Genomic DNA, 49,740 nt, shown 5'->3' with positions numbered 1-49,740 from the left:
GTCGGGACGTGAAGGAGGCGAACATCCTGGTGCGCCAGAAGACGGGTGAAGCGGTGCTGGTGGACTTCGGAGTGGCCTGGCACCCGGCCTGCCCCACGCTGACGAAGGGCCTGTTTCCCCCGGGCACGCTGCCCTACCGGGCGCCGGAGGCGTGGGCCTATGGCCGCGCGCACGCGGGCGAGCCGGGCGCCCACTACCGGGCCGGGCGGGGAGATGACCTGTACGCGCTGGGGGTGGTGCTCTACCGCTCGCTCACGGGCCGCTTCCCCTTCCTGCCGGCGGAGCATGGAGGCGAGGACGTGGAGGCGGTGCTGCACCGGGAGCCGCTGCCACCGCACCTGGTCAACCCGCGGGTGCCGCGGGCGGTGGAGGCGGTGTGCCTGCGGCTGCTGGCCAAGACACCGGAAGCGCGCTACCCGGGCGCCGTGGAGTTGTGCGCGGCACTGGAGGAGCTGCGGGCCCGGACGGACGTGGACTGGACACAGGTGCCGCGCCCCGGGCCGCGGCCCCGGAGGAAACCGTGGAGGCGCGGGGGCCGGGTGGCGGCGGCGGTGGGGGTGGGGTTGGCCGTGGCGCTGGGGGCGTGGTGGCTCGGCTCCCGCCAGGAAGTGGCACCCGGAGGGCATGCGCCGGAACCTGTGCGGGCCGTGGCCGCGCCTCCCGCCGAGGCGCCCCGAAAGGACAGTGCCCCCATGACGCAGCAACCCCAGACGACACCCGGCTCCCTTCTAGAAACCGCTCCCAAGCGCCGCAAGGCCGCCGTGCGCACCGCGTGCCTGGGCCTCACGGGCGCGGCCCTCCAGGCCTGCATGGGTGCGCCGCAGCAGGTGCCACCCGAGCGCCCGGCGCCGCCGCCCCAGGCGTGTCCCGCCGGGGCCGTGGAGACCATGACGGCCACGCTCGGCCTGCACCTGGGGGAGATAAAGAGCGTGGACTGGAGCAGGGTGCGCGGCAGGCCCGTGCAGGTACACGAAGACACGCCGCTGTTCGTGGGCGGCGATTGGGAAACGAACAGGGATGCGTGGACGCTGAGGGGCGACAAGGTGGCATTGCCAGACCAGACCCGGCTCTCGGGGAGGCTTTACGTCCACGAGGGGCGGGTGTTCGGCCGCATCACCGAGGCGCGCACGCCCCTGGGTGTGGTGTACCCGGTGTGCCTCGAGTTGATGGATAGCAGTGACGACGTCGGCATGGAGCTGGAGCCCGGCAGCGGGCCGGGGAAGATGATGGTGGCTCCCGTCGCAGGGGTGCGGGTGGTGGACCGCTTCCCGTAGGGGCGTCCCGAAGGTGGGACGGACACGACCGGGCAGGAGGTGTGGTAGAGCCCCACTCCTCTGGTCTCGTCCTCATGAGGTGCCCACCCCATGCCCGTGCTCTCCTCCGCCACCCTGGTGCGGCTCGTGTTGCTTGCCGCTCCCATGAAAGCCTTCGCGCCCTCCGCACCGCCCGCCTGTGAAACGGGCACGCATCACCTGGCGTTGACCACGGACACACCCGGCGAGGCGCTCTCGGTGTGCATCCACCCGGGACTGCCCACCCACTTCTTCTTCGACGCGAAGCTGGCGCATGTGGAGTTGCCCGGACGGGAGCGCTTCCGGGTGATGGCGGACGAGACGGGGCTCGCCCTGGTGCCCACGGGCGTCTTCACGCAGGGGGAGCACGTGCCGGTGCGCGTCACCTTCCAGGAGGGCATGGACCCGGCGGGCGTGCGCTTCCTCCTCGTGGTGCATCCCTCCGAGGCCGCACGGTTGGTGCAGGTGACGCGTCAGCCGCGCCCGCTCGCGTCCTACCGGGAAGGCGAGCGGCAGGCGCGGGCACGAGCGCGGCAGTGCGAGGAGGACAAGGCGCGCCTGGAGGCGGAGTGCGGCGGGCAGCGGGGCCTGCTGGGCCTGCACGCCCAGGGGCTCCTCGGAGAGGGAGGCATCGTCAGCAAGGACATCGCGAAGAATGTCATCTCGCGTCCGGGCAATACGCTCGAATCCATGAGGGCGCGCGGTTACCGCGCGGACACCCCACGCATGGAGGGGAGACAAAAGGTGGTGCGGCTGGCCGTGGAGCAGCGGTTGCGCAACCTCGGGAGCACTCCCTGGACGCCCGCCGGAGCGGTGCTGGTGGGCGCCAAGGGGGAGGAGTGGAAGGTGCTGGGATGGGGGCCGCTGGAGCCTGTTGTTCCAGGGAAGGAAGGCAGACTCATGGTGGAGGTGGAGATGACGGAGGAGGCGGCGCGCGGCACCTTCACCCTGAAGCTGTGGCGCGAGGACGGCGGCACGGCGGAGTTCTTCGACGGCATCACGTTCCCGTAGCCAGCGCCCAACTCAGCACCCACTCAAGCGCACGGTCCTCAGAGGATGTCGTCGGGCAGGTAGACGCGGTGGTCTGCGGGCAGTTGGCCCGAGCCCGCCAGCTTCAGGTACTCCTCGGTGCTGCGCACGGTGGCAATCACCTCGGGCACTCCCTTGCGCGTCACCACCACCGCGCCGATGGTGCCCGGTTCCGCATGGAAGATGGCCCAGAACGCCGCCCGCTCCTCGGGCGTCGGCTCCGCACGGATGCGCTGGACGATCATCATGACCAATCCGGCGGGCCCCATCGCAATCAACGCCAGACCGGGCCAGTTGATGGGGCCTGAAAGCTCCTGGCGGATGCTCAGGTCGAGCCAGCGAGCCGAGACGACCCCCAAGGTCACGATCCATACCCCCAACCCAATCAACCAGAGAGGGATGGGTTTCTTCACGGCAGTCTTCCTCACATGCGCACCCTCCTCTCAACGTCCACCGCTCGATGGACCCTCCAGATGATTGCGAACGCCCCGCTCCACCTGCTCACCGGTCAACGCGTCCACGAGAAAGTACCCACCGAAGCCGATGATGAACCCCACGGCATTTCCCAGCAGGGGAACTTCCGAGCCCCCGATGGCTCCCACGGTCCCCGCGGCGACAGCGGAACCGAGGCCGCCAGAGACGAAGGCGCGTGTCCCTGTCGCGACGTAGTCCGTGCGACTGTGCTCCTCATCGTCGAGTGCGAGCGAGGTCATCGTGAAGACCGGTGCAGCCAGTGCGCCTCCCGCGAAGCCACCGACTGCACGGCCCGCCCCTGTCGCCAGTCGGACACCCGCCCCCTGACCGACGAGTTTGCGCGATACAGCACTGCCCGCGTTCGCCATGACGAGATTCTGGGTAGCACCACCCACCAGACCAGACGCCCCTCCCGCGGCGCCAGCCTTCAAGACTGGCGGGACTGGGTCCGCCAGGGGTTCATAAAAAAGGTAACCGGCTTCACACACCATGGAAACCACGGCGCCCCCCCGCCGAGCCACGCCCGCCCGTGATACCCGCGGCCACGGCGTTCCCGCGCACCCCGCCCCCATGGCGCGCCACCAGGAGCAACTCCGGGAAGACCCAGCGCTCGATTTGCGCGGGCGTCATGTGCGGGTTGGCGGTGGCCACCTGCCGCCGGAAGCGCTCCAGTTGGACCAGATGGGGACTGGTGAGGCCATTGCCCTGCACCCGGCTGGCCAGCTTCTCCCTCACCGCCGAGAGCGCGGCCTCCGCCTGCCGGCGCACCTCGGGGCGAGTCGCCGTGCCAAGGCGCGTGTTCTCCAGGTTCTGATAGGCCCGGTACACCGTGCCGCCAATGCGCACCGGCTCCATCTCCAGCAGCTTGTCCGCCACCTCCCGGTAGGCCTGCCTGCGGTAGGTGGCCGGGTCGCGCAGCACGGCCCGGAACGGCTCCACATGGTCCTCGTTCACCAGCAGGTGGCCATTGCGCAGCATCAGCGCCCGGCCCTCGGCCGCCGGCAGTTGCGGGTACAAGGCCGCGCGCGCCCTCTCCCAGGTACCAGGCCGCAGGCCGACAATGTCCCGCAGCCCGCTCAGGTACGTCTCGAACGGGTCCGCGCGCGTGTCCGCCGCGCGCACGCTCGTCTTCACCGAACCCAGGCGGCCCCGGGGGTCGCGCAGATCGAAGATGGGATGGTTGTAGCGCACGGCATTGAGGTCCTGCTGGGAAAGCATCCCCGCGTGCCGGGCCGAGAGCTCGCCGAGGCCGCCGCGCCAGTCGCCGCGCGAGAGCGCGCTGGTGCCCGGATTGGAGGAGAAGGGGCCCGGGGCATGCCGCTCGAAGGCGGGCAGCGGATGAAGGCTGGCGAGGTAACCCGAGAGCGCCGAGGCAGGCACCGTGGGGATGGAGTCGTTCCACAGCCACTGCTCGAGCTGGGCCCGGGTGAGCACGTCGCCAGAGGAGTCCTGGCGCTTGCCGGGTGAGACCTTGACGACGGCCAACGCCGCCCCGTGGGGCACGAGCTGGAAGGACTCGCCGGAAATGGGCAGGGGCGGACCCTTGCCGGGCCGCCCCGAGGACTTCGGGCCCGGGCCCTTCTTCGACGGCGTCGTCATGAGCGCGCCTCCAGCATGACCCTCCTTCCCGTGGAGGCCTCCGCCTGAGCATACCCGGGCGGCACGGGCCGGGCTTCCCACCCACCCCAGTGGTAGACGTCTACCACTGAAGGAGCACCTTTCAACACGCCCACACACCCGGGTGGTAGACGTCTACCACCCGAGCCCGCCAGCTCCAGGTATGAGTGCACCCATGACCGATGCCATCCTCGTCATGGTGACCGCGCCCACGGCCGACAAGGCGGCGGAGCTCGCCCGCGCCCTGGTGGAAGAGGGCCTGGCGGCCTGCGGCAACGTGGTGCCCGGCCTGCGCTCCATCTACCGGTGGGAGGGCAAGGTGCACGATGAGCCGGAGGCGCTGCTCATCCTCAAGACGCGCGCCTCGCACTTCGAGGCCCTGCGCGAGCGCGTGGTGCGACTGCACCCCTACCAGTGCCCGGAGGTGCTGCGGCTGGACGTGCCGGAGGGCCACGCGCCGTACCTCCAGTGGATTCGCGACAACGTGCGCCCCACGCCCTGAGGGCACGAAGCTCACCCCGTGCACACCGTGTATCCCGGGTTGCACAGGCCCCGAGGTGCGCGGGCCCCGCCCCGCTCGGGGTGGGATGACGGCCCCGCTGTTGCACGATGCCACGGACATGAATGACGTCCTGTCCGCACCCTCCCGGATTCCCCTGCTGTTGCTCCTCCTGCTCGCCCCTGGCGTGGGCCTCGCCGCCCCGGAGTCCGCCCTCGAGCCCCTGGCGCGGCACTCCGCCCATTCCGAGCCACTCTCCGAGCCACGCATGGCCTCCTCCGGCCTGCCCGGCACGGACGCGCGTGCGCCCCTGCGGCTGCGCGAGGACGACTGGGCCCAGGCCGAGAAGGAGGACCCCCGCCCTCACCGCGCCCTGCGCATCCTGGTGGAGACGGGAGCCAGCCTGCTGACGGGCACCGGAGGTGGGTTCCTCGGCCTTCTGGCCGGTGGTGGTCTGTGCGAGGCGGGGCTCGTCGGTAACAGGAGCGGCTTCCTCGGCTGCTTGGATTCGGCCGCCATCGGGCTGATCCTGGGCGCGGGCCTCGGCGTCACCACGGGAGTCTGGTGGGGCGGCGAAGTGGCCGGTGGAGACGGAAAGCTGCTCGGTGCCCTGGCGGGAATGGGCTCGGGCATCGTGCTGGGCCTGGTCGCGGGGCTGGCGGCCGGGAGGGGTGACCTCGGGCTCTACTTCACCCTCCCTGGCGCCGTGCTCGGCGCCATCGTGGGCTACGAGCTCTCACAGCGCTCCCCGGCGCCCGGCCCTCACTCCCCCGCCGTGGCCTCCGCGCGCCCCCGCCTCCAGCCCGTGCTGGCGTTCTCCTCGCGCGGCACGCTGGTGGGTCTGGGCGGAACTTTCTGACCCGGGCGGCCAGGCGAGGGAGGGGCGGGTGATCGACGCCGGGTGCGCGAAATGCGACACTTCCCCACGAAAACGGCTCCGCCCCCCCGGCACGGCACGTCGTGCCAGGGTGGTAGAAACAGGGCCGCTCTCCTCACGCAAACCCAAGGAAAGGCCTGCTCATGACGCTCGCAAGTCGGGAGGCTCCCTACGGCTCATGGAAGTCCCCCATCACCGCCGACATGATCGCCACCCAGACGTTGGCGCTGGGCGAGGTGGCCGTGGATGGCGATGACGTGTACTGGCTGGAGGTGCGCCCCAGCGAGCGGGGACGGCACGCCATCGTCCGGCGCTCGGTGGATGGAACGCTCACGGACGTGCTGCCACCGGCGGGAGAGGGCCGGGTGGCCTACAGCTCGCACAGCCTGGTGTACGGCCATGGCGGCGGCTCGTTCGCGGTGTCCGAGGGGCTGGTCATCTTCGTCAACCACGCGAGCACCGGGCTGCACGTGGATCAGCGGCTGTACCGGGTGAATCCGGGCCGCACGCCGGTGCCGCTGACGCAGGACACGGGCGGCAAGCACCGCTTCGGGGACCTGGTCATGGACCGGACGCGCAACCGGGTGGTGTGCGTGCGCGAGGACTGGCGCAACCTGAAGGACGGGCACCCGAAGGCCGCGCTGGTGGCGGTGGACCTGGACGGACAGAGGCAGACGGTGCTGGCGGAGGGGAGGGACTTCTACTCCTCGCCCACGCTGAGCCCCAATGGGCGGCGCATGGCGTGGCTGGCGTGGGACTACCCGTGCATGCCGTGGGATGGCTGCGAGCTGTGGGTGGCGGACATGGACGAGCTGGGCGTGCCGCACCACCCGAGGCTGGTGGCCGGCGGCACCACCGAGTCCATCTTCCAGCCCGAGTGGAGCCCGCAGGGCGAGCTGTACTTCGTGAGCGACCGGAACAACTGGTGGAACCTGTACCGGTTGCAGGGGCGCAGCGTGGTGCCGGTGCTGGAGCGCGAGGCGGAGTTCGGCACGGCGCAGTGGCAGTTGGGCATGTCCACGTATGCCTTCATCTCGCCGCGGCACGTGGTGTGTGCCTTCAACGAGCAGGGCCAGTGGAAGCTGGGGCGGCTGGACGTGGTGCTGGGCCAGTTCGCGGAGATGGCCACGCCGTTCACGGACGTGTCGCAGGTGCGTGGAGGTCTTGCCACGGCGTACTTCGTGGGCGGAGGGCCGGAGCAGCCGGCGAGCGTGGTGCGGCTGGACATGGAGTCGGGCAAGCCGCAGGTGCTCAAGACGCCCACGCGGGTGCCCGAGGAGCTGGTGCCGTACCTGTCGCGCTGCGAGCCGCTGCACTTCCCCACCACGGAGCTGGGCGAGGCCCACGCCTGGTACTACCCGCCCACGAACCCGGAGCACACGGCGCCAGCGGGCGAGAAGCCGCCGCTGCTCATCATGAACCACGGAGGCCCCACGGCCTCGGCGTCGACGACGCTGGACTGGACCATCCAGTACTTCACCAGCCGGGGCTTCGCGGTGGTGGACGTGAACTACCGGGGCAGCACGGGCTACGGGCGCGAGTACCGGCTGTCGCTGTATGGCAACTGGGGCGTGATGGACGTGGATGACTGCGCCAACGCCGCGCTGCGGCTGGTGCAGGAGGGCAAGGTGGACGCGCGGCGGCTGGTGGCGCGAGGCGGCGGCACGGGTGGGTACACCACGCTGTCGCTGCTGGCCTTCCGGGACATCCTGCGCTGCGGCACGAGCGTCAGCGCCGTGAACAACCTGGAGTCGCTGGTGGAGCACGCGGAGAAGTTCGAGGCGCACTACATGGACCAGGTGTTGGGGCCGCAGCCGGAGTCGAGGCAGCTCTTGCAGGACCGCTCGCCGAGCCTGCACCTGGACAACATCAAGCGAAGCCCGGTGCTCTTCATCCAGGCGAGGCTGGATGGGCAGACGTCGCAGCGGGAGACGGAGGAGATGATGCGCAAGCTGCGCGCCAACGGGGTGGCGACGGCGATGCTGCCCGTGGACGGCGAGCCGCACGGCCCGCGCATCACCACCGACACGAAGAAGGCGCTGGAGGCCGAGCTGGCCTTCTACTCGCAGGTGATGGGGCTGAAGCTGGCGGAGACGCTGGAGCCGGTGGCGCTCGAGCCGGCGCTGCCCGAGGCTCCACGCCGCTAACAAGCGGGTGTCACGGGCCGCCGGGTGGAAGTTCGGCCACGGCGGCCATCAGGGCGCGCGTCATCTCGGCGGGGAGGTCTCCCTCGTGGAGGAAGGCGATGCCCACCACGGCGCGCACCTCCCCGGCCGCGTCGAGCACCGGCAGGGCCACCGAGGCGCGCACGGGCACCCTGCGGGCCCCGGGCTGGACGCGGCCACTCTCGTCCGTCTGGAGGTTGCAGGTCTGCACCGGCTCACGGGTGGACAGGGCGAGCCCCGCCATCCCCTTGCCACGAGGCACCGTGCGCACGGCGTCCACCACCGGCGGCGGGATGTTCAGCGCGGCCACCAGCTCCAGCACCTCGCCCCGCCGCACGTGGATGGTGCCGGCCATGGCGCCCCGAGCGGCCGCGAAGGACTCCAACCAGGACTGGTACGGCGGCGTTGCGACTCCATCCATGCGGTGCTCCGGGTCGAGCCCCTGTGCGGGGGGAGGATTGTCGTGGCGCGGAAGCTGGCGGTGGGCATGAAAGCGGCGGCGGGACTGTAGAGAGGGCGGACGGGCAGGCGCCATGCTCGTCGCACGGTGTGCGGCCTCCACGCGCCGCAAGCGCACACGGGATGACGAAACGGCAGCCCCCCTGGTTGTTGATGGGACCCTGCATTGTCAGCTTCCCCACACGGCCCCGTGCGGGTGGCCGGGAGGTGTGCATGGCTCATCCATCGGAGGCCTCCCGATGAATCCGGATCGCATCTCCCCCTGGGAGTGGGGCGTCTTCGGGGTCATCGTGGTGGCGATGATCCTCGTCGACCTGCTGGCCCACCGGTCGAAGCGGGGGGAGACGAAGAAGGCGGCCTATCTCTGGAGTGCCGTGTGGATCGCCGTGGGCCTGGCCTTCGGCCTGTTCGTCTGGGCGAGGCACGGAAGCAACAACGCCCAGGAGTACCTGGGGGCCTACCTCATCGAGAAGAGCCTCAGCCTGGACAACCTGTTCGTCTTCCTCGTCATCTTCGCCAGCCTGAGCGTGCCGGAGAACAAACAACGCCGGGTGCTCTTCTGGGGCATCTTCGGCGCCCTGGTGTTCCGCGGCCTGTTCATCTTCCTGGGCCTGGAGGCCATCACCCGCTGGCACTGGGTGGTCTACATCTTCGGCGCCATCCTGCTCGTCGCGGCCTGGCGCGTGGCGCGCCGCCATCCCTCCGAGGAGTCCACGGGCAACAACACGGTGGTGTCCTGGCTGGAGAAGCGCATGCCCGTGACCTCGGAGTACGAGGGCAAGCAGTTCTTCAAGCACGTGGACGGCAGGTGGCAGGCCACTCCCCTCCTCATCGCGCTGATCGCCATCGAGCTGTCGGACGTGGCCTTCGCCATCGACTCGGTGCCCGCGGCGCTGTCCGTGAGTCACAACCTGTTCGTCGTCTACACGTCCAATGTCTTCGCCATTCTCGGACTGCGCGCGCTGTACATCGCGCTGGCCAAGACGGTGCACGAGCTGCGCTACCTGCATTGGGGACTGGCGGCGGTGCTCGCCTTCGCCGGATTGAAGATGATCCTGTCCGAGTGGGTCCATGTGGCCCCGCTGGTGTCGGTGGCCATCATCGTGACGTGTCTTGGTATCTCGGTGGGGCTGAGCGTGCGCGCGCGCAAGCGAGAGGCCACGCGGAGAGCCGTACTGACGAGGGATGAGCAGCCTCGCGGTGGACCGCGGGAAGAGGTCCACGCCTGAGCATCCCTCCCCTCGCCCTCCGGGAGAGGGTCAGGGTGAGGGTATCGGGGTCCTCGGGTTGAACCCGTGTGGATGCGAACCCGGGTCCACGAGATACCCTCACCCCGTCCCTCTCCCGAGGGGAGAGGGGAGATTGTGAGCGCTCTTTAGACAGTTCAATGCACCGGCGCTTCCTTCCCGGCGCCACGTCCCTCGACACCGAAGGTGAACCGTCCGTCCACGAAGTCCACGACCACCCGGTCCCCTTCGTGCACGGTCCCTCGCAGCAGCATCCGGCTGAGCTCCGTCTCCAAGTCGCGCTGGATGACCCGCCGCAGCGGCCGGGCACCGAACTTCGGGTCGAACCCGCGCCGTGCCAGCTCGTCCTTCGCCGCGTCCCGCACCTCCAACAGGATGTTCTGCCCGTGCAACTTCCGCCGGGTGGACGCCAACATCGAATCCACGATGCGGTTGAGCTGCTCCCGATCGAGCGCGTGGAAGACGATGATCTCATCGATGCGGTTGAGGAACTCCGGCCGGAAGTGCTGGCGCAGCGCGTCCATCACCACCGAGGCCACGCGCTCGTCCTCTCCGTTCACGCTGCCCTCCAGGGGCCGCTGGAATCCCAGCGCTCCCTTGCGCAACCCCAACTGCTCGGCCCCGAGGTTGGACGTCATGATGATGACGGTGTTCTTGAAGTCCACCGTGCGCCCCTTCGAGTCCGTGAGCCGCCCGTCGTCCAATATCTGCAACAGCAAGTTGAACACATCCGGGTGGGCCTTCTCGATTTCATCGAAGAGGAGCACCGAGTACGGCCGCCGCCGCACGGACTCGGTGAGGCGGCCGGCCTCCTCGTAGCCCACGTAGCCCGGAGGCGCACCGACGAGCCGGCTCACCGTGTGCCGCTCCATGTACTCGGACATGTCGAAGCGCAGCATCGCGCTCTCGTCGTTGAAGAGGTAGTCGGCGAGCGCGCGCGCCGTCTCCGTCTTCCCCACCCCCGTGGGCCCCAGGAAGATGAACGAGCCGATGGGCCGCCCTGGATCCTTCAGCCCCGCCCGCGCCCGGCGCACCGCCTCGGAGATGGCGCGCAACGCCTCCTCCTGGCCCACCACCCGCTGGCGCAACGACTGCTCCATCTCCAGCAGCCGCTGCGACTCCTCCTGCTGCAGCTTCTTCGCCGGAATCCCCGTCCACTCACTCACCACCGTGGCGATCGCCTCCGTCGCGACGATGGGCTCGGCCAGACCCCGGGCCTGCTGCCACTGCGTGCGCAGCCCGTCCACCTCCGCGCGCAGCGCCTCGAGCTCCCCCTTCAGCCGCGAGGCCTCCTCGTAGCGCTCGCCCGCCACCGCGGCCTCCTTGTCCTTCTCCTTCTGCGCCAACCGCTCCTCCAGCACCTTCATCCGGCCTGGCTCCGTGTGCGCCCCCAGCCGCACCATCGCCGCCGCCTCGTCGAGCAGATCGATCGCCTTGTCCGGCAGGAAGCGGTCGCTGATGTACTTGTCGGAGAGCTCCACCGCGGCGGTGAGCGCGGCGTCGGTGATCTTCACCCGGTGGTGGGCCTCGTACGAGTCACGCAGCCCCCGGAGGATGTCCATCGCCTGCTCGGGGGTGGGCTCGGCCACCATCACCGGCTGGAAGCGGCGCTCCAGGGCGGCGTCCTTCTCGATGTGCTTGCGGTGCTCGTCCAGCGTGGTGGCGCCCAGACACTGGAGCTCGCCCCGCGCCAGCGACGGCTTGAGCATGTTGGCCGCGTCCATCGAGCCCTCGCCCGCGCCGGCCCCGACGATGGTGTGCACCTCGTCGATGAACAGGATGACCCTGCCCTTGAGGCCGCGGATCTCCTCCATCAATCCCTTGAAGCGCTCCTCGAACTCACCGCGGAACTTCGAGCCGCCGATGACGCTCGCCAGGTCCAGCGAGAGCACCTTCTTGTCCTTGAGCACATCGGGCACGTCGCCCGAGATGATCCGCTGGGCCAGGCCCTCGGCGATGGCCGTCTTGCCCACGCCCGGCTCGCCGATGAGCACCGGGTTGTTCTTCGTCTTGCGGCTGAGGATGCGGATGCAGCGGGCGATTTCCCTCTCACGGCCGATGATGGGATCCAACTCGCCCGCCTTCGCCAGCGCGGTGAGGTCGCGCGTGAAGCGGGTGAGATTCGGTGGAAGCGATTCCGTCCCCCGCCCGCTTCCGGAGGTGGCCGGCACCGCGGGCGCCTTCAGCAACTGCCGCAGCTCGTCCGCGTCGATGTCGGAGAGGAACTGGGCGGCGAAGCTCTCCCCCTCGGCCATGATGGCCAGCAGCAGGTGCTCGGGACCGATGAAGGTATGCCCCATCTGCGCCGCCTGGAGCCGGGCGAGCTGCAGCACGCGCTTCATCCCCGAGGACAGCCCCACCCCCTCGGCCCGGCGGGGTGGCCGCCGCTCCATCACATGCTCCAGCCGGGCCTCGTACTCGGCCACGTCCGTCCCCTCCATCTCCAACGCCACGCGGATGTCCGGCACCTTATGGATGAGCGCCAGCAACAAGTGCTCGATGCGGATGCGCTCGTTGCCCCACTCCAGCGTCAGCCGCGCCGCGTGCTCCAACACCTGCTGCGCCAGCTCCGAGAGCTGGGACAGGATGTTCTCCCGCCTCGCGCGAGGACCCATCATCTGCGCCATCAGGCTCTCCAGCGAGCCGAAGGGCATGGACCCCGGCGCCATGTTCATGGCGCTCGCGCAGTGGTTGCAGAGGCTCAGGGAACCCTCCCGGCCCTCGTCCGACTGCTGCTTGAAGAACACCACCGCGGGTCTCGCCCGGCAGTTCTCACACAGCATCATCCGCCTCCTGCGTGCGTCTTCCAGGCAAGCTAGGGACGCGGCCGGGGAGAACCCATCGTTCAGCGGAACATGGGGGGGCAGGCGGACGAGCCCCTCCCCGCTCGTTCACGCCCCCGGGGGCGATGCATGCCCTGCCTTCACGAATGAAGCTGGTGAGGGGGGACGGCGGGTCCACCCCGAGAAACGCCCCGCCAGGCGCTCAGGGCCCGCCGTCCCGTGCGGTGCCTCGCAAGAGGCCCAGCCGCTCTCGCAACAGGGCCTCGCGCGGGTACCAGCGCAACAATGACTCATACGCCCGCGCGGCCTCACCCGTCCGGCCCAGCCGCTCCAGGGCGAGGCCCAGGTTGTACCCCGCCTCGAGGTAGTCCGGCTCGAGCTCCACCGCGTGCCGCCATGCCTCCACCGCGGCCGCGTCATTTCCCAACCGGGCGTGACGGCCGCCCACCGCGTAGTGCAGCTCGGCCTCGAAGTCGACGGCGTCCACCGCCAGCCGCACCGGCCACACGGACACCAGCAGCACGGCCAGGGCCACCCCTCCAGGCACCCCTCGCGCGGAGGCTCGCGACACCAGCGCATGCAGCCCCAGCGCCGCGAGCACGCACAGCGCCGGGGCGAGGGGTGCGCGGTAGCGGCCGGAGACGAAGAAGAGCACGGACGGAGCGGCGAGCATCAACGCGGCCCCCACCACGGTGAGCGCCGCGCGCATGTCCTCCTTCGCCCGCCACTGGCGCCAGAGCGCCACGGCCCCCGCCGCCGCGAGCGGCCACAGCAGCGCGTAGGGCAACGCGACGCCCCCGGGCCGCGCGGTGAGCGCCCACAGCACGGGCGACTGCGCGCGGACGACGTAGAGGTCCTCGTTGCGAGGCAGCTCGCGCCCCACCAGCAGCAACCGCGTCTTCCACAGCAGGTTGCCCACGCACTCGCGCGGGTGCGAGCGGCACCAGTCCAGCGCCTTCCGGCGGAACCACGCGTCCTGCGCGGCCGGCGAGTGGAAGCCGTAGCGCGAGGGCTCGTTGACGAGCGTCTCCCAGGCGGCACCGGGGCGGATGGCCATGGCCCCGTCCACGTCCGCGTTGTTGCCCAGCCACAGGTTGATGCCGCCATTGGCGGAGATGAGCACCCACTCGCCCGAGCGCACGCGGTTGGCGGCCGTGGCGCACGACACCACGGCGGCACAGGCCACCCCGCACAGCACGGCGCGCAGCGGACGTCCCCGAGAGAGCGCCCAGGCCAACGGCAACACCAGCGGCAACAGTGGCGCCACCGCGAGCGCCCCCAGGCCGATGCACGCCCCGCACAGCAGCGCGGTGCCCGGGCGGGGAGAGTCGCGCACGGCCAGCCACAGCGCCGCGGTGCCCAGGAAGGTGCCCAGGGAAGTGGCCAGCAATTCCCCGTCATAGAAGACGAGTGGCCCGTGCAGCGCCACGAGCAGGCCCGCGCTCCACCCCACCACGTCGCGGCCGGAGAGCCGCCGGGCCACGCCACAGGCGAGCGCGGCGGTGAAGGCGCCGAGCAGGGCCTGGAAGAGACGCGGCCACCACAGGCTGTGTCCCCCCAACCCGTAGAGGCCACCCAACACCAGCGGGTAGAGCGGCGGCTGCCAGAAGGGCCCCGGGTCGAAACCCTCGCCCCGCGCCAGCCGCATGCCCAGGTAGTCGTAGTAGTCCGCGTCGATCAACGGCGCGTCGAAGGCGGGGCCGTGCGCGGTGAGCAGGTACGCCAGACGCACCCCGAGCGCCACGGCGAGGACGAGCGCCCAGGCCGGCACCGGGGCCCTCGGCGCCTCCAGGCGTGCGCCCGGAACGGGAGACTCGGGTGGTGCGGGAGGCGTCGTGCGTCGCGGAGAGCGGGCCGATGGGGGGGGGCGAGCGCCACGAAAGCAGAACCAGCGCTCCGGGAAAAGGAGGGCCGGCCCGTGGGCTCACCCGCCGAGGCGCACGCGACTACTTCTTCGTGCGAGAGGAGGTGCGGCGCCGGGACGTGGAAGCGCCCCGGCGGGCGGTGCCACGGCCCGAGGCCGTCTTCGCACGGCCAGTGCGGCCCGCGGCGGCGCGGCCCCCCGTCTTCTTGGCTCCCCGGGTGGTGGTGCGCTTGCGCGCCGGGGTGCTCTCGCGGGCGGTGGTGCGCTTGCGCCCGGTGGTGGAGCGGCGGGTGCTCTTCTTGTCGCTCAGCTCGCCCTCCTCCTGGCCGAGACGGTGCGCGCTCCGGGCGCTCCGCCGTGTCTTGCGCGAGGCCTGGCCGGGAGCCGGAGGCTTCAGGTCCACTCCGGCCCGGCGTGCCTTGGAGAGGCCGATGGCGATGGCCTGCTCGCGGGACTCGGACCCGTGCCGGCCCTCCTTCATGTGGTGCATCTCCTCGCGGACGAACTCACTGGCCTGCGTGGTGGGCTTCTTGCCCGTGCGCTTCGCCTGACGCGCGCGCTGGAGCGTCTGTTTCTCCGGCATCGGATGTCCTTTCGTGTAGGCCCCGAGCAGGAAAGTGGGGATGACAGGCGGGGTTGACAAGTGGCGGCTCAATGACGCCGCCGCTCGAGCTCCCGCGCGAGATCCTCCTCCAGGTGCCGCAACATCGCATCGGCGTCGAAGGACTCGTCGCCCTCGCGCCACACCAGCAGCGGATCCATGCTGCCCAGGCGCTGGGTGAGGGAGCGGATGCGGTGCACCGCCCGCTCCATGGCGGCGATGGTGGGCTCGCTCCCGGGGCTGCGCTGGCGCAGCAGGGCGATGCTCAGCTCCAGCGTCTGCAACGGGGTGTTGGTGGCGTCGCGCACCGCGATGAAGAGCCGGGCCAGCCGCTCCAGGGCCTCGGCCTCCGCGCGCACCTCCCGCAGCTTCAGCTCGATGTTCTGGCTGCGCACCCGGTAGGCCAGGATGGCCAGCGCCACGCCGCCGTAGACGAGGGTGACCCAGGGCTCCCACGGAGAGCGCACCCCCGGGTGGCCGCCGAGCCCCAGCGCGAACCAGAGCACCGCCGCCTCCAGGGCGAAGGAGGCGATCAACCCCCCTCCCAGCCACAGGCCCGTGGGAGCGAGCACGCCCATGGCCAGCATCACCAGCCGATGGCCCGTCATGGGCACCCAGATGAGCCCCGAGCCGGCCATGAAATACTCGGCCAGGGCGAAGATGGGCAGGAAGGGCACCGTCGCCGCCGCGAAACCACCGTGAATCAACCGCGGGGTGAGGCGGCTCCGGCGCGCGAACAGGACGCCCAGCACCCCCAGCACCCAGAGCACATGCAGCAGGCGCAGGACCGGCAGCAGGAGGGCGCCGAGGAACACCCGGTAGTCGATGAAGATGTAGGCCAGCTCCGTCAGGGCGACCAGGAGGTTGCCGAAGAAGACGCCGCGCCAGCCCCGGCGCAGCATTTCCTCCTCCACCACGCCCAGCGCGCCCGGCCTAGGCCGTTCCGGACCCATGGGAACCGCCCCTCACCAGCGCCAGGAGGACCTTCGACTCGATGGGCTTGGGGACCACCTGGACGTTCGTCAGCTCCAGGGCCTCGCGCACCAGCGGATGGGAGCGGGCGTGGCCGGTGAGGAAGACGGTCCGTCCGGTGAAGCCATTCTCCTTCAACCAGCGGTACGCATCCAGCCCGCTGGGCACCCCGGCCCCGAGGTTGATGTCCAGCAGGGCCAGCCCGCACCCGAGCGCCTCGACACGCTTGTGCTTGACCTCCTCCAGCGAGCCGGCGCGTACACACTCCTCGGCCCCGGACAGCGAAAGCAGCTCGCAGAGGATGGTCCGCAAGTCCGCATCGTCCTCGAGTACGAGCACCCGTAACACGTCCCACCCTTCCCGCTGGCTGGGGCCAGGAGCGTGCGACGCCCCGGGCCCTCCTCTCGAGCCGGACGCTAGGACATGCGGCGCTTTTAGGACAGGCCCCAGGGCCTCCCCAGGCGGGCCCCGGGGCGGCGATGGGGCCGCCCCCCGGGAAGGGACGGCTCAGGCCACCACGCGCAGGGGGCCGTGGTCGTCGCAGTGGGTGCCGTGCGGGTGGTGCAGGTGGCCGCCCACCAGGTAGTCCACGTGGTCGCCGTGCGGCACCGCCTCGTGGCCGCACTGGGCTCCGTGCTGGTGGTCCTTCGCGTGGTCGGCGCAGGCGTGCTTCGGCGTGCACTGCGCGGGGTTCGCCGCGGTCGCCTCGATGCGGCACTCGTTGTACTGCTGGCCGTCCTCGCGGTGCAGGTGGCCCTCGTGCAGGTAGTCCACGTGGTCACCGTGCTGCACGGCCTTGTGGCCGCAGCCGCTGGAGTGCTGGTGCTCGTGCGAGGCGTGGTGGTGGGTACCGTGGCTCATGGTCGTTCTTCCCTTCAGGTGATGTGACGTTCCTGGTCCCCCCCAAGCGGGCCGGACCAGGAGTGAAGCTACCCACACCCTCACGGGACGAACATCTTCCACGCAGCGCGGCGTGCGCTTTTCCGCTCGGGAATGCGGACCTCCCCACGAATCCCGGGAGAAGATTTCCTGTTTTGCTTTTGTAACCCGGATACACATCCACCTGGGATGCTTCAGATGCCTGGTTGCCGGGCTCACGAGCTCTCATCTAAGAACCGGCCCCATGACGCGCGAGACGCTGGCACGAGTGGATGAGGGAGCCTTCCGGGCCGGACGCTGGGATGCGTGGGGCCAGGCGCTGTCGGTGCTGTGCATGGCCCACTGCGTGCTGCTGCCGCTGGCGCTGGGCGCGCTGCCCGCGGTGCTGAGCCAGTCGCTGGAGGAAGCCCCCATCCACCTCGGCGTGCTGGCGCTGGCGGCCGTCATCGGCGTGGCCAGCTTCGTGCCGGGCTTCCGCCAACACCGGGACTGGCGCGTGCTCGCCCTGGGCGCCGCGGGACTGGTGCTGCTGGGGCTCGCCCAGACGGTGCTCCCCGAGGGCGTGGCCGAGACGGTGATGACGCTGGTGGGAGGCACCGTCCTGGTGGTGGCGCACGGGCTCAACCGCCGCCGCTGTCGGGACTGCTGCCCGGTGCCGCTCGCCCGGAGCCACTGAGCCCGTCCCCGGCCCTGGCGGCCTGCCCAGTGCCCGCCCTGGGGGCCGCGGCTTCAGGGGGACGCCCATTGCCACCGTGTTGCAGATACAACGAAACACGGATAATCTCCCGGCTCTGTCCCGGATCACGAGGAATCCCCGATGACGCTTCCCCTGAGTCTGGCGGCGTGGGTGCTGGCTCCGCTGGTGGAGTGGTGTGTGAGGGGAAGGAGAACGGCCAGCGCGGCGCTGGAGGGGCTCGTCTTCGTGGCGCTGGGCGGCATGGTGCTGGTGCACATCCTCCCGCACGGGCTGGCGCTGGCGGGGATGGGAGCGCTGGGGGCGGCGGGGGTGGGACTGGGCCTGGCGCTGACGCTGGGGCGGCGGCTGCCCGCGACGGGCGGGCCGGTGCTGGCGGTGGTGGGGCTGGCGGCGCACGCGGCGCTGGAGGGACGAGCCCTGTCCCTGCACGGCAGCGGGAGTGGAGCGCTCGCCATGCTCGCGGTGGTGCTGCACCGGTTGCCGCTGGGACTGGGCCTGTGGTGGCTCGTCCGTCCGGTGGTGGGCTCGCTGGGGGCCAGCGCGTTGCTGGTGGCCGTGGCGCTCGTCGGAGGCGCGGGCCTGGGCTGGGGTGGGTGGGTGCTGGAACCGGGCCCGCTCCAGGTGGCCGCCCTCGTCCAGGCCTTCACCGCGGGCGCCTTCCTCCCGGCCCTCTTCCGGGGACGCGTGGGCGGCGCCGAGGGGCCCGGGCAGCGGCTCGCCGCGGGGCTGGGGGCCGTCACGGCCGTGGCGCTGCTGGTGCTCGTCTCACATGCGCACCCGGTGCTGGGCGCGCAGCCCGGGGAGCTCGGCGCGGGCACCACCTTCCTCCACCTGTCCCTGGAGACGGCGCCCGCGCTGCTGGCCGCCTATGTCCTCACCGGTGTCCTCCAGGCCTTCCTCGGCGAGGCCTCGCTGGCCTGGCTCAAGCGCGGCTCCTCGCTGTCACAGTCCCTGCGCGGCACCGTGGTGGGCCTGCCCCTGGCGCTGTGCTCCTGCGGGGTGTTGCCCGTGTACCGCGGCCTCATCCGCAAGGGCGTCCCCATCGCCGCCGCGCTGTCCTTCCTGGTGGCCGCGCCGGAAATCGGCGTGGGCGCCTTCCTCGTCTCGATGCCACTCATTGGCTGGCCCCTCACCCTGGCCCGCCTGGGAGGGGCCTTCGTCGTGGCCGTGCTCTCCGGCCTCCTCGTGAGCCGGCTGATTCCGGCCTCCCAGTCCACCGCCATGGCCGCTCCGGCGCCGGGCCCCACCCCGCCCTTGCGCGAGCGGCTGGCCCACGGGCTGCGCGAGGGGCTCGTCGAGTCGGTGGACCACACGGCGCCCTGGATTCTCGTGGGCGTGGGCATGGCGGCCCTGGTGGAGCCGCTGCTGGCGGCCGAGTGGCTCTCGCGCCTGCCGCCGGGCCTGGACGTGCCCCTCTTCGCGCTGCTGGGCGTGCCCAGCTTCGTGTGCGCCTCGGGGGCCACGCCGCTGGTGGCGGTGCTGCTGCACAAGGGCTTGTCTCCGGGCGCCGCGCTCGCCTTCCTCCTCACCGGCCCGGCCACCAACGTCACCACCTTCGCGGTGATGTCCCGGTTGCATGGGCGCAAGGTGACCCTCGCCTTCGGCGCGGTGGTGGCCGGCACCTCCATCGTCCTGGGCCTGGCCCTCAACGCGCTCGTCCCGGCGCGGACGGGCCTCGCCCACCTCCCGCGGCACGCGGAGCACGAGGGGCCGCTGGAGTGGGCGAGCCTGGTGCTGCTGGGAGCGCTCTTCCTCGCCTCGCTGCTGCGGCAGGGCCCGCGCGGCTTCCTCACGCAGTTGCTGCCCGGCGCGGACCACGGCGAGGGCGCCGTGCCCACCGGGGACAAGCTCTCGGGGCTGCACGTGCACGGGCCCGCGTGCGGCCATAACTCCGGGCACGCGCCTCCCGCTCCCGGGGCCCGCCCATCCCTCGTACTGACGCCCCGGGCCCACGTCCACGGTCCTGGCTGCACGCACGGGCACGCGCCCGTCCCCCTCCTCGTGCTTCCCCGGGCCCATGTCCACGGGCCCGCGTGTGAGGACGGGAAGGCCTGCTCCCACGGCTCCTGACGCACGGGCTCCTCGCCCCGCCCCCGCGCCTGGCGGGACTCCGGTGCTCAGCCTGGCCGCCATCCTCATCCCGGGCGTCCAGCGCAACCGTTTTTCACCTACAATTCCATTGCACCATCACTCCTGGTCGCTATGGATTCTCCCGTACGTCCTGGGGACGGGTGGTTCGCCGCGGTGTGCCACAACCGCCCGGATGTCCTCCCACGGGCCGGAACGGCCGCCGCTGCGTTGAAAATGCACGAGTCGCCACCGCATGCGTAGCAAGTGGGATGCAACTTTCGAGAAGTTGAGTTATGCGGAGGAAGATGGCTGCCAGGAAGAACGCAACCCAGCCGAAGCTGACCGACTACCAGGACCGCTTGCGCTCCGCGGGACTGCGCAGCACTTCACCGCGAGTGGCCGTGCTGCGCGAGTTGGAGTCCGCCACCTCCCCGCTGAGCCACGCCGACCTGGTGGATGCACTGGGAGAAGAGGGCTACGACCGCGTCACCATCTACCGCAACCTCACCGACCTCACCGAGGCCGGACTGGTGGTGCGGGCGGACCTGGGAGACCACGTCTGGCGCTTCGAGCTCAAGCGCGAGGAGAAGTCCCACCAGGGCACGCACCCGCACTTCACGTGCACCGACTGCGGCACCGTGGCCTGCCTGCCCTCCGAGTCCGTCCGCCTCACCTCCACCAAGGGAGCGCCCAAATCCGTGGCCGCCCGCTCGGTGGACATCCAGCTGCGCGGCCTGTGTGACCGGTGCGGCTAGGCACCCCCGTCCCGCCGTGACAGCTTCCGCCTTCCCGCCTGCCTGCCCTCCGGACGGCATTGCGCGGGCCGGAATAGCGCCGGGTTGGCGCGCACCCCTCGGGATACCACCGTTTGGCGGCAGGTATCCCACACACATGGAGGGGTCATCATGAAGAAGCTTCTGACCGCACTGGTTCTCACGCTGAGCACGGCCGCCCTGGCGCAGACGGACACCACCCAGGCCCAGGAGCAGCACCAGAAGAACGACACCACCCGCGTCAAGACGGGCCTGGACGCCACCGAGGTCGGTCCTGCCATCGAGGACAAGGCGAAGGAAGCGGCCGCCGCGGTGGGGCTCGACACGAACGAGGACGGCACCTTCAAGACGGACAAGGCCTTCTCCGTCACGGGCACCCTCAAGGGCGAGGCGGGGGAGGAGATCACCCTCGCTCGCCAGGGCCTGCCCGACGCGGACCTGGACGTGCGTGACCAGACGAAGGTGATGCTGGACGGCAAGAAGGTCGCGGTGAAGGACATTCCCGAGGGCGCCCAGGTGCGCGCGAAGTTCCAGCTCGAGGGCGAGGAGCCCGTCGCGGTGGAGCTCAAGGCCACGAGCCCCAAGGGTGCCAAGAAGAGCAACAAGTAGGGCAACGCCTGGGACACTCCCCAGGGAACAACCCAGGACACGCGCCGGGCCCGTTTCCCTCGCCGGGGAGCGGGCCCGGTCGTTTTCCGCCCCATCCCTGGCATGGCGGGGAACGCGAGGGGGAATCCGCTTCCCTCCGTGGCACCGCGCGAGGCACGCGCGTTCCCACCCGGCGCCTCACCCTCGCGGGTACGGCGCTTGCTCTACCCGGAGTGTTTCGAGACTCGTCTGGAGACGAGGCCCGAGGAGGCGGGAGAGGTCATGCGCAGACTGTTGGGGGCGTGGGCGGTGGGAGCGATGGTGGCGTGGGGTTGCGGCAACACGACGGAGGAGCCGCGCAACCCCGGAGTGGACGAGAACCCGGCGCAGAACGAGGAGCCGCCTCCGCAGGTCGGCCCGCGGCCTCCGGACACGGAACCTCCGGTCTCCGAGCAGCCGGTCCCCACGGACCCGGACCCCGTCGAGCCCGTTCCCACGGATCCGGACCCCGTGGACCCCGGTCCCACGGATCCGGTGGTGACGGCGGGGCCCTGGCCGGACGAGCCGGTGGTGAACTACTCGAGCCGCTACGGGCTCGGCACCGTGCGAGCGGTGGCGGTGGATGACGCGTACAACATCTGGCTGCTGGACGGAGACCGCATCGGCGTGCTGCGGCCCGGGGACACCTCGCCGCGGTGGACGAGCGGCGTGGGCCAGGCGGCGCCGGGCTTCGGGACGGACAAGCTGGCCCTCGGCTCCACCGTCATCTGCGGTGGCAGCGCGGGCCGCGCGTACGTGGGCTACCACACGTACGAGCTGGACAGCGCCTTCATCTACAGCCCGGATGGCAGCAACTTCCCCGCCTATGACGATCCGGACCCGACGCGCTTCGATCCGGTGCGCTACCAGGAGTACCAGAAGGGTGACCTGGACGTGGTGAAGCTACAGCCGGATGGCAGCGTGGCGCTGGAGACGCATCTGAGCCGCTCGGCGCGCAGCAACGGGCCGCAGGACGTCGGCATCCGCAACACGAACGACCACCACTTCGACGAGGACCGCTCGGTGCTCAGCTGCACCAAGGTGATGCGCGGCAAGCACCGCGGGCAGGTCTACATCGGCACCAACCACGGCGTGACGCGCATCCAGGGCACCGTCTACAACAGCCACCGGCACCCGGTGTGGTTCAAGCCCAAGCCGGACGGCAGCCTGTCGCAGATGGCCGGCTACACGTACGCGCTGGGCATCGCGCAGAACGGTGACGTGCTCATCGGCAATGAGTGGAGCCTCGGCGTGGTGACGCCCTCGGAGCTCCTGGCCGACTGGGACAAGACCAGCCAGACGCTCAACCCGGAGAAGCTCAACTCCTACCTCCAGGGGCTCAACAGCGAGCCGGAGATGGACCTCTGGCGCGGCATCCAGCAGACGACGGACGGGCTCTACTACGTGGCGAGCAAGGACTACGGACTGTGGAAGATGACCATCGCGCGCCGCTCCGAGGCCCATGGCACCAAACTCCCGGGGCTGCCCACCGATCGGCTCACCTCGCTGGCGGCCACGGATGATGGCTCGCTCTTCATCGGCACCGAGGGCTTCGGGCTGTGGCGGATGGACGGGCAGAAGGGCCTGTCGCACGTCGAGGGCGTGGACGGAACGGTGGTGAGGCAGTTGATGTACGACCCCACCGTGAAGCCGGCGATGCTCTACGTGCTCACCAACAAGGGGCTCACGGTCATCCGGGGCCACTGAGGCCCGCTCCATCACCGGGCCGCCGGGCGGGATGCCGGCGGCCCGGAATATTCGAAGAGCTCCCGGCCTTTACCTTCCGCCCGCTGACATCGGCTGGAGACCGGACAAGCGGACTCGGGGCCCGGCCTCGTCGTCCGTGGCCGGTGTCCTCTACAATCCGAGCCGTTCCCGCCGACGGAAGGAAATTCATGGCCTTGAGACTCGCCCGCCGCCGTTCCGCCACCCAGACCGCCAAGGCGGTCTCCGCCCACGAGCCCGGGCCGCACCGGAACCACATGAAGCGGAACGAGTTGAGGGCCATCGGACCGGATCCCCTGCGGCCGGACGCGCGGCTGCGGTGGCGCGACCACTTCACGCTGTCGGAGAACGTGCTGCACGTGCCGGGGATGCACCGGGAGCACGATGGGCTGCGCATCGCGCACCTGTCGGACATCCACGTGGGCCAGGCGACGTCGGCGGTGCGCATCCGCCGGGCGGTGGCCGAGGTGAACGCGCGCACGCCGGACCTGGTGTTCCTCACGGGCGACTACGTCACGCACAGCCCCAAGCCGCTGCCGCGCGTCATCGAGCTGCTGGCCGGCTTCTCCAGCCCGGTGTTCGTGGTGCTGGGCAACCATGACCACTGGGTGGACGCGCACTACCTGCGCACGGGCTTCGAGCGCCTGGGCTACACGGTGTTGCAGAACGAGCACCGGGTGGTGCCCATGCGCGGGGCGCCGTTGACGGTGCTGGGCATCGACGATGGGCGCACGCACCGCGACGACGTGGAGACGACGTTCCGGGGCGCGCCCGAGTCGGGCACGCGCCTGGTGCTCACGCACGCGCCGCCCACCGTCGACAAGCTGCCGCCCAACGGCAACCTGGTGCAGTTCTCCGGGCACACGCACGGCGGCCAGTTCGTGGTGCGCGGCCTCACCGAGGCCCTCTTCCGCCGCGCCGGCCAGCCCTACATCCAGGGCCACTACCACGTGCGCGGCAACCAGCTGTACGTGAACATGGGGCTGGGCTTCGGCTTCGGCGGGCCCTACCTGCGCCGGGGCACCTACCCCGAGGTGGCCTTCTTCACCCTGCGCCACGTCGAGACGAGCAGCGCCCAGGCCTGAGCCGCGGCCCGAAGCCTCAACCGGTGTGCGCCTCCTCCGGGAGGGCGCCGCCGTCGCCCCCGGCCAACGCTCGCGCGTCCCGGGGCAGCATCACCGTGAAGGTCGTTCCCTCTGCCTCCGTGGAGCGCACCGTCACCTGGCCGCCGTGGGCCTCGACGAGCTCGCGGACGATGAAGAGCCCCAGCCCCAGCCCGCTGCTCCGCCCGCTCCGGGCCGCTCCCACCTGGCGGAACGGGTCGAAGAGCGTGGCCAGCAGGTGCCCTGGAATGGGCTTGCCCGGGTTGGAGATCTCCAGCACCTGTTGCCCGGCCTCGTCCCGGCAGCGCACGAAGACGCGCCCCTCGCGCGCGCCGTGCTCCAGCGCGTTGCCCACCAGGTTGCTCACCACCTGGGCCAGCCGCTCCGGGTCCCAGATTCCCTCTCCCCCGCCCTCGGCCTCCACTCGGATGTCTCGCCCCGGGTGCGCCACCGTCAGCTCCTCCACCACCTGCCGGCACACCGCCGGCAGGCTCGTGGGCGCCAGGTGCAGGGGAATGCCCCCGGACAGCCGCGCCCGCGTCAGATCGAGGATGTCGGAGATCATGTTCCCCATGCGCGCCGCGCTCGTTTCAATCCGATGGGCCAGCTGCTGCAGGGCCTGGGAGAACTCCCCGCGCCGCCGCAACTGCCGCACCGACAGCATGATGGCGTTGAGCGGGTTGCGCAGGTCGTGCCCGAGAATCCCGATGAAGCGCTCGCGGAACTGCGCCTCCTCCTGCATCCGCTCCACCGCGCGCTTGCGCTCGGTGATGTCCATCATCGAGCCGATCATCCGCGCCGTACGCCCCTGGGCATCGCGGGCCACCAGCCCCCGGTCCAGCACGTGCACGTACGTGCCGTCCTTGCGCCGGAAGCGGTACTCGGCCAGCCACGACTCCCCGCCCGAGCCCAGCACGTGCTCGAGGCTGCGCATCACCAGCTCCCGGTCATCGGGGTGCAACTGCTGCTCCCACCAGGAGATGCCCCCCATCTCCTCGGGCGCGTAGCCGAACACCGTGCGGCAGGCCTCGCCCCAGTGGACGTGCTCGACGGAGGGGTTCCAATCCCAGAGCACGTCATGGGTGGCCCAGGAGACCAGCCGGTAGCGCTCCTCCGCCTCGCGCAACGCGGCCTGCGAGTACTCACGCTCGGTGCAGTCCATCACCACGCCCAGCATCCGCGTGGGCCGGCCATTCTCCCGGTACGTCTGCCCCACCAGCTCGTAGCAACGCAGGGTGCCGTCCGGCCAGGGCGCGCGGAACTGGAAGGTGTAGGGGCCCTCCGCGCACAGTCCCTGCAGGAAGGCCTCGGCCACCCGCGTCCACTCGCCGGGGAGCACCCGCTCCAGGAAGCTCTCCAGGGTGTCGCCCAGCCCTCCGGGCGGATGGCCGAAGAAGGCCTCCGCGTTGGGAGACCAGACGAGGGTGAGCCGGGCCTCCGACCACTCCCACGTCACCATCCGCGCCGTCTCCAGCGCCAGCCGCAGGTGGTCCTCCCGGGCCCGAGCGGCCCGCTCCTTGTGCAGCTCCTCGCGCAGCACATGCCGCTCCGCGAAGACCTCGGTGATGTCGGAGAGCCACAGCGAGAAGCCATCCCCTCGCCCCTGCACCCGGGCCCGGAACCAGCGCTCCGCCCCATCCAGGCGGCCGTGCACCTCGAAGGACAGCGGAGTGCCCGAGTCCACCACCCTGCGCAGGGCGCTCCGCTCCGGCAGGCCTCGCAGCACGCCCGCCCACGAGGACAACGAGGGGCCTGGAGACGGACCTGGAGACAGGCCTTTCACCAGTGCCACGGCGGCCGGATTGAGGGCCGTCGCCCGGAAGTCGAGCAACGCGCCCGCGTCGTCCCGCACGGACTGGAAGAGGATGCATGCATCCGGACACTCGGCATGTAGCTGCCACGCGAGCTCGGGCCCTGGAACCCAGGATGAAGTCATGAAATCCCCCCGCCTCACCTCCATCCGGGTCGAGCGCTGGGATGCCCGGAGGACGGTGCGAAAAGACAGTATGCCATGACCCTCCCGGTGTCGGCCATGACCTGGCGTTCTTTGTCCGGGAGGGGGGCCTCGCGTGTTCGAGGGATGTCTCTCGCGCGGGATGGTGGGGACCGGAGTGGATGCACCCGGACAGACGGGTTGAGAGCGCGGAGGCCCTGGCCCGCCATGTGCTCCTACCGGCGCCACCCGCCATGCCTGGACCTCATGATCTCTTCGTCCGCTACACCTTTGGCCCGGCTGGCGTGGCTCGTGCTGCGCTATGGGCGCACCGGGGAGCTGGCTGACCGTCTCCCCGAATGGACGGCATTGTTGGCGCAAGTGCATGCCGACCCCGATGGCACCGAGAATCTGTTGGTGGCCATCCGTTACCTCATCTGGATCGGGGACAAGCGCAGCCGCCAAGCAACGGAGCAGGTGTTACATTCAGTGGTGGATGCACTGCAAGCGGAGAAGCTGATGCGAAGCTATGGCGAGCAACTCGTCGAGCGGGGACTGAAGAGGGGGCGAGCCCAGGACGTGGTACGGATTCTCATCGCACGGGGCATCCAGCTCGACGAGCAATCCCGGCAGCGCATCCTGATGTGCAGGAACCTGGAACTCCTCGACCAGTGGTTCGATAGGGCCCTGAACGCCACCCGCCTCGGTGACGTGTTGGATCAGTAACGACCCTTGAGGCCGAGGATGGGCAGCGCGATGGGCAGGCCCGTCGGGCGCTTCTGCAGGGGAAAGCCAACACCGCCCGCGTATTCGAAGGCCACCACCTCCTGGCTGATGGTGACGTTGAGCATGTCCAGGTACGCCTCGAGCGTGAAGGTGTCGTAGGCCCAGGCCTTGGACAGACGCAGATCGAAGCGGAAGAAGGGCGGCAGCCGGTCCACCCTGTCCCTGTCCACCCGGACCCAGCGCGGCTGGCCGAGGCTGTCCGTTCCCTGCGTCATCGTGCGGCTGGTGAGGTTGCCCGACTCGGGACGGCCGGTGTTGAAGTGCAGCACCCCGCCCACCGTGAAGTTGTTGGCGAACTTGTAGCTGAGCACCAGGTTGGCCACGTGCGTCTGGTCGAAGACGTAGGGCAGGTCCGCCTCGTCCTGGCCCACCGGGACGTCCTGGTCGTTGAAGCGGGTGAAGCGCACACGCCGCGTGCTGCGCTGCAACGAGTAGGACAGCCAGCCGAACCAGTTGCCTCCCAGCGGCCGGCGGATGAGCAGCTCCAGGCCGTACGACAGGCCCCGGCTGCTCACGTCCGGAATCCCGATGTCGGGCAGGGGAATCTGCTCCTGCATGCCCCGCACCACGCGGCCCCGCCCGGGCCCGGGCCGCGGGTCCCCCACTCCATCATCGGGATCGTCCGGCGTCACGATGGGCGCCTCCTCGTTGCCGAAGGGCGTCAGCTCCACCGTGCGCAGCATCGGGTTGACGTACCCATCCAGGCTCACGTCGAAGCCCCACAGGTTCTTGTACTCCACGCCCGCCGACACCTGCAGCGTCTGCTGCAGGCCCTGGTTCAGCGCCGCGATGTCGATGACGGGCAGGCTGATGAGCGTGGTGGGCGCCTGGTGGTAGAGGCCCACGCCGCCCTTGAGGGTGAGCTGCTCGCCCAGCCTCCGGCGCGCGGTGAGGCGCGGCTCCACCGCGACATGGTTGATGCCGCCGGCCAGGTAGTAGTTGTCCACGCGCAGGCCGGGCACCACCGTCCACGGCGAGTCCTTCTCCTCCCACTGCAACTCCGCCCACAGGCCGCTGAAGGTGGCGACCGCCAACGGCAGCTCCACGCTCAACTCCTGGAGCGGGCCGCCCGTGGGCGGGACGGAGCGCTGCAGGAGCGAGACGACCGCGCGCTTGTTGTCCACGTCCAGGCCACTGCGCAGCGAGAAGGCCTCGCCGAACTTGCGCTGGTAGCCCAGGCGCGCGGTGAGGTTGCTCTGGTCGATGTCGAGGGTGGTGCCGCCAGAGGAGGCGCTCTCACCGCCGAGGGAGAACCGGTCCAGCCCCCAGGTGACGCCGCCCTCCAGCTCGCCGCCGCCCACGGGGTGGCGGTAGCGCAGGTCCACCCGGTGGAAGAGCACGGACTGCAGCGCGGTGACGCCGTCGTCGCTCGTCGCCTGGGTACCGAAGGTGTCCGAGGAGCCGAAGGCGAAGAGGCGCAACCGGCCCGGTCCCACCTCCTGCTCGATGCGCGCCTGGTAGTCGTAGAAGTCCAGCACCAGCTTCGAGTCGTTGGCCCCCGGCGGTTGCAGCGCGTTGGCCGCCGCGGCGATCAACCACGGCGTGTACGAGATGCGCCCGGCCACCGAGACGTTGGTGCCCGTGGACTGGAAGGGGTACTCGAGGAAGAGGCCCGCGTTGATGAGGTCCGCGTAGGCGCTGCCGTGGAACCGGTCATCGCGAGGCCGCGTCAGCCGGCCCTCCACCGCGCCACCGGTGAGCCGTCCGTACTGGGGGGACGGGTTGCCCGGGAAGAAGTCGATGGAGCCGATGAAGTCCGGGTGGATGACGGCCGGCCCGAGGAAGAGGTGGAAGAGGATGGGGACGCGGATGCCGTCGAGGAAGTAACCCGTGGCGGCCGGCTGGCTGCCGCGCACCACCGGGTAGGAAACGCCCGAGAGCATGCTGCCCACGCCGGGCATCAACATCATCACCCGGAAGGGGTCTCCCATGGTGCCGGGGATCTCCCGCAGCTCGGCGTCCTGCAGCGTGACGCGGGACACCTCGGTGCGCTCACGGTCTCCGCGCACCACCGTCTCGTAGGGGTTCACCACCAGCGGCTCCAGGCCGTACACCACCTCGAGCGCCTCGCCCTGGCGCACCTCCTCGAGGAAGTAGCCGGGTTTGTGGCCCGGGGCGTTGATGCGCACCGTCTGCCGTCCCGGGGGCAGGCGCGCCTCGAAGCGTCCATCCGGCCCCGTCTCCACGGGCATGCCCTCCGCGGCGTTCGACACGAGCACGGCGCCCGCCAGCGGCTTGCGGTTGCCCTTGGCGCGAATCAACCCGCGCAACGTGACGGGCGCCTGGGGCGTGCCGGCTTCCGCCACCGGCTGGGGCGCCTCGAAGCGGTACTCGAAATGCAGCCGCACCGGCACCGGCGCCCCGTCCACCTTCGCGGGAGAGAAGCGCAGCCCGGGCGCGGCGTGCAGGGCGGCCTCGTCCAGCAACGGGTGCAGGCCCTGGAGGAGCCGGACCTCGGCCACCTCGCCCTCCTCGTCCACCAGCAGCTCCAACCGCACCGTGCCCGCCACCGGCCGCGCGGCGAGCGCCTCGGGGTAGCGCGCGGGCGCGTCCGCCACCAGCGTGGGGGCCTCGAGGGCCGACGGCGTGCCCCCGTCCGCCCCCTGCAACGCGAAGCCTCCCTCGGCGCGCTGGACGCCCACCTCGGTGGGCACCAGGCCCGCGTCGGGGCTGGCCAGGGGCGCGTCCGGGAGACTCTGCAGCCCGGGCGGCGTGGTGGGTGCCTGCGCCCGGGCCGGCGCGAGGGAGAACAACCCCGCCAGCAGCGCCAGGACCAGGGCCGCGCGGGCCTTCCACACCGCGTTCACACGCCGCTGCTCGTTCGCCATGTCACCCGTCCGTGCAGGGAAGGAGCCCATGACGCCAGCCCACCGAGGGTAAGACAAGCCCTGACGGCCACGGAGGGGCCCGCCTGCCCGCCAGGGCTTAACGCTTCTGCAGCGCCGCGGCAACGAGGCCGATCAACTTCAGTTGCGAGGCGTCCAGCTTGCGCAGCGTGCGCATGAGGCGGCGCAGCTCGGGCACCTCCTCGTACTCGGGCGGAGTGGACTCGGCCACCCAGGTGGCCACCTCCCCCGTGTTGAGGCCCAGGAAGGTGTCCGAGGGCGTCCGCAGCGCGATGCACAACCGCCGCAACGAGGGCACGCTGGGCAGCATCCGCCCCCGCTCCAGCCGCCCGTACACCTCCGTCGCCAGCCCCACCCGCTCCGCCACGTCGGCCTGCGTCAGCCCCGAACGAACCCGCGCCTCACGCGCGATCTCTCCCACGTTCGCTGCCAGCTTGCCGGTCGACGGTTGTCCCATGGTGGTTTTCTGACTCTCGCGCAGGCGACCCATCAGGCCGTCTGCTTAGAGCCGGAGAGGCCGCCCGCGACAGGACAGGATGGGTAGTCGCGAAAATCTGGGACCCTAATAGTGCTCGCCGGAACGCGAGGTTGGGACAGCGTGCCTCATGGCCGCCCCGGCCCATGGCCCCAGAGGTGAACCGAACGCTCCAGGTCGTCTCCCGCGCTGGAGGCGACAGGTGACGGGATGACCATTCACATCCTGTCCGGGACATGGGACCTGGTTTTCGTCTTTCCCGAGTACCCCAGATGTCCCACGCCGGACGATTCGGGCCCAACCCCCCACGCCGGGAGGGTTTTCCCGGCCCCAGGAGGTGCTCCATCGGTCCAGGAGCCAACCCTGGCGCACCCGGACGCAAGCGTCTTTCCGGCCCCCGTGGTGGGGTCGTGCTATGGCCGCCAGGGAGGAAGGCCAGGAGGACAATGAGCGGAGTGCGCAACCGCATCCTCGTCGTGGAGGACCATGCGGACAGCCGGGAGTTGCTCGCCGAGTTCCTCGAGGCGCTCGGCTACGAGGTGGACGTGGCGGAGCACGGACTGCAGGCGCTCGAGCGGCTGCGGTGCGCACCCCGGCCCGCGGTGATGGTGTTGGACCTGATGATGCCGGTGATGAGCGGCTGGGAGTTGATGCGGTACGTGCGCGAGGACCCCGAGCTGAGCTCGCTGCCCGTGGTGGTGGTGTCCGGCGCGGGGGATGCCCACCCGCTGCCCGAGGGCATCCTCGGCGCCGTGCCCAAGCCGGTGGACCTGAACGTGCTGCGCCACTTCCTGCGGGAGGCGACGCGGCGCTGTTAGCCCGGCGCTCCGGCCAGGTCGAGCATCTCCACCTGCTGCCGCTCCCGGTCCAGCCGGTAGCTGACCTGGAAGCCGGAGGGCAGGCGTAGCACCCCCACCTCCAGCCCACGGCGCGGAAGGGACTGGACGCCCGAGAGCCGCTGGGACAGCTCGCGCAGGACGCGCCCCCTCACGGTCGCGGGACAGCCCGACAGAAGGCGAGCCACCTGCTGCGACAGTGTGAACTGGAGGGCCATGTCCCTACGCTGCGCACAAGAACCTTGGGCGGCAAGAAACGGCCTCGCGCGAAGTGCCCCATGGACCCATCATCTGTCACCTGGTGGGCACGCGCGTGTGGGAGGACCGGCGCGCCTGCGTTCAGCGCAGCACCACCCGCCGTACCTCGCCCCGCGTCAGGTCCACCCGGGCCAACCGGCCCGCCGCGTCGAAGAGCAGCAGCTCCGTGGAGAGGAAACGCACGGACACCGGCACGTCCCCCTCGAAGAGGAAGCGCGCGCGCACCGCGCCCTCCTTTCTTTCGAGCAGCCATACCCGCTCGCCCGCCGGCGTGGGCTCCAGCGCCACCATGTACGGCCCGCCGAGCACCAGTGCCCTCAGCGCCGTCCAGGGCAGCAGGGGCGGCCGCACCGGAGCCGCCCTGTGGCCGTCCAGCCACCGGATCTCCTCCTCATGGAGCGCCGCCACTTCCCCATCCACCGTGAGCGAGAGGTGACGCAGCGACTCCAGCTTGCGAGGCATCACCTGGCGCGAACGCAACCGGGGATCTGGCACCAGGTAGGTCCAGCGCTCGAGCTCCGCCTCCGCGTTGAAGGTGACGAAGCTCAGCTCGGCCACGCCCACCGCCACCTCCAGCACCTGCCCGCCCACCTGAGGCACCCGCCACAGCGCCCGCGGCTCGGCGGCGAGCGCATCCACCGCCATCACCGTGTCCTCCACCGCGAAGAACCACAGGTCCCCGTCGTACACCGGAGCGAAGGCGTCCACGCGCGTGTCGCACCAGGGCTCGGCCCGGCGCCCGGTGAGGTCCAGCCTGGAGACGCGTTTCAGCTCCCCGCGCGGCGCGAGCGCCAACGCCCGGTCCTCGTGCACCGAGAGCACCAGCGAGAAGGCGGGCACGTCGAAATGTGCCACGCACCGTCCGTCGCTCGTGACGAGCCGCGCGCCCGCCTCGCCGAGCGCCACCAGCAACCTCCCTCCGGACAGGGGCACCGCGTCGTGGATGGGCCAGGGTCCGCCCTCCGCCGCGTCGAGGACGTGGGGCGCCGCTTCGGCCGGGAAGCCCCCCCGCTCGGGCAGGGCCGACAACGAGGGCAGGTCCGCCCGCAGCGCCGTGTCTCCCGTCATCAGCACCAGGCGGTCCAGCTCGCGAGGCTTCAAGGGCAGGTGGCCCGCCGCACGGTCCCGCAGCAGGGCGCGCACGGCGGGACGCAGGAGCGCGAGGCCCGGCGCCACGGCCTTCCCCGCCTTGTCCACCTCGCGAGCCAGTGCATCGGTGAAGGCCTGGCGTGCCGGAGCGCCCTCGGGGTCATCCGAGTCGAGCAGCACGAGCGCCCGCGTCCGCACCTTCTCGAAGCGCTCGGGAAGCACCGACAGCATCCGCGCCAGCAGCCGCGCGCCGGAGACGCCGCCCGCCTCCACGCCCCGCTCGAGCCACGCGTGGGTGAGCCGCCGCGCGTCCTCCACCGGCCACACCACCTCCACCGCGCGCGCGTAGTCCCCCGACTGCGCGAGCACCTCGCCCCAGAGCACCCGCAGCGTCCGGGCCTCCGCCGGGTGCGAGCGCTCCAGCCGCAGCACCGCGTCCGCGAAGGCACCCGTGCGCCGGGCGAGGTCCACCGCCCGGGCCACCTCCCTGGCCAGCAGCCACTGCCGCACCACCAGCCCCGGCGCCAGCTGGCGCCCCTCGGCCAGCTCCGCCGCCATCCGGAGACGGCCGTGCTTCTCCAGGAAGGAGACGGCCTGCTCGCTCTCGTGCAGCAGCTCGGCGAGGACGAAGGCGGCCTCCTCGATGCGGCCCTCGCGCTCCAGCTTCCGGAAGGCCTCGCGGTAGCGCTCGCGCAGCGCATCGTAGACCTGCGCGCCGCCGCCGAAGACGCTGGCCGCTCCGCCGCCATGACGGGGTTGGATGGTGAGCTGCTCCCGGGGGCCCGGCAACCCCAGCGACACCCGCGCTTGCTCCGACGGTGCACCCTTGGCCAGCGGGATGGCGTAGCGCAGCGCCTCCTGGAGGTTGCCCTCGTCGAAGAGGTCGAAGAGCCGCCGCACGTACTCCGCCTTGCGCTGCCCCAGCAGCGAGCCCAGCGGCGTGGAACGGGCCAACCACTCGGCGAGCCGGGAGAACAATCCCGGCCCCTGGGGAGGAGGTGGAGTGGGAAGAGCCTTCCCGGAGCCACCGCCCGAGCCCACGCCCGTGCCCCCACGCTCGTTCCACCAGGCCCGCAGCCGCTCGAGCAGTCCCGGAGCACGAGGCGGCGGGGGCACGGGCCGGCCCTCCATGCGGGCCCGCATCACCTCGGCCTCGGGAGCGGGAGGTCCGACGCCGAAGCTGGCGCGTGGAGGCGCCTCGATGGGGGCGAGCGTGGCCACGGGCGGCGGGGGCGCGCCCAGTCCCTCCATGGGCACCACGTCGAAGTGGGACACGTCGAGCCACGCCGACACATCCACCCGCCGCGAGGGCTCGAGCGGATGCACCCGCGCCGTCCCCGCGCGCACCAGCACGACGCTCCCCGAGGTGGGGGCGAGCCGCTCGCGCTCGGAGGGCGAGAAGGGCGCGGAGAGCAGGACACCGTCCTCCAGGGTGAAGGGCAGGCCCGGCGCCGCGGCGCACTCCATGCGGCGGGGGGCCGGCAGCCGCAGCAGGAAGCCCCCTTCGAGCGCATACACGCCCGCCCCTGGTGCCCACGCGGCCAGCACGCGCCGGCGCGCTTCGGCCTCGCCCAGCAACGCGGGGTCGAACCAGAGCGCCGCCACGTCCACGGAGCCCCGGTGGACATGGGCGCGAGGCCGTGGGGCGCGCACGGGTCTCATGACGTTCCTCCCGGCGTGGCGCGATAGACGAGGGCGCGGTGCTGGAAGCTCCAGGCGCAGACCTCGCCCTTCTCCGTCATCCAGGCCAACAGGGGCAGGGCGGGGCTGACCCCGCTGGAGACGACGGGGGCCGCGGCCGACACCAGGAACTCGGGGACCCCATCCCTGGTCACCCGGTAGAAGGTGCGCTGGTCCTGCCCGAGCACCACCAGACCGGGCAGCGGCGTATCCAACGGCCAGCAGCACAGACCCACCACATTCATGCCGGAGGCCACGGACACCCACGCCCCCGTCTGCTCCTCGTGGGACTCCCGCGTCACCCACCACGAACCCGACTGGTGGTGGATCGCGAGCGGAGGCCCCGGCTCATCCCGGGAGAAGTCCCGCATATGGCCGAAGTACGCCGCTCCGGCGCCCTCGAAGGGCAGCGTCCGCGTCCATCCATCGAACGCCTTGGGCACGAGACAGACGAGCCGCGGCGTCGAGTCGGCCCAGTCCTCCTGCCGGTCCCGATCCACGAAGAAGAGGCCGCCGCGGCGCTCGAAGAGCGCGCTCACACCATGGTGGAGCGGCGTGACGAGGCACTCGCCCGGGGTGAGCTGATGGAGCGAGCGCGCGGAGTCCAGCACGAGAGGCACCTCCCGGCCCTCACGCAGCGTGGAGAGGGCCAGCAGCGGGGGCCCGGCGGCCAGCGAGGCACGCAGCGTCTCGGGCAGGGCGCTCGAGGGAATGGTCAACACGCGGCCAGCGGAGTGCCCGCGCAGGGTGCCATGCACGTGCAGCGAGGCCGCGGCCTGGTGCCACGTCATCACGAGCAGCCCGCCGGTGCGGCGCCAGCCCAGGGCCACCACCCGCTCGCCGTTGGGGGCCATGAAGCGCTTGGGCCTGGGCACGGTGTCGCGCGGGGATTGAGGCAGCGCCTGCGCCGCGACGCCGCCGTTCGCATACGTCATCAGCAGCCGGAGACCATCCGCGGAGAACTGGATGGAGCGCACGGGGCTGGTGCGGGAGTCCAGCACGGGAGCGGCGACGGCGGTGGCGAAGGGGTCGCGCAGCAGCCGCACGCACTGGGGCGCGGGAGGCAGCTCCAGCACCACCTGGCGCGGAGGCCGGGACGCGGGCCGCACCTCCACCGAGAGCTGCCGGGCATCGGGAGCCACCACCTCGTCCACGGCCACGTGGGACAGGCCCTCGGCCCCCGGCAGGCGCGCCAGCCGCGCACTGCCCACCAGCCACACGTCCTCGGGGGCACTCCCCAGCTCGAGCGCCTCGCGCCACGCGGTGAGCTGCGCGGGCAGCGGAGGCGCGTCGGTGCCGGCCTTCAACCACTGGCCGAGGGAGGCGGCGTCGACGGTGGAGAAGGGCTGCTTTCCGGGACGGGACTGGAGCACGCCCCAGGAGAAGGCCGCGCCCGCGGACTCGGCGCGCCGGGCGAGCGCCACCAGCAGCGCCATGTGCGCGATGCGGGGAGAGCCGAGCTGATCCGGCCCGGCGTCCAGCAGGGCCACGGTGCGGCGTCCCCCCTGGGGCTGGCGGAAGGCGGGACGGAGGAAGGCCTGCTCGCCGAAGGCCGCGCGGCGCACGAACTCGTCCGGAGCCTCCAGGGCCATCAACCACTCGCTCATGAGCAGCCGCTCGGGGGAGCCGCGGCGGGTGAGGCCGTCGTAGCCCAGGGGCTCGCCCCCCTCCATCTCGTTGCGAGCGCGCATCGGGCCGAGCGCCGCGGCCAGCCGCGCCACGTGGGCCCCCAGGCTGAGCGCCAGATCCTCGGGGAAGAGGGACAGCTGCGCGGCCCAGGGACGCAGCGCCTCGGGCAGCTCGCTCATGCGCCCTCCTGCTTCGCGAGCCAGGCGCGCACGGTGTCGCGGGAGACGGGACGCGCGGCGCCCACGGGTACGAGGTGCGAGGTGCGAGGCAGCACGGCGAGCGGTGTGCCCACCTGGGCGCGGGTGACGAGCGCGCGCTCGAGCAGGGCGGGGGCCACACTCGGAGCGAGCGTGCACGGCAGCAGCAGTGCGGGAGCCGCCACGTCACGGCCGAGGTAGACGACGCCCTCCACCCAGGGAAGGGACTCCGTGTCGCCCAGCAGCACGAGCACACCGGGGCCGGCCACACCACTCCACCGGGCGAGCGCCGTGTCGTCAACAGCCAGCACCCGTCGCGCGAGCGCGAGCGCCACTGGCCCCACGCCCGCCACCGCGAGCGCGGGCAGCGGCGAGCTCCGGGGGCTCCAGGAGGTAGAGAAACGCGGGTCTGGGCTCGACGGACTCACCACGGGCGGAGCCTACCTCATGGTGCGCTGGACGCGGATCCTCACTCCAGGAAGCGGCGGTCCCACCGCAGCAGTTCCTCGGGGATGGGTTCGCAGAAAGAGAAGGGCGGCTTCCGCTGGTAGAGGTAAGGCTCGAGTACCTGGGCGAGCGCACGGTGTGGGGCAAGCCGCCGACCCGCCTCCACGTCTCCCACTTCTGGCCCCTCACCCAGCGTGATGAGCACCCGCTCCCCACTCATCTCCTGGAGGGAAATGCCTGGGAGCGCCAGACACTCGCGCAGACCGGACACACCGCCTAGTCGCCCAAGCACCGGCTGCCCGAGGAAGTTCATCCAGTGCACGCCTTCGACCCAGGTATTCACATTCATGGTGGTGGCCCGGCTCGCGGCCAGATGCACACCCGGGTAGCGCGGACGAACAAGCTTGAGTGCTTCGACCGCATCCTCATCGAAAGAACAGAGAACGAAGTCCGCGTACCCCGAGGAAAAGGGAAGCTCTGCCGCCAGTTCGAGGGCAAGCGCATGGACATGCTCCGGCCCTCTCTCCTCCAAGAACTCCGTGGGCAGGCGCAAGTACAGGACGCACACATCATCTTTCCGCTCGGGCCACGGAAGGGGAACAGGAGACAACCCCCGGTAGTCCACGTAGAGGTCATCCACACGGTGGGTCTTCCCCAACAACCTCAGGGACCCGCTTCCCCCAGGCTCCGCATCCAGCGTATTGCGGCGGGTTCTCTCCCACGAGATGTCGTCGAGCGGCTCGATCTGCCCATCGCCCGTGTCGTTCCGGACGAGCTGATAGGGCTGTATCCGCTCCCGGAAGAGTTCCACGGCACGAATGACGGCGCGAGCGATCCGCTCATTGGGATGAGGGATGTAGAAGCATATGAGCAGGGCATCGCTTGCACCCAGCCCACCGTCGTTGTCGTAATGCCGCAATCTCGGGTAGCGCATGGCGGGCCTTTCGTCCTACTTCTGCTCCCGGATGATTCCATCCTGTGGAGAAACGAGCTTGGGTGTCACTCGGAGGACTTTTCTATAGACCTCGCCCTGGGACCAATCCTTCCATACCCCCTCGCGATAGTGACCCCAACCGGCCCCATTGCTCTCCGGGCACGGGAACTTGAGATCGTACGCATGGACGACGACGCCGTTCGCGTCCAGGAGGACGATATCCGGCTCGATGGTTCCGCGCAGACCCGACCACCCCTCTTGCGCCACGATCTGGCTCATCATGTCCTCGGGCATGTGCCTCCACTCGCCCGTTTGCGGATCGATGTAGAAGCGCGGGTGGAGCCGGTACTTCCCCTTCAACAGCTTGCCCAGCGCCTCGTGCAGGCACGGCCAGGCCGTCTCATGCTTGAAGAGTCCCAGGTAGGCGGCCCACGTCGTGCGCTCCCCCACCTTCACCTCCTGGCACTGCTCCCGCGTCGGGCTCTTCCCACCGAAGTGGTACGCATTGACCTCCTGCTCCGCGCTGCGCACGCACCGCACGATCTCCTCTTCGACCTTCTTGAGCAGATCCGTCGCCAGCGCCACGCCCCGGCGCTCGGCGGAGCCGATGTGCACGGTCGTCATCATCACTCCCGCCATGCCAGCGGCAGCGACCTTGGCCGCCAGCGAGGGAGCGCGCCCCACCGTCCCAGCGGCCTCCTCCGCGACCCGCGCCAGCTCGGACGAGCCGGTGCAGCGTTCCCATTGACCCGGATTCTTCTTGAGGCAGCACTCCGGGGTCAGATCCCGTGGACCACACTCCAGTCCGAGCGATGCCTCATCCGACTCCGACAGACACCCCGCCTGGAGCACGGCCAGGAGCACCAGCAGCCGCACGGACCCACTTATTGCGTTATGCAGTGTGGGGGCTACCATGAAGGTCACCATGACGCAGCAAGAGAACGGCGGAGCGGAACCCGGGAGCGAACAACCCGCCATGGTAGCTGGAAGCGCGGGCAATCGCTGGTCTCGGCGCCGTCTGTTGCTGGGGGCCCTCGGGCTGGTGTCCGCCGCGGCCGTCGGCAGCCAGCTCGCCCTGGATGGGTTCGATAAAGAAAAGCCGAGCGCCGACGAGAACCCCTGGGAGGATCTGTCGCAGCAGCGCCTCTGGCTCTGTTTCGCCGGCCACCGGGGTGCGTACTCCTTCCTGGACCGGATGCTCCGGCCGCCCATCCACAGGACGAATGCGCCCGCACGGTTGATGAGGGCATGTCTCCACCTGGAGCACGGCTCGCTGGACGCGATGCGGCACGGCCTGCGGTGGCCCGAGGTGAAACACACCCCGGAGGCGGCCCTGTTGCTGGCGCTCGCCGAGCGCCGCTCCCGGTCCCCGGATTGGCGGCATGCCTTCTTCGAATCCTGGGTCGAGCTCGGACGTCCGGATTTCAGCAAGAGCCCCCTGCTGCCCGAGCCCGTGGTGGAGGATCAGAACATCCTCGCCCTGGTGCATGACGAGGTGCCGCTCGAGGAGCCCCAGGGACTTCCACTGCTGACCCTCATTCCGGAGCAGGATGGCTTCCTGGAGTGGGGGCCCGGCGAGGTGCGCGCCAGCGACTCCATGCCCCTGCTCATGGCCCTGCGCGAGCGGTTGTTGCTGCTCGGAGCGGAGACGCCAGCACGCCAGCAACTGCTGCCCGCCGCGGAAGCTCGGCTCACTCAGCTCACCGGCTCCACTCCCACCACCCTCCAACTCGCCTTGCGCGTCTTCCTCGCGGAGCGTCCCCCCGAGGCTCTCTTCCAACGCCGCGACCTGGAGGCCCTCGAGCCGCTCGTCTCCTTGCAGTGGAAGCAACCGTCCAGCGAGCCTTTCTTCCGGGAGATGCGTGAGTCCCTGAAGGACGTGTTGCTGCTGCCCGGCCACCATGCCTTCCTGCTGGCCACCTGGGCTCAGGGAGTATCGCTGGGCAAGGAGTTGCAGCGGCGCGCCCGGGCCAGCGCGGCCCACCTCAACGAGAACGAGCGGCGGTGGATGGGACGGCTGCTTTGGGAGGTCGGCGCCCGCCTGCGCGAGCAGCACTCGCGCCTGGAGCTGGAAAGAGGACTGCTGCTACAGGTGTACGGCTCCGAGCTGACGGGTCACAGCCCGACGCGGATGGAGAGCATCGACCTGTGGGTGGAGCTGGGCAGGTGGGAGGAGGCGCTGAAGCGCTCGGGCTTCAAGCGCTGGCCCCTGGCCTCGCTGCACGAGGAATCCTGCTCCCCCCGGATGCGCGACGAGCACACCTGGCTGAAGGCCTTCGCGGGCAAGAACGAGCTGCCCTGAAGCCGTCCGCGCGAGCCGTCAGGCCGCTTCCGTCCGGGGCACCTGGGCGAGGGCCACGCGGAGCTCCTCGCGCACGGCGCGCAGCTCCTCGGGGAGGGCCTCGGGGGCGAAGCCCGCGTCCATCTCGCGCGCCACGCCCTCCAGCTTCAGCCGCCAGGAGGCGAGCGCCTCGCCATCGCCCTCCCCAGGCCTCGCTGCGAGCACGGCGCGCCCGGCCTGGGCGATTCGTTGTGCCCGCGCCAGGGGACCCGCGCTGGCCTCGAGCGCGGCGGCGGACAGGGCCGGGTTTTCCGAGTGCGCGAGCAACTCCCGCAGCACATCGCGCGCGAGGGCCTGGGCCTCCTGGGTGGGCACGGCGTAGACGAGGGGCCACAGGTCGGCCACGCCCGGGGTGGCGCGCCCGGCGAGCGCGGCGGCGGCGGCCACCAGGCGCTGGGCCTTCACCATGCGCCGGTCGCTCAGGGCGATGCCCGCGCCGCGCAGGGTGCGCAGCGCGTGGGCCAGGTGGGGACGCACCGGCCCGAGGTCCGCCTCGCGCGCCGCCCGGGCCAGCACATCCAGCGCCTCCAGCGAAGCGGTGCGCGCCTCCTCGGCCTTCCACAGCGACGCGCCCCCGGCGAGCAGATCCTCCAGCCGCGGGTCCGGCACGGGCGCGACGAAGGTACGGACGAGGAAACGGTCCGCGAAGGCGGCGAGGGCCTCGTCCTCGGGCAGGGCATTGGAGGCGCCCACGCACACGCGCAGGGGGCAGCGCATGCGGGTGTGGCCGCGGCGGAAGACGCGCTCGTTGAGCAGGCCCAGCAGCGTGTTGAGGATGGCGGTGGAGCCGAGGAACACCTCGTCGAGGAAGGCCACCTCGGCCTCGGGCAGCATGCCGGCCGTCTCCGTCTCCACGAGCCCCTCGCGCAGCTTGCGCAGATCCACCGGACCGAAGATTTCCGAGGGCTCGGTGAAGCGGCCCAGGAGGTACTCGAAGTAGCCGCCGCCGAGCGCCCGCGCGGTGCGGCGCACGGCCTCGCTCTTGGCGGTGCCGGGCGGGCCGATGACGAGCAGGTGCTCGCCCGCCACGGCACACAGCGCCACCAACTCCACCATGGCCTCGCGCTCCACCAGGCCCTGGCCGGCGTCGGTGAGGGCGTCACGAACCGAGCGGGCAGCCTCGTCGAATGAGAAAGACATGGGGCGGGACTCTACCCGGCCCACGTCCACGGCCGAACGCCCACCGCGAAACGTACCCACCGTATGGGTAGACCCGATGGGGCGGGTCTGGGCTAGACTCCGCCCCGCATGCGACACGTTGCGAGTCTCGGAGGCCTGGTGTTGGCGCTGTGGGCGGGGACATCGGCAGCGGGGCCCTGGCGGGGTTATGCCTCGGCCACCACCGGCTTCGTTCTCGATCACACCTCGGGCATCCGGGCCATGGGTGGTGCGTTGCAGCTCTACGTGGGCGCGGAGACGCCCTTCGGGCTGTCACTCGGGCTGGTGGGTGAAGGTGCCGAGACGTGGGGAGCGACCATCAATGGCCAGCAACTGCAACTGGACTACCAGTCGGTGGGGCTGGAGATGAGGCTGCGCTTCCTGCGGGATGGAGGGGTGAACCCGTGGGTGGGGCTGAGGGTGGCGCAGAGCCGCTCGACGCCGCTGACGCTGGATGACCTGGGCTCGCCGCGGCGGATGCTGCACGCCGGGTTGAGCACGGCGGTGCGGCTGGGGCTGGACGCGTGGCTGGGAGATCACCTGGGCATCACGGCCTCCACGGCGTGGCAGTGGTGTGACGTGCGGGTGGACAGTTCCATGACCCCCTCGCTCGACGAGTGTGCCAAGCCACTGCACAGCATCCTGCTGGGCCCCACGCTGCGCTTCTAGCGTCCGCCCCCAGGTGTTCACTGTCGCGCGGCGCGCCGGTGCCGGGCCCACGAGGCCCGTCCACGGCCCGGGGGCGGTGGCTAAGGTGGGCGCATGAATCGCGAATATCACCGCTGGTACAGCTCCCGGCTGGGCCGGGACATGGAGGTGCTGCTCTTCGGGCACTCGGGCGAGCCGGTGCTGCTGCTGCCCACCAGCCGGGGCCGTTTCTATCAGGCGGAGGACTTCGGGCTCATCGGCGCCATCGCGGACCGCATCCAAGCGGGGCGCTACGTCGTGGTGTGCGCGGACTCGGTGGACGAGGAGAGCTGGTTCAACACGTCCGTCCATCCGCATGACCGGGTGGCGAGGCACGCGGCGTACGAGCAGTACCTGTTGCACGAGGTGGTGCCGCTGCTGATGTCGCGCAGCACGGGAGGCCGGCTGACGCTGGGCGGGTGCAGCTTCGGGGGCTTCCACACGTACAACATCGGGCTGCGGCACCCGAACACCTTCCGGCGGCTGGTGTCGATGGGGGGCAAGTTCGAGACGGCGGACTTCCTCGACGGCCACCAGGACGACAGCGTGTACTACCACTCGTGCATGCAGTGGCTGCCGGGGGTGTCGGACGCGGCGCAGCTGGCGGCGCTGCGGCGGGTGGAGATGGTGCTGGCGGTGGGCGAGCACGACTTCTGCCGGCCCTCGAACGAGAACCTGTCGAAGCTGCTGTGGTCGAAGGACATCAACAACCACCTGGCCATCTGGTGGGGAGGCACGCACGACTGGCCGGTGTGGCGGGAGATGCTCCAACACTACCTGCCGTGGTGAGGAGCGGGGCTCAGGAGCCCTGACGCTCCCGCTCACGCAGGGCGACGAACTCGGCGGCGAAGTCGAGGAACTTGCGGATGGCGCGCTCGTGGTCGCCATCGCAGTCGCGCAGGTACTTCGCGGCCCAGCCCTCCGTGGGGAACTCGTGCTTCACGTCGCGGAGCCAGTCGTGGAAGAGACCGTACTCCTCGTCCTCTACGCCGTTGGCGTATTGACAGGCCCGGTACCCATCGACAAATGCCACCATTCGAGTGACGTCGATGTCACCCATGTTCAGCAGCAAGCCTCGCGTCTTTTCCTGCCGCAGGCGCATCAGATAATCGAGCAGATACACATGGCGTCGAGGAGTCTGACCGTCCGAAGCCTTGCTATCATTCATGGCGTGGAAACCATCTCCCATTCGATGCCCTGGCGACCATGCAATCGCGAAAGGTAATCGGAAGGCTTCATCCCGAGCGGTCCCGTATACGCATCGTGAATCATATCTCCGACCTTGACGGCCACATGGTAGCCGGCTCGCGAAACAGAGACCTGTTTTCCATTCGCCAGCTCGAAAATAATGTAGTCCTCACGCCCTCTCGCCCTGAACGCGATGTATTGCGGTGTCTGCCCAAGCTTGCCGTAGGCGGTGTGAATGAACCGGGCCACCTGCTGGCACCTGCCGGCCATCTGATTCGCGACATTGCAGGCAGCTTGCAGGTCCACCAACCAAGCCGGTGCCGCCCGCCCCGTCTGCAACGAGTACATCGCGATGGCGCCCGCGATGTCACCGCGGGCCAGGTACGCCAGCAACTGGGCCTGGACGGTGTTCGCGCCCAGCACACTGGACTGGACCACCGTGGCCGCCGACGCGGGCGATGCCGCTTGAACGGGACCGGACGCGGTCCCCACCACCAGCAGGAGGAGCCCGAACACCCACCCGCGAAGCCTTCGCACCCTCACGCCTCCAGGGGCCGGAAGGTACCTGCGCTCTGACGCTCGAAGCGCCAGAAGAGCGCGAGCGCCACGGTGGTGAGCCCCAGGCACAGGCCCCACCAGATGCCCATCACGCCGAGCTTCAACCCGAAGCCCAGCAGCAGCGCCACCGGCAGGCCCACCCCGTAGTGCCCCACCAGGTTGGCCAGGAAGGTGAACCGCGTCTCCCCCGCCCCGCGCAGCACGCCCGCGCCCACCCCCTGGATGCCATCGGAAATCTGGAAGACGGCCCCCACCATCAACACCGGCACCAGCAGGGGAATCACCTCGGACGGCGTGCCCATGAGGCGGGCCAGCGGCTCGGGGAAGAAGGCGAACACCAGCGCGCACACCGACATGAAGCCCGCGCCCGAGGCGAAGGCCATCAACCCGCTCATGCGCGCCCGCGGCGTATCGCGCGCCCCCACCGCCCAGCCCACCCGCACGCTGCCCGCGTTGCCAATGCCCAGCGCCACCGTGAAGGAGAGGCTGGCATAGGAGATGGCGATCTGATGCGCGCTCATGCTCTCCGGCCCCAGCTTCCGCGCCAGCAGGCCCGCCAACGAGAAGACGCCCACCTCCGCCGTGATGTGGAGGCCAATGGGGACGCCCACCCGCAGGGCCTGGAGGATGTCGGCCCGGACCGGCCGCACCGAGGGCATGCCCCCGGACACCGGAATCTGGCGCACCGCCCACGCGACGATGGCCCACTGCAGCACGCAGCACAGCAGCGTCGCGAGGGCCGAGCCCTTCACCCCCATGGCCGGGAAGGAGCGCAGCGGTCCGCACCACGCGGGCAGCACCTCGCCGCCGAAGACGAAGAGGATGTCCGCGCCCAGGTTGAAGATGTTGGCCACCACCGTGGCCACCACCAGCGGACGGGTGAGCGCCGCCGCCTGCAGGTAGGAGCGCGTGTTGATGAAGAGCAGCACCAACGGCAGGCTGGGCGCGCGCCAGCTGAGGTAGTCCTGAATCAGGGGCAGCTCCCCGGCCCCTACCCCGAAGAGGGGCAGCAGCCAGGGAACCACCACCACCATCGGCACCGCCAGCACACTGCCCGCCAGCAGCGCCAGATAGCTGCCCTGCCACAGGAGTGCCCGCGCGCGCGTCGCGTTGCGCGCTCCGAAGGCCTGCGACATCAGCGGGTCCACCCCCATCATCAACCCCAAGGCGAGGCTGCTGACGGCGAAGAAGACGGAGGTGGCCACGCCCATGGCGGCCAGGGACTCGGTGCCCGCCCGGCTCACCACCGCCGTGTCCACCAGGCTCATCATGGCCTGCCCCGCCTGGGCGATGGCGACGGGCAGGGCGAGCTTCCAGAGCGCTCGGAACTCTTCGCGACGGCTGGGCAGTGGAGCGGGTGACATGGGCGCGAGGGGCTATAGCGGGTTTCCGCCAGGGATGCGCGGCTGCCCTCGTGGACGTCCCAACCCCTGCTCGCCTGACCCATCAGCCGGCCGCCTGCTCCCCCAACAGACGGCCGGCCGTCCCTCCCTCACTGCGAGGTGTAGGGGTTGAAGCGCGAGGTGGCCAGGGGCGAGGCCAGGTTGCTCACGTGGGACACACGCACGCCCGCGTCGCTGATGGCGTACACGTAGTCATCCGCCATCACGCCGCGGCGCACGGCGGGCGTGTACACCCAGCTCCACTGGTTGTAGTTGATGACCTGGTACGCGTCCGTCATGGAGACGGCTCCCACCGGGGCGAAGCCGGCGGCCGTGTCCACGCGGAAGACGCGCAGCTCGCTCACGAAGCTATTCCAGTAGTCACCGGAGGACGTCTGCGTCCAATCCAAGAAGGGAATGGCCAGCAGCCCCTTGGCCGGGAAGTAGTTGAAGGCCTTGTGGTCATAGAGCGCCTCGCTGTAGCCGTAGACGGTGCCCACGATCTGCGTGGCGGTCTCCCGCGGGTTGGCCATGTCCGACACGTCGAAGAGGCTCAGCTTGATGGCACGCCCGCGCCAGTCGCCGTTCTCCGGCACCTGCATGCCCACCGTCAGCAGGTGCGAGTCCCCCACCGGGTGGATGTATGAGGAGAAGCCCGGCACCTTCAGCTCGCCCACCTTGCGCGGGTGCGCCGGGTCCGACAAGTCGAAGGTGAAGAGCGGATCCACCTGCCGGAACGTCACCACGTAGCCCTTGTTGCCCATGAAGCGCGCGCTGTAGATGCGCTCGCCCTTGGCCAGCTCCTCGCTCTGCCCCAGCAACTTCAACTGGCTCCCCTCCTGCGCGTAGGTGAAGAGGCGGTTGGTCGTCTCGGTGCGGCCCCACTGGTTGCCGGGCTCCGCCACCCGCGTGCTGATGGTGGTGGCCACGCGCAGCACGCCCTGGTGCTCGTCCATGCTGAACTGATTCAACAGGAAGCCCGGCACCGTGGCACTGGCCACATACGAGGCGCGGTGCGGCTGGCTCAAGTCGAGCTTGTGCACGTAGGTGTGGTCCGTCTGCCCCGCCTCCGGCCACCACCACCAGTGGCGCGCGGCCAGGTAGAGCGCGTCCGCGGTGGCGTACACCTCACCCGGCTCGGACACCAGCGTGACGCGGCCCGGAGGCTGGAACGTCTGCGCATCCAGGTCCAGCGACGCCACGGTGACGAACCCCAACCGGGTGGGCGCGTTCGTCTTGTGGAAGTCCTGGCAGTCGTAGCCCAGCGTCTCCACGGTGCCATCCGGCAGCTTGCGCCGGCCCTCGGGCACCCACTGCGTGAGGGGGCTCGCGCGGATGAGCTTCTCGTTGTTCTCCATCAGCCGGTCGATTTCCCTCTCCAGCCGCCCCTGGTCCTCCCAGAGCTCCTTGGAGTAGTCGGGCCAGAAACGCACGCCCGAGGGCCAGCGGAAGGAGTCACGCATCACCAGCCGCGCCGAGCCGTCCGCCAGGCGCGCGTCCTGGTAGCCACCCGGCAGGTACACCTCGCCCGTCACCTGGGGCGCGGCGAGGTCCGTCACATCCACCGTCGTCACCTTGGTGGTCGAGGCGCCGTAGCCACAGGGGCCCCTGGAGGCGCAGTCCGCCACCATGCCACCGGAGCCAATGTAGCCACTCGGGCCCGAGGACGGCTCGGACACCCCGGAGAAGACGATCACCTTGTTCCCGTGGAGGAACATCTGCTGGGGCCAGCCCTCGAGCGTCACCGAGGACTCCACGCGCAGCGACGCGGCCGGCCACGAGCGGTGCACGTACAGCTTCTTCCCGGAGAGGACGAAGATGCGCGTGCCGTCGTTCTTCACGAAGTCCGCCTCGTCCACGCCCTCCACCTGGTTGTTGGTGCCGGTATGGTCCTTCGGACCGGCGCCCCCGCCCGACGCATCCCCTCCAGCGTTGGGCGGCGGAGCGCCATCCGCGTACTCCATCGGGCCGCCGAACCAACCGCCCCGCCCCTTCCAATAGGAGGGCTTGGAGCGCTCCATCGTCGAGCGCATGTCGAGCACCGCGGAGTCCTCGATATAGGACTCGAGCGCCGAGCAGCTCCCGAAGGACTCCAGCCGCGCCTTCATCTGCACCGGCTGGTTCTCGGGAATGCCGCTCCTCTCACTGCACGCCGCCAGTCCCAGCAGCGCGAGCGCCAACCCACTGTGTGTCTTCATGTTCGTGACTCCTCGAAATCGTCTTCCGGCCTGAGGTGCGGCGGGCTTCTGCCACCCGTGTGCCAGGAGCCGGGCGCCTCACGGGAGGCCCGGGATTTCGCGGAGTTGGAGACACATGGACAGTGCGAAGGGCCTCGGAAAGTCGAGACCCCTCACACCGGACAGCCGGAAAACCGAGAGGTGCCACGCAGGCCCACGGCCTCCTCCGCCGGGAGGAGGATGCCCTCACCGGGCGTCGTCGTCACACTCGTGCGCGGGACGGAACGGCAGGGCCCAGAGCCGCTGGCCGTGGGCCTCGTCCCGGGCGAGGAAGAAGACATCCCAGCCGGAGCGCACGAAGCCCACCGGATCCGAGGAGTCCATGCCCGGAGCCACCTCATCGAGCGGCACCGCACTCCCGGGCGAGCCGCTGATCACCCAGGGCTCGCGGCCACGGTCCGGCGTCTCCGCGCTGAAGAACAGGTTCCCATCGATGGCGGTCAGCGCCTCGGGCGACGAGCCCCCGGCACCCGGAACGAGGTCCTCGAAGAGGAGCGTGCCGGAGGCCGTGCCATCGCTCACCCACAGCTCGCGTCCGTGCGTCCCATCGTCCGCGGAAAAGAAGAGCCGGCGGCCCAGCGCGGTGAGTCCTCTGGGGAACGAGCCCTGGAAGCCGGGCCAGAGGTCCTTCACGCGCTGCGTCCCCTTCCGGGAGCCATCACTGCGCCACAATTCCTCGTCGGCGGAGTGCCCCTCCGAGCTGGCGCTGAAGTACAGCCGCCCGCCCATCGCCACCAGGTCATGCAGCGTGGGGAACATGCCCGCGGGCACGGGGGCCGCGCCGCTCGTCACCCACAGCTCGGCCATGGTGTCGTCGTGGACGCTGGTCGACACGAAGAACAGCTTGTTGCCCACCGCCGTCAGCGACTCCAGGCCACCGCCCTCGCTGGACCTCCGGAACAGCTCGACGGCGGGGGACTTCCCGTTGGTCCGCATCAGCCGCATGAAGAATCCCTCGAAGTGGCTGATGAAGTAGAGCGCCCCATCGCCCCCGCGCGTCAGCAGGTAGGGGCCGGTGCCCTCGGGGCCGGGGTCCAGGTCCTCGACGAGCCACGTCCCCGCGGGCGTCCCGTCGCTGCGCCACAGCTCGCGCCCGTGCTCGGGGTCTCCGGCGGCGAAGTAGAGCAGCCCGCCGGACTCGACGAGTGCTCGGGGATACGAGCCATCCGCGCCGGGCCAGATGTCCTTCACCAGCCGGGTGCCCCCGGGGGAGCCATCACTCACCCACAGCTCGCGCCCGTGCTCGCCGTCGTCGGCGACGAAGAAGACCTGGCCGCCCACACGGGTGAAGCCCATGGGCTCCGACTCTTCCGGCCCGGGACGGACATCCTTCAAGAGCGAGGAGCCACGGCCTCCGGTGCCGGTGCTCACCCAGGGCTCGCGGCCGTGCATCCCATCATCGGAGGAGAAGAAGAGAAAGCGCTCCCCGCGGACCAGGATTCCCGGCTCCGAGTCGTCCGAGCCAGGAGCGACATCCACCAGGGGAGAAGCGGCGTGGCCACACGGCTTCCAGCCTCCGGCTTCCAGGAGGGACTCGTCGGCCTGGGCCAGGGCGGGAGTGGAGAGCAGGGCCAGCAGCACGGAGAACGGACGCCAGCACCTCATGGAAACCTCCCGGGCGGGGTGGGACGGCCCGCAAGGTGGGGGCGAGCGGTCCCACGGCCACCCGAGCGAGGGTCTGGGGTGAACCACCCGCGGCGGACAAACCCGGGAAGCCCACCATTGCCTCGGACCGCGGGGCCGGGTTGGCGGGCGGGCAAGGCCACTTAGGTTCTGACCTTGAATCAGCGGAGACCCGTGGAGGCGGAGATGTCCATGAAACCGATTCTTTCCCAACCGCGCGTGCTCGCGCTCTGGCTCGTGGGATGCGCGATGTTGGCGGGCCCGGCGTGGGCGCAAACTCCCGCGCAGGTGGGGCAGTGGTCGAGCGTCATGGCCTGGCCGCTGTCCGCCACCCACGCGAGCCTGCTGCCCACCGGCAGGGTGATGTTCTTCGGCGAGTTCGGTCAGGGGGATGACCCACCGGGGCTCTGGGATCCGGGCACGGGTGGAGTCAGCCGGCTGCCGGCGCCGGGCTACAACATCTTCTGCGCGGGACACTCCTTCCTCGCGGACGGCCGGCTGCTCATCACCGGCGGGCACATCGAGAGCCACGTGGGCCTCGATGACGCGACCGTGTGGGAGCCGTTCACCTCGCGCTTCATCCGCCAGCCGGACATGAACGATGGGCGCTGGTACCCCACCAACGTGACGCTCGCCAACGGGGACGTGATGGTGATCTCCGGCGAGACGGAGGGCACCGGCATCATGAACGAGATTCCCCAGCGCTACCTGGCGGCCACCGGGACGTGGCGGGACATGACGACGGCGCGGCTGAAGCTGCCGTACTACCCGAGGATGTTCCTGGCGCCCGATGGCCGGCTCTTCCTGGCGGGGCCGCAACGGCGGAGCCGCTTCATGAGTACGAGCGGCACGGGCTCGTGGACCTCCGGGCCCTCGAGCAACTACGGCACCCGGAGCTACGCGCCCGCGGTGTACCTGGACGGACGGGTGCTCATCATCGGGGGAGGAGATCCACCGACGGCCACCGTCGAGCAGATCGATCTGAACGTGGCCTCGCCGGTCTGGCGGTACATGGCGCCCATGAGCACGCCGCGGCGGCAGCACAACGCGGCGCTGCTACCGGACGGGACGGTGCTGGTGACGGGCGGCAGCCGGGGCAGTGGCTTCGACAACAGGAACGCCCCCGTCTTCCATGCCGAGGTGTATGACCCCGCGACCAACCGTTGGACGCGGCTCGCCAGCAACACGCTCTATCGCGGGTACCACGCCACCACGGTGCTGCTGCCGGATGGGCGCGTGCTGAGCGCGGGAGGCCGCAACGCGAACTCCGCGGAGGTCTTCTCGCCGCCCTACCTCTTCAGGGGAGCGCGGCCGGTGGTGAGCTCGGTGCCGGACGTGGTGGCGCCGGGGACGACGTTCACCATCTCGACGCCGGATGCGGGCCGGGTGACGAAGGTAACGCTGATCGCCCTGGGCTCGGTGACGCACGCCTTCGACCAGAACCAGCGGCTGCTCACCCTGCCCTTCACGCGCGGCAGTGGGACCCTCACCGTCACCGCCCCGGCGAACAACAACCGGGCGCCGCCGGGCTACTACCAGCTCTTCCTGGTGAACGACGCGGGCGTGCCCTCCGTGGGCCGGATGGTGCGAATCTCGACCGTCCCCTAGCTGACCCAATATCCCCTCTCCCCTCGGGAGAGGGTCGGGGTGAGGGTATCCAGGCCCGTTCTCCAATCCATGGCCCCCAGTGTGGGCAGGGGGTT

43 protein-coding genes are annotated in these 49,740 nt (G+C 70.6%); 18 read left to right on the top strand and 25 right to left on the bottom strand.

The annotated features are described in order from the left end of the window. Together Q664_RS43990 and Q664_RS43985 are read left to right on the top strand one after the other, a co-directional pair. Window positions 1–1,274, top strand: a 1,274-nt coding sequence (locus Q664_RS43990; RefSeq protein ID WP_369406348.1) for a serine/threonine protein kinase, incomplete at its 5' end; no start/stop codon positions are given. Between the two features lie 90 nt (window positions 1,275–1,364). After that, the gene (locus Q664_RS43985; RefSeq protein ID WP_043410846.1) at window positions 1,365–2,303 is read left to right on the top strand and encodes a DUF2381 family protein; all 939 of its coding nucleotides are present in this window, start codon (window positions 1,365–1,367) and stop codon (window positions 2,301–2,303) included. Window positions 2,304–2,341: 38 nt separating this feature from the next. On the opposite strand, the gene Q664_RS43980 is transcribed toward Q664_RS43985, so the two are convergent. The 3 genes from Q664_RS43980 to Q664_RS43970 form a co-directional block, all read right to left on the bottom strand. After that, a complete protein-coding gene (locus tag Q664_RS43980; RefSeq protein WP_152622685.1) occupies window positions 2,342–2,734 on the bottom strand; it encodes a hypothetical protein in 393 nt (130 codons plus the stop codon). 30 nt (window positions 2,735–2,764) lie between these two features. Then, a complete protein-coding gene (locus Q664_RS43975; protein WP_043410841.1) occupies window positions 2,765–3,034 on the bottom strand; it encodes a hypothetical protein in 270 nt (89 codons plus the stop codon). A 241-nt stretch (window positions 3,035–3,275) separates the two neighbouring features. Next, window positions 3,276–4,394, bottom strand: a complete 1,119-nt coding sequence (locus Q664_RS43970; protein WP_043410839.1) for a hypothetical protein — start codon at window positions 4,392–4,394, stop codon at window positions 3,276–3,278. Between the two features lie 193 nt (window positions 4,395–4,587). Here Q664_RS43970 and cutA point away from each other — a divergent pair, with 193 nt between their 5' ends. The 3 genes from cutA (at window position 4,588) to Q664_RS43955 (ending at window position 7,935) form a co-directional block, all read left to right on the top strand. Beyond that, a complete protein-coding gene (cutA, locus tag Q664_RS43965; RefSeq protein ID WP_043410837.1) occupies window positions 4,588–4,914 on the top strand; it encodes a divalent-cation tolerance protein CutA in 327 nt (108 codons plus the stop codon). A 118-nt stretch (window positions 4,915–5,032) separates the two neighbouring features. After that, window positions 5,033–5,770 carry a hypothetical protein gene (locus Q664_RS43960; RefSeq protein WP_152622683.1) on the top strand — a complete coding sequence of 246 codons (738 nt, stop codon included), beginning with the start codon at window positions 5,033–5,035 and terminating at the stop codon, window positions 5,768–5,770. 161 nt (window positions 5,771–5,931) lie between these two features. Continuing rightward, window positions 5,932–7,935 carry a S9 family peptidase gene (locus Q664_RS43955; protein ID WP_043410832.1) on the top strand — a complete coding sequence of 668 codons (2,004 nt, stop codon included), beginning with the start codon at window positions 5,932–5,934 and terminating at the stop codon, window positions 7,933–7,935. Between the two features lie 10 nt (window positions 7,936–7,945). Here Q664_RS43955 and Q664_RS43950 read toward each other — a convergent pair whose 3' ends face one another. Next, window positions 7,946–8,374: a GAF domain-containing protein gene (locus Q664_RS43950; RefSeq protein ID WP_052519445.1), complete on the bottom strand. Its 429-nt coding sequence runs from the start codon at window positions 8,372–8,374 to the stop codon at window positions 7,946–7,948. 277 nt (window positions 8,375–8,651) lie between these two features. Between Q664_RS43950 and Q664_RS43945 the strand changes: the two genes are divergently transcribed. Continuing rightward, window positions 8,652–9,641 carry a TerC/Alx family metal homeostasis membrane protein gene (locus Q664_RS43945; protein ID WP_063934868.1) on the top strand — a complete coding sequence of 330 codons (990 nt, stop codon included), beginning with the start codon at window positions 8,652–8,654 and terminating at the stop codon, window positions 9,639–9,641. A gap of 155 nt (window positions 9,642–9,796) precedes the next feature. Here Q664_RS43945 and Q664_RS43940 read toward each other — a convergent pair whose 3' ends face one another. The 6 genes from Q664_RS43940 to Q664_RS43915 form a co-directional block, all read right to left on the bottom strand. Further along, window positions 9,797–12,445: an ATP-dependent Clp protease ATP-binding subunit gene (locus Q664_RS43940; RefSeq protein ID WP_235217112.1), complete on the bottom strand. Its 2,649-nt coding sequence runs from the start codon at window positions 12,443–12,445 to the stop codon at window positions 9,797–9,799. A 199-nt stretch (window positions 12,446–12,644) separates the two neighbouring features. Then, entirely contained in the window at window positions 12,645–14,213 is a 1,569-nt protein-coding gene (locus Q664_RS43935) for a glycosyltransferase family 39 protein (protein ID WP_235217111.1), read from the bottom strand. A 175-nt stretch (window positions 14,214–14,388) separates the two neighbouring features. Further along, a complete protein-coding gene (locus Q664_RS43930; protein WP_043410829.1) occupies window positions 14,389–14,889 on the bottom strand; it encodes a DUF6496 domain-containing protein in 501 nt (166 codons plus the stop codon). 68 nt (window positions 14,890–14,957) lie between these two features. Then, window positions 14,958–15,860 carry an ATP-binding protein gene (locus Q664_RS43925; RefSeq protein ID WP_235217110.1) on the bottom strand — a complete coding sequence of 301 codons (903 nt, stop codon included), beginning with the start codon at window positions 15,858–15,860 and terminating at the stop codon, window positions 14,958–14,960. Further along, a complete protein-coding gene (locus Q664_RS43920) occupies window positions 15,841–16,218 on the bottom strand; it encodes a response regulator (RefSeq protein ID WP_235217109.1) in 378 nt (125 codons plus the stop codon). Before Q664_RS43920 ends, Q664_RS43925 begins: the two co-directional genes overlap by 20 nt. A 168-nt stretch (window positions 16,219–16,386) precedes the next feature. Further along, window positions 16,387–16,740 carry a hypothetical protein gene (locus Q664_RS43915; RefSeq protein ID WP_043410824.1) on the bottom strand — a complete coding sequence of 118 codons (354 nt, stop codon included), beginning with the start codon at window positions 16,738–16,740 and terminating at the stop codon, window positions 16,387–16,389. Window positions 16,741–17,002: 262 nt separating this feature from the next. Between Q664_RS43915 and Q664_RS43910 the strand changes: the two genes are divergently transcribed. The 6 genes from Q664_RS43910 to Q664_RS43885 all read left to right on the top strand — a co-directional run bounded on the left by Q664_RS43910 (window position 17,003) and on the right by Q664_RS43885 (window position 23,735). Then, a complete protein-coding gene (locus Q664_RS43910; RefSeq protein ID WP_043410822.1) occupies window positions 17,003–17,434 on the top strand; it encodes a MerC domain-containing protein in 432 nt (143 codons plus the stop codon). Window positions 17,435–17,575: 141 nt separating this feature from the next. Further along, on the top strand, window positions 17,576–19,525 hold the full coding sequence (locus Q664_RS43905; protein ID WP_043410820.1) for a permease: 1,950 nt from the start codon (window positions 17,576–17,578) through the stop codon (window positions 19,523–19,525). Window positions 19,526–19,830: 305 nt separating this feature from the next. Continuing rightward, on the top strand, window positions 19,831–20,280 hold the full coding sequence (locus Q664_RS43900) for a Fur family transcriptional regulator (RefSeq protein ID WP_043410867.1): 450 nt from the start codon (window positions 19,831–19,833) through the stop codon (window positions 20,278–20,280). A gap of 150 nt (window positions 20,281–20,430) precedes the next feature. Further along, window positions 20,431–20,907 carry a hypothetical protein gene (locus Q664_RS43895; RefSeq protein WP_043410817.1) on the top strand — a complete coding sequence of 159 codons (477 nt, stop codon included), beginning with the start codon at window positions 20,431–20,433 and terminating at the stop codon, window positions 20,905–20,907. Window positions 20,908–21,168: 261 nt separating this feature from the next. Next, complete coding sequence (locus Q664_RS43890) at window positions 21,169–22,632, top strand: hypothetical protein (protein WP_052519444.1); 1,464 nt, start codon at window positions 21,169–21,171, stop codon at window positions 22,630–22,632. A gap of 188 nt (window positions 22,633–22,820) precedes the next feature. Continuing rightward, on the top strand, window positions 22,821–23,735 hold the full coding sequence (locus Q664_RS43885) for a metallophosphoesterase (RefSeq protein WP_043410813.1): 915 nt from the start codon (window positions 22,821–22,823) through the stop codon (window positions 23,733–23,735). 16 nt (window positions 23,736–23,751) lie between these two features. Here the strand turns inward: Q664_RS43885 and Q664_RS53545 are convergent, their stop codons facing one another. Next, window positions 23,752–25,689 carry a sensor histidine kinase gene (locus Q664_RS53545; protein WP_052519443.1) on the bottom strand — a complete coding sequence of 646 codons (1,938 nt, stop codon included), beginning with the start codon at window positions 25,687–25,689 and terminating at the stop codon, window positions 23,752–23,754. Window positions 25,690–25,953: 264 nt separating this feature from the next. Between Q664_RS53545 and Q664_RS55735 the strand changes: the two genes are divergently transcribed. Then, entirely contained in the window at window positions 25,954–26,412 is a 459-nt protein-coding gene (locus Q664_RS55735; RefSeq protein ID WP_235217108.1) for a hypothetical protein, read from the top strand. Here Q664_RS55735 and Q664_RS43870 read toward each other — a convergent pair. Both Q664_RS43870 and Q664_RS43865 read right to left on the bottom strand, forming a co-directional pair. Then, complete coding sequence (locus Q664_RS43870; protein ID WP_043410811.1) at window positions 26,406–29,300, bottom strand: TonB family protein; 2,895 nt, start codon at window positions 29,298–29,300, stop codon at window positions 26,406–26,408. The genes Q664_RS55735 and Q664_RS43870 overlap by 7 nt on opposite strands. A 97-nt stretch (window positions 29,301–29,397) precedes the next feature. Further along, window positions 29,398–29,775 (bottom strand): helix-turn-helix domain-containing protein, encoded by a 378-nt coding sequence (locus Q664_RS43865; RefSeq protein ID WP_043410808.1) that lies wholly within the window; start codon window positions 29,773–29,775, stop codon window positions 29,398–29,400. A gap of 464 nt (window positions 29,776–30,239) precedes the next feature. Here Q664_RS43865 and Q664_RS43860 point away from each other — a divergent pair, with 464 nt between their 5' ends. Further along, complete coding sequence (locus tag Q664_RS43860) at window positions 30,240–30,611, top strand: response regulator (protein WP_043410807.1); 372 nt, start codon at window positions 30,240–30,242, stop codon at window positions 30,609–30,611. Here Q664_RS43860 and Q664_RS43855 read toward each other — a convergent pair. The 6 genes from Q664_RS43855 to Q664_RS43830 form a co-directional block, all read right to left on the bottom strand. After that, window positions 30,608–30,847, bottom strand: coding sequence for a hypothetical protein (locus Q664_RS43855; protein WP_043410804.1), 240 nt, complete (start codon window positions 30,845–30,847; stop codon window positions 30,608–30,610). The two genes, Q664_RS43860 and Q664_RS43855, sit on opposite strands and share 4 nt — an antisense overlap. A 121-nt stretch (window positions 30,848–30,968) precedes the next feature. Beyond that, window positions 30,969–33,638 carry a bpX6 domain-containing protein gene (locus tag Q664_RS43850; protein WP_043410802.1) on the bottom strand — a complete coding sequence of 890 codons (2,670 nt, stop codon included), beginning with the start codon at window positions 33,636–33,638 and terminating at the stop codon, window positions 30,969–30,971. Continuing rightward, window positions 33,635–35,464 (bottom strand): LpqB family beta-propeller domain-containing protein, encoded by a 1,830-nt coding sequence (locus Q664_RS43845; RefSeq protein WP_043410800.1) that lies wholly within the window; start codon window positions 35,462–35,464, stop codon window positions 33,635–33,637. The genes Q664_RS43850 and Q664_RS43845 overlap by 4 nt, the downstream gene beginning before the upstream one ends. After that, a complete protein-coding gene (locus tag Q664_RS43840) occupies window positions 35,461–35,913 on the bottom strand; it encodes a bpX5 domain-containing protein (protein WP_043410796.1) in 453 nt (150 codons plus the stop codon). Before Q664_RS43840 ends, Q664_RS43845 begins: the two co-directional genes overlap by 4 nt. Before the next feature lie 38 nt (window positions 35,914–35,951). Next, window positions 35,952–36,863 carry a type VI immunity family protein gene (locus tag Q664_RS43835; RefSeq protein ID WP_043410793.1) on the bottom strand — a complete coding sequence of 304 codons (912 nt, stop codon included), beginning with the start codon at window positions 36,861–36,863 and terminating at the stop codon, window positions 35,952–35,954. Between the two features lie 15 nt (window positions 36,864–36,878). Continuing rightward, window positions 36,879–37,778, bottom strand: coding sequence for a hypothetical protein (locus tag Q664_RS43830; protein WP_152622682.1), 900 nt, complete (start codon window positions 37,776–37,778; stop codon window positions 36,879–36,881). Between the two features lie 61 nt (window positions 37,779–37,839). Between Q664_RS43830 and Q664_RS43825 the strand changes: the two genes are divergently transcribed. Beyond that, window positions 37,840–39,165, top strand: coding sequence for a hypothetical protein (locus Q664_RS43825; RefSeq protein WP_152622681.1), 1,326 nt, complete (start codon window positions 37,840–37,842; stop codon window positions 39,163–39,165). A gap of 18 nt (window positions 39,166–39,183) precedes the next feature. Here the strand turns inward: Q664_RS43825 and Q664_RS43820 are convergent, their stop codons facing one another. Next, entirely contained in the window at window positions 39,184–40,344 is a 1,161-nt protein-coding gene (locus Q664_RS43820; RefSeq protein ID WP_043410786.1) for an AAA family ATPase, read from the bottom strand. Between the two features lie 108 nt (window positions 40,345–40,452). Between Q664_RS43820 and Q664_RS43815 the strand changes: the two genes are divergently transcribed. Both Q664_RS43815 and Q664_RS43810 read left to right on the top strand, forming a co-directional pair. Next, window positions 40,453–41,031 carry a hypothetical protein gene (locus tag Q664_RS43815; protein ID WP_043410784.1) on the top strand — a complete coding sequence of 193 codons (579 nt, stop codon included), beginning with the start codon at window positions 40,453–40,455 and terminating at the stop codon, window positions 41,029–41,031. 93 nt (window positions 41,032–41,124) lie between these two features. Next, window positions 41,125–41,838 carry an esterase family protein gene (locus Q664_RS43810; protein WP_043410780.1) on the top strand — a complete coding sequence of 238 codons (714 nt, stop codon included), beginning with the start codon at window positions 41,125–41,127 and terminating at the stop codon, window positions 41,836–41,838. 10 nt (window positions 41,839–41,848) lie between these two features. On the opposite strand, the gene Q664_RS43805 is transcribed toward Q664_RS43810, so the two are convergent. The 5 genes from Q664_RS43805 to Q664_RS43785 all read right to left on the bottom strand — a co-directional run bounded on the left by Q664_RS43805 (window position 41,849) and on the right by Q664_RS43785 (window position 48,019). Further along, window positions 41,849–42,217 carry a hypothetical protein gene (locus tag Q664_RS43805; RefSeq protein ID WP_152622680.1) on the bottom strand — a complete coding sequence of 123 codons (369 nt, stop codon included), beginning with the start codon at window positions 42,215–42,217 and terminating at the stop codon, window positions 41,849–41,851. Next, window positions 42,214–42,774: a hypothetical protein gene (locus Q664_RS43800; protein ID WP_043410778.1), complete on the bottom strand. Its 561-nt coding sequence runs from the start codon at window positions 42,772–42,774 to the stop codon at window positions 42,214–42,216. Before Q664_RS43800 ends, Q664_RS43805 begins: the two co-directional genes overlap by 4 nt. Window positions 42,775–42,776: 2 nt before the next feature. Continuing rightward, complete coding sequence (locus Q664_RS43795; RefSeq protein WP_043410776.1) at window positions 42,777–44,159, bottom strand: MATE family efflux transporter; 1,383 nt, start codon at window positions 44,157–44,159, stop codon at window positions 42,777–42,779. Window positions 44,160–44,287: 128 nt separating this feature from the next. Then, window positions 44,288–46,375, bottom strand: coding sequence for a beta-propeller domain-containing protein (locus Q664_RS43790; protein WP_043410775.1), 2,088 nt, complete (start codon window positions 46,373–46,375; stop codon window positions 44,288–44,290). A gap of 225 nt (window positions 46,376–46,600) precedes the next feature. Then, the gene (locus Q664_RS43785; RefSeq protein ID WP_052519440.1) at window positions 46,601–48,019 is read right to left on the bottom strand and encodes an ELWxxDGT repeat protein; all 1,419 of its coding nucleotides are present in this window, start codon (window positions 48,017–48,019) and stop codon (window positions 46,601–46,603) included. 210 nt (window positions 48,020–48,229) lie between these two features. Here Q664_RS43785 and Q664_RS43780 point away from each other — a divergent pair, with 210 nt between their 5' ends. After that, complete coding sequence (locus tag Q664_RS43780; protein ID WP_160174637.1) at window positions 48,230–49,645, top strand: galactose oxidase-like domain-containing protein; 1,416 nt, start codon at window positions 48,230–48,232, stop codon at window positions 49,643–49,645. Window positions 49,646–49,740: the final 95 nt, after the last annotated feature.

This window comes from Archangium violaceum Cb vi76 (assembly GCF_000733295.1).
Classification (GTDB): domain Bacteria; phylum Myxococcota; class Myxococcia; order Myxococcales; family Myxococcaceae; genus Archangium; species Archangium violaceum.
The sequence above is the reverse complement of the archived record's forward strand: the minus strand, read 5'-3'. Positions and strand labels throughout refer to the sequence as shown.

What these genes read in the sequence shown, in the direction of transcription:
- Q664_RS43820 (WP_043410786.1), bottom strand. Translation starts at nt 40,344, where the DNA reads ATGTCTTTCTCATTCGACGAGGCTGCCCGCTCGGTTCGTGACGCCCTC.
- Q664_RS43805 (WP_152622680.1), bottom strand. Translation starts at nt 42,217, where the DNA reads ATGAATGATAGCAAGGCTTCGGACGGTCAGACTCCTCGACGCCATGTG.
- Q664_RS55735 (WP_235217108.1), top strand. Translation starts at nt 25,954, where the DNA reads ATGATCTCTTCGTCCGCTACACCTTTGGCCCGGCTGGCGTGGCTCGTG.
- Q664_RS43810 (WP_043410780.1), top strand. Translation starts at nt 41,125, where the DNA reads ATGAATCGCGAATATCACCGCTGGTACAGCTCCCGGCTGGGCCGGGAC.
- Q664_RS43830 (WP_152622682.1), bottom strand. Translation starts at nt 37,778, where the DNA reads ATGGTAGCCCCCACACTGCATAACGCAATAAGTGGGTCCGTGCGGCTG.
- Q664_RS43870 (WP_043410811.1), bottom strand. Translation starts at nt 29,300, where the DNA reads ATGGCGAACGAGCAGCGGCGTGTGAACGCGGTGTGGAAGGCCCGCGCG.
- Q664_RS43915 (WP_043410824.1), bottom strand. Translation starts at nt 16,740, where the DNA reads ATGAGCCACGGTACCCACCACCACGCCTCGCACGAGCACCAGCACTCC.
- Q664_RS43855 (WP_043410804.1), bottom strand. Translation starts at nt 30,847, where the DNA reads ATGGCCCTCCAGTTCACACTGTCGCAGCAGGTGGCTCGCCTTCTGTCG.
- Q664_RS43785 (WP_052519440.1), bottom strand. Translation starts at nt 48,019, where the DNA reads ATGAGGTGCTGGCGTCCGTTCTCCGTGCTGCTGGCCCTGCTCTCCACT.
- Q664_RS43950 (WP_052519445.1), bottom strand. Translation starts at nt 8,374, where the DNA reads ATGGATGGAGTCGCAACGCCGCCGTACCAGTCCTGGTTGGAGTCCTTC.
- Q664_RS43910 (WP_043410822.1), top strand. Translation starts at nt 17,003, where the DNA reads ATGACGCGCGAGACGCTGGCACGAGTGGATGAGGGAGCCTTCCGGGCC.
- Q664_RS43885 (WP_043410813.1), top strand. Translation starts at nt 22,821, where the DNA reads ATGGCCTTGAGACTCGCCCGCCGCCGTTCCGCCACCCAGACCGCCAAG.
- Q664_RS43815 (WP_043410784.1), top strand. Translation starts at nt 40,453, where the DNA reads ATGCGACACGTTGCGAGTCTCGGAGGCCTGGTGTTGGCGCTGTGGGCG.
- Q664_RS43860 (WP_043410807.1), top strand. Translation starts at nt 30,240, where the DNA reads ATGAGCGGAGTGCGCAACCGCATCCTCGTCGTGGAGGACCATGCGGAC.
- Q664_RS43865 (WP_043410808.1), bottom strand. Translation starts at nt 29,775, where the DNA reads ATGGGACAACCGTCGACCGGCAAGCTGGCAGCGAACGTGGGAGAGATC.
- Q664_RS53545 (WP_052519443.1), bottom strand. Translation starts at nt 25,689, where the DNA reads ATGACTTCATCCTGGGTTCCAGGGCCCGAGCTCGCGTGGCAGCTACAT.
- Q664_RS43925 (WP_235217110.1), bottom strand. Translation starts at nt 15,860, where the DNA reads ATGGGTCCGGAACGGCCTAGGCCGGGCGCGCTGGGCGTGGTGGAGGAG.
- Q664_RS43825 (WP_152622681.1), top strand. Translation starts at nt 37,840, where the DNA reads ATGGTAGCTGGAAGCGCGGGCAATCGCTGGTCTCGGCGCCGTCTGTTG.
- cutA (WP_043410837.1), top strand. Translation starts at nt 4,588, where the DNA reads ATGACCGATGCCATCCTCGTCATGGTGACCGCGCCCACGGCCGACAAG.
- Q664_RS43900 (WP_043410867.1), top strand. Translation starts at nt 19,831, where the DNA reads ATGGCTGCCAGGAAGAACGCAACCCAGCCGAAGCTGACCGACTACCAG.
- Q664_RS43955 (WP_043410832.1), top strand. Translation starts at nt 5,932, where the DNA reads ATGACGCTCGCAAGTCGGGAGGCTCCCTACGGCTCATGGAAGTCCCCC.
- Q664_RS43905 (WP_043410820.1), top strand. Translation starts at nt 17,576, where the DNA reads ATGACGCTTCCCCTGAGTCTGGCGGCGTGGGTGCTGGCTCCGCTGGTG.
- Q664_RS43850 (WP_043410802.1), bottom strand. Translation starts at nt 33,638, where the DNA reads ATGAGACCCGTGCGCGCCCCACGGCCTCGCGCCCATGTCCACCGGGGC.
- Q664_RS43895 (WP_043410817.1), top strand. Translation starts at nt 20,431, where the DNA reads ATGAAGAAGCTTCTGACCGCACTGGTTCTCACGCTGAGCACGGCCGCC.
- Q664_RS43975 (WP_043410841.1), bottom strand. Translation starts at nt 3,034, where the DNA reads ATGACCTCGCTCGCACTCGACGATGAGGAGCACAGTCGCACGGACTAC.
- Q664_RS43790 (WP_043410775.1), bottom strand. Translation starts at nt 46,375, where the DNA reads ATGAAGACACACAGTGGGTTGGCGCTCGCGCTGCTGGGACTGGCGGCG.
- Q664_RS43780 (WP_160174637.1), top strand. Translation starts at nt 48,230, where the DNA reads ATGAAACCGATTCTTTCCCAACCGCGCGTGCTCGCGCTCTGGCTCGTG.
- Q664_RS43930 (WP_043410829.1), bottom strand. Translation starts at nt 14,889, where the DNA reads ATGCCGGAGAAACAGACGCTCCAGCGCGCGCGTCAGGCGAAGCGCACG.
- Q664_RS43985 (WP_043410846.1), top strand. Translation starts at nt 1,365, where the DNA reads ATGCCCGTGCTCTCCTCCGCCACCCTGGTGCGGCTCGTGTTGCTTGCC.
- Q664_RS43890 (WP_052519444.1), top strand. Translation starts at nt 21,169, where the DNA reads ATGCGCAGACTGTTGGGGGCGTGGGCGGTGGGAGCGATGGTGGCGTGG.
- Q664_RS43795 (WP_043410776.1), bottom strand. Translation starts at nt 44,159, where the DNA reads ATGTCACCCGCTCCACTGCCCAGCCGTCGCGAAGAGTTCCGAGCGCTC.
- Q664_RS43845 (WP_043410800.1), bottom strand. Translation starts at nt 35,464, where the DNA reads ATGAGCGAGCTGCCCGAGGCGCTGCGTCCCTGGGCCGCGCAGCTGTCC.
- Q664_RS43960 (WP_152622683.1), top strand. Translation starts at nt 5,033, where the DNA reads ATGAATGACGTCCTGTCCGCACCCTCCCGGATTCCCCTGCTGTTGCTC.
- Q664_RS43940 (WP_235217112.1), bottom strand. Translation starts at nt 12,445, where the DNA reads ATGATGCTGTGTGAGAACTGCCGGGCGAGACCCGCGGTGGTGTTCTTC.
- Q664_RS43835 (WP_043410793.1), bottom strand. Translation starts at nt 36,863, where the DNA reads ATGCGCTACCCGAGATTGCGGCATTACGACAACGACGGTGGGCTGGGT.
- Q664_RS43945 (WP_063934868.1), top strand. Translation starts at nt 8,652, where the DNA reads ATGAATCCGGATCGCATCTCCCCCTGGGAGTGGGGCGTCTTCGGGGTC.
- Q664_RS43970 (WP_043410839.1), bottom strand. Translation starts at nt 4,394, where the DNA reads ATGACGACGCCGTCGAAGAAGGGCCCGGGCCCGAAGTCCTCGGGGCGG.